The sequence below is a fragment of the Streptomyces sp. ISL-66 genome (genome assembly GCF_018614135.1).
Classification (GTDB): domain Bacteria; phylum Actinomycetota; class Actinomycetes; order Streptomycetales; family Streptomycetaceae; genus Streptomyces.
In genome coordinates, this window is the sequence record NZ_JAGGOW010000151.1 from 1 (window position 1) to 45,844 (window position 45,844).

The following is a 45,844-nucleotide window of genomic DNA, read 5'->3' on the forward strand; positions in this document are numbered from 1 at the left end:
GATCTGGCCGGCCAGCAGCCAGGTCGCGGCAGTGGGGTCGATCCGCCAGGCCATCCGCGCGGTCTGCGCGAGCGCGGCGGGCAACCGCGCGGCCATCTTGCGGAGCGAGAGGTGCTCCATGACCTCGTTGTGCGCGCCCCAGGCGAACGTGAACTCGGGTGGGTCGGCGGGTGCTTGCTCGCCTTGCTCCGCCGGTTTCGCCTGCGTCCTCGATGCCGTCTTCTCCGCCACGTGCAGCTCCTTCACGTCGTCGTCGACACGGCGGTCCGCCACCCCGGGGGACCGCTGAGTGAGGGAGTAGATCCGAGCGCGGAGGGCGGAGTAACCAGAACCGGCCTTCGTCGCGCGCCCGCCGCGGCGGGCGCGCGAGGGACTCGGGACCGGCCCTGCGGGAGCCGCCCGGAGCCGAGAACGGCCGGATACCGACGGAGCGCGGGGGAAATGCCTTGCACGCCCTGCGCGCACGCCGTGGGCGCTCCACAGGATGAAGTTCCCCGGAAAGCTCCCCGGGCTTTCGCCCGCAGGAGGTACTGCGCGAAACGGACGGACACCAGCGGCGTGCAGACTGCCCCGGGGCGGGCCGAAGTCGCCCCCACCCGTGGAGAGGGGAGCCCTGATGGAGGACTTCGGCCGACGCCGGTTCCTGGCCGCCGGAGCCGCCGGAGCTGTCGGAGCCGCGGGAGCAGTCGGAGCCGCGGGAGCGATCGGCGTCAAGGCGCTCACCGGTGTCGCGGCCGCCGCCACCCGGGCGGCGCGCGATCCGGCGAGCGCGGCGGGCTACGTCGACGTACAACTGCTGCACATCACCGATCTGCACGGCTACCTGGCCGCTCCCCCGGCCCGGGACTCCGTCATCACCGGCGCGGGCGGCCGCACCCATGCCGTCGGCGGGGTCGCGTACATGGCGACCCATCTGGCGCGCCTGCGGGCCGGGCGGGCCAACTCCTTCTTCTTCGCGCCGGGCGACCTCTTCTCCGGCTGGGAGTTCCCCGCGTTCACCCTCGCCGACGAGCCGACGATCGAGGCCCTGAACCGGCTCGGACTGGACTTCGCGACGGCCGGCAATCACGAGTTCGACCGTACGCCCGGCTTCCTCGTCCAGCACATGGAGCGGGGGCTCCCCCATGAGGGAGCCGGACGGACCAACTCGTTCCCGGACTCGGGCGGCGCCCGCTTCCACGGCGCCGACTTCCGCTACTACAGCGCCAATGCCGTGTCCGGGGCGACCGGGGAGACCGTGCTTCCCCCGTACAACATCGAATGGGTCGACGCGCCCGGGGGCCGGCGGCTGCCCATCGGCTTCATCCATCTGACGGCCCTCGCCAGCGAGTCCTTCCCGAACTCCTACCAGCCCGGCCTCACCACCCTCGACGGGCTGTCCGCCGCCAACCTCTGCGCCGCCCGCCTCAAGGCGCTCGGGGTCGGCGCCATCGTGCTCAGCATGCACGACGGGGCGGTGGCGGGCAGCGATTTCGACTCCGGCAGCGAACCGGGCGGACCGGCCTACGAGCTGGCGCTGCGCGCCTCCCCCGACATCGACGCGATCGTGACCGGGCACTGGCACAGCGCCTTCAACATGATGCTGCCGGGCCCGGACGGGCGGCCGCGGCCGTTCGTCGAGGCCGGCTGCCACGGGCAGATCATCGGCGAGATCACCCTGCGCCTCGACCCCGACACCGGTACGGTCGTCCGCGCGCTCACCACCTCGGTCAACCATCCCAACACCCGTGACGTCGACCCCGATCCCGCGCTCCGGGAGGTCGTCGATCACTGGACCGGCTACGCCGCCCGGCACGCGGCGAGAACCATCGGACGCCAGCGCGCCTCCTTCCGCCGCCGGCTGTCCCCGGCCGGGGAGAGCACCATGGGCAACCTCGTCGCCGACTGGGCGCTGTGGGCCGCGGCCCAGCCGCCGGACTCCTTCGACACCAGTCCCCGGCCGGAGCGGTCCGGCGCGGACCTGGCGCTCATCGCGCTCGCCCCGCGGATCGGCCGGAGCGTCATCAACACGGACCTGCTCGCCGGACCAGCCCTGGACGACCCGGTCGCCTTCGAACGGGCCTGGAGGGCCGTCGGCTACGGATGCCCCCTGGTCAGCGCCGAGGTGAGCGGGCAGCAGCTCCACGACGCACTGGAGCAGCAGTGGGCGCTGGACGGCGCCGGCGTGCTGACGTACGCGCCGCTCGCGGTGTCCGGCAACGTCAGCTACTCCTTCGACGCGGCACGCCCCGCCGGGGACCGGGTCGCGCCGGGCGACGTGGTCATCGACGGCGCCGCGCTGCGCCCGGAGGCCGCGTACCGGGTGGTGACCACCTCGTACACGCTCACCGGGCAGGACGGCTATCCCGCCCTCGGAGGCTATCGGGAGCCGGCCCGCCACCGGCGGGACGTGGAGAGCTTCCCCGCGTACGTCGCCGCCCTCGGCGTCCTCGAGGCCGTCTCCACGGGCCGGGTCACCGCCAAGGACGCGTCGCTCGTCGCCGGCCGGGAGGGGCGGCTGATGGTGCCCGCCGATCCGGTGCCCGGAGTGCCCGCGCCCGTCGCGGCCGCGGAGGAGGCCGCCCGGGACGGGGGCCGTCGGCCCGTCTGCTGACCGCGGTCGGCTGCGCCCGGCCGGCGGTGCCCGTCGGCGAAGAGCCCGTCGGGGAAAGGCCCGTCGGTGAGGGCCCCGTCGCCGGTGCCCGTCGGCCGCGTCGTCGCTCAGCGGGCCAGCGGCAGCCTGGCCACCAGACGGGCTCCCTTCGGCGAGTCGCCGACGCGCAGGGTGCCGCCGAGCCGGAGGGCGATGTCGCGGGCGATGGCCAGGCCGAGGCCCGTGCCACCCTCGTCGCGGGCGCGGGCGTCGTCGAGCCGGGTGAACCGCTCGAAGACCCGTTCGCGATCGGCGGGGGCGATGCCCGCGCCGTCGTCGGTGACCTCCAGGACGGCTTCGCCCCTGGCCCGGTCGACGCGCAGCGCGAGCACGACCCCCTGCTCGGCGTGCCGTTGTCCGTTGTCCAGCAGGTTCGTCACCAGCCGGGACAGCCAGCCGGCGCTGCCGCGCACCGTGATCCCGGGGGCGATGTCGGCGCGGACCGGGACCCGGTCGCAGCCGCGCCCGCGGGCGGCGTCCCGGGCCACTGCCGTGAGGTCGACGTCGGCGGCGGGCGGCGGCTCCGAGGTGTCGAGACGGGCCAGCAGGAGCAGGTCGGCCGCGAGGTCCTGGAGCCGGACGGTGTCCTCCAGCGCGCCGCTGACCAGTTCGCCCCACAGGGCCGGGTCCGGGTGGGCCTGGGCGACCTCCAGCTGCGTGCGCAGGACCGTGATCGGGCTGCGCAACTCGTGGGAGGCGTCCGCGATGAAGCGGCGCTGGCGGATCCCGGAAGCCTCCAGCCGGTCCAGGGTGGCGTTCATCGTGACGGCCAGGCGGGCCACTTCGTCGCGGCTGCGCGGTACGGGCACCCGGCGGTGCAGTGCCCGGTCGCTGATCTCGGCGACCTCGGCCCGGATCGCCTCGACGGGGCGCAGCGCCCAGCCCGTGACCCGCCAGGTGATCGCGGCCACGACGAGCACGAGCAGCGGGACCGCGATGAGCAGCGCCGCCATGATGGTCTCGTCGGCGGTGTCGGCGTCCCTGAGCGAGGTCCCGGCGTAGACGGTGACCAGCCCGTTCGCGGTGACGGTGGTGACCTGGACGACCCGCTGGCGGTGGGCTTCCCGGACGCGGACGCCCTTCCAGGTGTCGCGGACGGTGCCGGGGATGCGGGGCGGCGCCGGGGCGAGGGCGGGGCGGCCCTCGAGGTTGGGGCTGGCCGCGAGGACCCGGCCCTGTGCGTCCACCACCTGCACGAAGTCCGTTCCCCGGGCCGGGGGCGGTACGGAGTCCAGCCGGCCCGCGGCCGCCAGGGCGGCGATCGTGACGGCCTGCTGTTCGGCGTCCGCCTGCGCGCTCCGCGTCAGGTTGGCCTCCAGCGCCCCGAGCAGGGCGACGGAGGCCGCGCCGAGGGCCAGCGCCACCACGGCGGACGCGCCGAGGGTGGCCTGGGCGCGGACGGATCTGGGGCGCAACCGGTACGCGGCTTCGCGCAGCCGGGCGAGGGCGCGGCGCCGGAGCGGGCGGGACAGCGGGTCCGGGTCCGGCCAGGGGCCCGGCCCCGAAACGGCCGTCCGGGACCGGGGCTCGTGGGATTCAGCCACCGTCGGCCGCCAGCCGGTAGCCGGCGCCCCGGACGGTCTCCACGGCGGACCGGCCGAACGGCGCGTCTATCTTCCGGCGCAGGGCGCTGACGTGGACCTCGACGACATTGAGGTCTCCCTCGTAGGCGGCGTCCCACACGTTGTCCAGGATGTCCCGCTTGGGCACGACTTCTCCCGCGCGGCGCGCGAGGTGCACGAGGACCGCGAACTCGCGCGAGGTCAGCCGGGCTTCGACTCCGCCGCGGGTGCAGACCCGGCGGGCCGGGTCGATGAGGAGGTCGCCGAACTCCATGACCTGCGGGCTGCGGCGGCCGGTGCGCCGGATCAGGGCGCGCAGCCGGGCCACGAGGACGACGTAGGAGAAGGGCTTGGACAGGAAGTCGTCCGCTCCGGTGTCGAGGGCCTCCGCCTCGTCGTACTCGCCGTCCTTCGCGGTGAGCATGAGGATGCCGGACTCGCAGCCCGCCGCGCGCAGCCGGGCGCAGACGCGGTACCCGTTGAGGCCGGGGAGCATGATGTCGAGCACGATGGCGTCGTAGTCGTGCTCTCCGGCCATCCACAGGCCTTGCGGGCCGTCGTGTGCCGTGTCCACTGTGAAGCCCTCGGCCCGAAGGCCGCGTTGCAGGGCCGCGGCCAGTCGCCGCTCGTCCTCGACCACCAGTACGCGCATGGGGCAAGGTTCGCAGGTCGGGCCACGGGCTTGCTGAAGGGTTCTTCAGCTCGCTTCAGCAGAGCTTCAGGCTCGTGCTCGCACGATCGGCCGAGCCGGGCGCGTCGCCCGGAGAACGCGAGGAGCATCCAGATGACTCAGTCCACTCCCCAGCCGCCCGATTACCCGGCGGGTCCGGGCGGGGGCAGTGCCGCCGAGACCGGCAAGGCGCCGGGGCGCGGCGCCCGGTTCGCCCGGTTCGCCCGCGAAGGCCGGGGCCGCTGGGTGGCCCTGGGGCTCGTGGTCGTGGCGGCGGGCGGCGCGGGGGCCGCAGCCGTGGCGGTGGCGGACCACGAGCACGACGTCCGGCGCACGCGCGCGGAGCGCGTCTGGGACCGGTTCGACCTCGAACGGCAGACGGACGGTTCGATGGCGCCGGCGCTGCCCGCGCGCCCCGGGAAGCCGGCCAAGCCCGGAGGCCCCGGTCTCAAGGACGAGAAGGGCGGAGTCCGCAAGGACGGCGCGGAGAAGCCCGGGCTGCCGGACGGCCCCGACGGGACCGTCGTGGACCGGCCCGACCGGGCCCCCGTGCCGCTTCCCGCGCTGCCGGCGGCGCAGGCCCTGGAGAAGGCGGAGGCCGCCGTACCCGGCGGCAAGGCAGAGGCGCTGCGCGTGGTCGCCCAGGAAGGCGGCGGGAGCGCGTGGCGGGTCGTGGTCCTCGGCTCCGACGGGGTCCGGCACGCGGTGACCCTGGCCGGCGGCGACGGCGCGGTCACGAGCAACACGGTCACGGGGAAGGGCGCCGGGGCGGGGCGCTGAGCGGGTGCCGGGCGCGCCCGGCACCCCGCGCCCCGCGTCCGGTGTCCAGCCCGCCAAGGCTGAGCGAGTGCCGGACGCGGGGCGCGCTGCCGGCTCCGGTCGAAGGCCCGACCCGGTACCGGCACCCAACCCGGTGCGGACACCGGACGCGGGGCGCGCGCCGGCCCGTTCCTATGACCCCGCGGACGGATCCAGCAGCCGGACGGCCATCTCCCGCATCTCGATCTTGCGGATCTTGCCCGTCACCGTCATCGGGAACTCCTCCACGACGTGGACGTACCGCGGGATCTTGAAGCGGGCCAACCGGCCCTCGCAGTACGCCCGGACGGCCTGCGCGGTCAGCGGCTCCGCCCCCTCGCGCATCCGTACCCACGCCATGAGCTCCTCCCCGTACTTCGGGTCGGGTACGCCGATCACCTGGACGTCCAGGATGTCCGGGTGCCCGTGCAGGAACTCCTCGATCTCGCGCGGGTACAAGTTCTCGCCGCCCCGGATCACCATGTCCTTGATCCGGCCGGTGATGCTCAGGTAGCCGTCGCCGTCCATGACGGCGAGATCGCCCGTGTGCATCCAGCGCGCCGCGTCGACGGCCTCGGCGGTCCGCTCGGGCTGGTCCCAGTAGCCGAGCATGACCGAGTAACCGCGGGTGCACAGCTCACCCGGTTCGCCTCGCGGGACGGTCCTGCCGGAGGCCGGATCGACGATCTTGACCTCCAGGTGGGGTCCGACGCGGCCCACCGTCGAGACCCGGCGCTCGACCGGGTCGTCCACCCGGGTCTGGGTCGACACGGGGGAGGTCTCCGTCATCCCGTAGCAGATGGACACCTCGCGCATGCCCATCCGGTCGATGACCTCCTTCATCACCTCGACCGGGCAGGGGGAGCCGGCCATGATGCCCGTGCGCAGGCTGGAGAGGTCGTAGGACTCGAAGTCCGGATGGGCCAGCTCGGCGATGAACATGGTGGGGACGCCGTAGAGCGAGGTGCAGGACTCCGCTTGTACGGCCGCCAGGGTGGCGCCCGGTTCGAAGGCGGGTGCGGGGATGACCATGGCCGCGCCGTGGCTGGTGCAGGCGAGGTTGCCCATGACCATGCCGAAGCAGTGGTAGAAGGGGACCGGGATGCAGACCCGGTCCAGTTCGGTGTATCCGCACGTCTCGCCCACGAAGAAGGCGTTGTTCAGGATGTTGTGGTGCGAGAGCGTCGCGCCCTTGGGGAAGCCGGTGGTCCCCGAGGTGTACTGGATGTTCACGGGATCGTCCGGGCTCAGGGCGGCCTGGGCGCGGACGAGGTCCGCCGGGTCGCCGTGGCGGCCGCGCTCCAGCAGGGAGTTCCAGAGCGGGCCGTCCAGCAGGGCCACGAACTGCAGCCCCCGACAGCGAGGACGGACTTCCTCGACCATGGCGGCGTAGTCGGAGGTCTTGAACCGGTCGGCCGCCACCAGCAACCGGATCCCGGACTGGCACAGGACGTACTCCAGCTCGTGGGAGCGGTAGGCCGGATTCACGGTGACGAGGACCGCCCCGATCTTGGCGGTGGCGTACTGCACCAGCGTCCACTCGGCGCGGTTGGGGGCCCAGATCCCGACCCGGTCGCCCTTGACGATGCCCAGGTCCAGCAGTCCGAGGGCGAGGGCGTCCACGTCGTCGGCGAACTCCGCGTACGTCCACCGGCGTCCGGTCGCCACCTCGACGAGGGCGTCCCGGCCGGGGAACCTGAGTACGGTGCGGTCGAGGTTCTCGCCGATGGTGTCGCCCAGCAGCGGCACCTCGCACGCCCCTGACGCGTAGCTCGACTCGACGGACGGCACATGGACCCCCTGGGCTCGGTGGCGGGCGCCGGAGCCCTTTCGCGCCGGCGCCCCTCATGATCCTCGCGGGCCGCTCCGGGGGCCAGACCCCGGCGGGTGACGGCCCGCCGGTCCGCCTCGCCCACCGATTCCGTCCAGGCGTGCGGCGCCACGAGGTCATCGCGCGGCGGTGACCCGGGAGGCTTCCGGTCGTTGTAAGGGCGGTCAGCGAAGTGGCCCCGGGAGTCCCGGACCCGAGATCGGGGTCCGGGACTCCATGCCGTCGCGGGAACTCCCGGCGCCCTTGCGACCGCGCGTCGACCGCCGGCAGCCAAGTACTCGCACCACGTCGGCTCATGGGACGACGGATTGGACAAGTGGCCGATCTTACTAACACGATGGGCCCGCAAGTTCGCGGCTTGCGCAGGGGGGCAAACCCGCTCAGGTCATCACGTCCCTCCACTCGGGCCGCTCGTCCCCGCCACACCCTGGAGAGACTTCGCCATGAGCTTCGGCGACCCGAACAACCCCTACAGCCAGCAGCCCCCGCAGGGCCAGCCCGGCTACCCGCAGCAGGCGCCGCAGGGTGTGCCCCCGCAGTACGGCTATCCGCAGCAGCCCCCGACGGGCGTTCCCCCGCAGCAGCCGTACGGCGCGTACCCGCAGACCGGCATGCCGGGCATGCCGGGCGCCGGGATGCCGCCGCTGGCGCACTGGGGGCTGCGCTTCGGCGCGCTCCTGCTCGACGTCCTGATCACGGTGGCCCCGATGTACGCCCTCGGCCTCATCGACATCGCCATGAGCGACGACCCGGCGACCGCCGAACCCGGGGTCTTCTTCCTGATCGGCGTGCTGTACACGCTCGGCATGAGCATCTTCCAGCTGTACAAGGAAGGCTCGACCGGCCAGACGATCGGCAAGAAGGCCCTGGGCATCAGCCTGCGCCGCGAGGCCGACGGAAGCGTCCTCGGCTTCGGCATGGCCTTCGTGCGCAGGCTGGCGCACTTCCTGGACTCCATCGCCTGCTACATCGGCTGGCTGTGGCCCCTGTGGGACGAAAAGAAGCAGACCTTCGCCGACAAGGTGTGCGGCACCGTCGTCGTCAAGGTTCCCAAGAACTAGGGCGGTGACCGGCCGAAGAAGAGAGACGGCCCAGAGCCACCGCCGGTCCGGTGCGTGAGCACCGGCCGCCACGATCCGGGGCCCGTCCGCACCATCCGGACGGGCCCTGAGTCGTGGGCGCGCGCTCAGCCTTCCGGCGCGGAGCGGTGGGCGAAGCGGTCTGCCGCGGCGCGGCCGCGGGACTCGACGGGGACCACGCCGGTGGCAGCGCCCAGCCCGAAGGGCGGCATGTCCGCGTAGATGGACTCGTACGAGCCCTCGGGCGCGATGTACGTCTCGTGCCACAGACCCACGTGCCCGCGCATCTTCCCGGCGCGCTCCTTGCGGTTCATCATCGCCCAGGCCCGGCGGTGGAACATGTCCGGCGAGGCGGCGTAGGCGTACAGCTTCTCCTTGGACTCCCAGTACTGGACGACGTAGTACGTACGGGGCGAGGCGGTGAGCAGGACGTGGCCCAGGAGTCCGCGGCCCTCGTCCCGGGCCAGCTCGCGGAGCATGCGGGGCATGGCCAGGAGGACGGGCAGCCAGTGGTGGACGGCCCAGAAGTGGTTGATGCGCATCCCTATCAGCAGGACGACGACATCGCCTTCGGCGGCGGCCGTGGTGCGGCCCGGTAACGGCTTTGCGGACACACGGCCTCCAGATGGCCTGGTTGGATGACGGCACTGTCCATGCGCCGAGTTGGATAGTGACACTCTCCAAGGAAAGGTTCAAGAGATGCGGCTGGCGGAGCTGAGCGAACGGAGCGGCCTGCCCACCGCGACCATCAAGTACTACCTGCGCGAAGGCCTGTTGCCGGCGGGACGCCGCGTGGGCGCGACGACCGCGGAGTACGACGAGGGGCACCTGCGGCGGCTGCGCCTCGTGCGCGCGCTCATCCAGGTCGGCGGACTGCCGGTGGCGAAGGTCCGGGAAGTCCTCGGCCACGTCGACGACGAGTCGCTCGGCCGGACGATCCGGCTCGGCGCCGCGCTCTGGGCGCTGCCGCAGGGGCCGGAACCGGCCGAGGAGGACGAGGCGGCGGCGAGCGCGCGGCTCGAAGTGGACCGGCTGCTGGAGCTGCTGGGCTGGTCGACGGCCCGGGAGCTCGGAGCCCTCTCACCCGTCCACCGGTCGCTGGTGGTGGCCGTGGCCACCCTGATCCGCCTCGGCTACCCGTGGGACGCGGAACTGATGGCTCCGTACGCGGAGCTGATGCACCAGGCGGCCGTGCGCGACCTGGACTTCGTCGAGACCCACCCCTCCGAGACGGAGAAGGTGGAGACGTCGGTCGCGGCGGCGGTGCTCTTCCAGCCGGTGCTGAAGGCCCTGCACCGGCTGGCGCAGGAGGAGGAGTCCGCGCGGCGGTACGGCTTGTAGGCGGGGACGCGGACGGGGGGCACGGAACCGGGGGCGGCGCGGACGGGCGGGCTCGGAAGCGGGGCGGGCGCGGACGGAGCGGGCGCGGTACCGGGCGCCCGCCCCGTCCGGGGTGACTACGGCTTCGGGAGGGTGCAGCCGGCCCGGTTCAGGTCGATCTTGTTACCGGGACCCACGCAGGGGACGATGATGTACGTCTGCTGCGCGTAGTTGATGCCCTGACGGACCGTCACGGTGCCGTTCTGGTCCACCTCGCACGGGTTGTTCTCCGTGCACCGCCCGCCGTCCTCATTGCCCGTGTTGTTGACGGCGACGACCTTGCCCGTCGTCGTGTCGATCACCGGGGAGCCGGAGGTGCCGCCGATGGTGTTGCAGGCCGAGGTGTAGCGCAGCGAGTCCTTCCAGGTCCACTCGCCCTCCTTGAGGAGGTAGCTGAACCCGTCCACGTTGCAGCTGTAGGTGCGCTTCCAGTACCCGGAGACCACCTTGATCGCGGTGCCCTGTACCGGGTGGGCGTCGTTCAGCGTGAGCGCGTTGATGCCGTACTCGCTGCTGATCTGCGCGTACGTCTTGGTGAGCTGGTAGATCGAGATGTCCGTGTCGGTCATCGTCGCGTACGAGATCTTGCTCGCGCGCAGCGTCGCGACCTTGGAGCCCGATGCGTTGAGCAGCGAGAAGGAGCGGCTGGACGCCTTGTCCTTGATGACCTGGCCCGCGGCCGGCATGCCCGACTCCAGACAGTGGCCGTTGGAGAGCACGAGCGCCGGGTCGGTCGGCAGCGAATTGGGCACGCGGACGACCGAGCCGGAGCAGTTGCTGAGCGCGACGGTGCCGGCGTAGGTGACCGCGACGGTCGGGGTGGCCGCGCCGTCCCGGGTCGACTGGGCCACGGCCGGGGCCGCTGCCGCTCCGGTGAGGAGCAGAGCGAACGCGGCGGCGGCGAGAGGCTTGTTCATGTGGGGGTTCCCCTCTGGTGACAATGTGATGCGACCGAAGATCCTCCGGTTGTCATGCGCATTGTTGGGATCTCTGCCTCAACTCACAAGAGGGCCTGCCCAGTTGAGCCCGCGAGCGGAAACGGCCGCATTCAGACTTGCGCCGCGGCGCGGTCGCCCGCAAAGCGCTCGCGCAGCGGGAGGCCCGCCCGGAGGGGGCCAAGTGCCTTTCCCGTCCGATCCCTTGACGGCCCCGGAGGCGGAGAGCACAGTGACGACCGGCAGGGCCTGAGAGCGCTCTCAAGCATTCTCAAGCGTCACTGCGGCCGTGCCGGAACCGCCCGCTCCACCGACCCCCCACATCCCCCGCATCCCCCGCATTCCCCAGCACCGCTCCATCCCCCCACATCGCCTCAGAGAGGGCATCCATGCGTCTGACATCCGGCAGAGAACGGCGGTCCGTCCGACGGGCCGCCATCGCCGCACTGAGCACACTGGCGGTGGCGGCCGCGGCCGCCGCGGTCGTCACCCTGCCCGCCAACGCCAACGCCAGCGCCGGCGCCGGCGCCGGCGCCGCCGCCCCGCCGGTCCCCGCGGGCTGGTCCCAGGTCTTCCTGGACGATTTCGACGGAGCCTCGGGCTCCGGGGTGAACGCCGCGAACTGGCAGTACACCACCGGCACGAGCTACCCCGGCGGCCCGGCCGGCTTCGGCACCGGCGAAGTCGAGACGATGACCGCGAACGCCGCCAACGTCTCCCTCGACGGCGCCGGAAACCTGCGCATCACCCCGCGCCGGGACGCCGCGGGCAACTGGACCTCCGGCCGCATCGAGACCAAGCGCTCCGACTTCCAGGCCCCGGCGGGCGGCACACTGCGCACGGAGGCCCGTATCCAGATGCCCAACGTCACGGGCGCCGCGGCCAAGGGGTACTGGCCCGCGTTCTGGATGCTGGGCGCGCCCTACCGCGGCAACTGGTGGAACTGGCCCGGCATCGGCGAACTCGACATCCTGGAGAACGTCCAGGGCATCAACAACGAGTGGGCCACCATGCACTGCGGCACGAGCCCCGGCGGCCCGTGCAACGAGAAGTCCGGCATCGGCGGCCAGCGCGTGTGCACCGGCACGACCTGCCAGGGCGGCTTCCACACCTACGCGGTGGAATGGGACCGCTCCCTCGCCGTGGAGGAGATGCGGTTCTACCTCGACGGGGTCAACTTCCACACCGTCCGGTCGAACCAGATGGACGCCACGACCTGGACCAACGCCACGAACCACGGCTACTTCATCATCCTGAACGTGGCCATGGGCGGGGAGTTCCCGGCGGCCTTCGGCGGCGGACCCGACGCGGGGACCCAGCCGGGCTACTCGATGGTCGTCGACTACGTCTCGGTACTCCAGTCCACGGACGCTACGACCACTCCCCCGACCACCCCGCCCACGACCCCTGCGACCACACCTCCGACGACCCCTCCCACCACCCCGCCGGCGGGTGGACGCAACGCCTACGCCCCCATCCAGGCCGAATCCCACGACGCACAGGCCGGGACGGCCGAGGAGACGACCACGGACACCGGCGGAGGCCAGGACCTGACGGGCCTCGGCAACGGCGACTGGGCCCTGTACAGGGCCGTCGACTTCGGCACGGGCGGCCCGGCGACCCAGTTCCACGGACGCGTCGCCAGCGGCGCCGCCGGCGGGGTGAGCGGGCTCGTCGAGGTCCGGCTCGACAGCCGGACGAGCACGCCCATCGGCAGCTTCGCCGTGGCCGGCACCGGCGGCTGGCAGAGTTGGAAGACCGTACCTGCGAACATCACGGGCGGCACGGGCACGCACGACGTGTACCTCACCTTCACGAGCGGCCAGCCGGCCGACTACGTGAACCTCAACTGGTTCGACTTCGGGCACTGAGCGGACCGAGGAGCACACCGGTGAACACGAACGTGAACACGCACACCCCCATGAACACGCCGCGACCCCGGCTCCGACCCCGGCCACCGCACACCGGGTCCCGGCCCAGGTCCCGGTCCGTCCTCCTGCTCCTGCTGACCGCCTTCCTCTCCCTGACGGGCGCCCTCCTCGTCGCCCCGAACGCCACCCTGGCCGCCTCCGACTACACCCAGGGCGTCACCACGCAGGGCACGGGTCAGGTCCGGATCTGGTTCGCGCCGACCACCCCGGCCGCCCTGGTGGACGTCCACTACCTGCCGGGCGGCGGACCCGGCCAGCAGAACTTCCGGATGGCGAACAACGGCGGCACCTGGGAGCGGAGCGTCTCCGCACTGGCCGCCGGATCCACGCTCGAGTACTGGTTCACGTACGAGAAGGGCGGCCCGCTCCACGACACCCCGCACTTCACCGCCACGGTCGACTCCGGGAGCGGGGGCGGGGGCGGAGGGGGAGGCGGAGGGGGCGGGACCGGGAGCTTCCCCATCGCCTTCCAGAACAACACGCGCGGCGCGTATACCGACGCGCAGGTGTACGTCACCATCCTCGGCCAGGTGACCCCCGGCCAGTGGTCGTACATGAAGCCCGACGCCGCCATGGCCCACATCAGCCACCTCGACGCCGACGCCCCCGGCCACCTGGTCAAGAAAGGCGTCAACTACCCCAACATGTCCTTCACGCTCGCCCGGGTGGGCGGTACGGTCCCCTCCCCGGCCTCGATCCGCGGGGGCCGGATCTACGTCTCCCTCGGCTCCCCCCTCTACATCCCCGTCTCCCCCGACGACCAGGGCTGGGGCGGCCCCGACCTGCGCAATCCCGCTGATCCCAACAGCGACGTGTACTACGACTGGTACGAGTACAGCTACGTGCACGGCCAGGTCGCCTTCGGCGGGAACACCACCATGGTCGACCAGTTCGGCTTCCCTATGACCTCCCGGCTGCGCCAGACCTCCAGTGGGTACGACACCACCCAGGGCATCACCCTGACCCGCGCCCAAGTCATGCAGCAGTACGCGGAGGCCGTGGGAGGCGCCTTCAAGCCGCTGCAGAACGCCTACCGGATCGTCGCGCCGCGTTCCTCCGGCCTCTTCCTGCCGGGCGGCGCGCAGGCGAACCACCTGAAGGCCTACATCGACCAGACCTGGAGCCTCTACACCGGCCGCCAGTTCACCCTGACCCGGCTCGGCGAGACCTTCTCCGGGCGGGTGAGCGGATCGGTGCTCACCTTCAGCAAGAACGGCGCGGGCTCCTTCGTCCTGCAGAAGCCGACCTCGTCCGACGTCATGGCCTGTGCGGGCGCGCTGGCCTCGGGCAACGACACCGAGAAGCAGCTCGGCGCGGAGTTCTGCGCCGCGTTCACGCGGGGCGTCGCCCTGGACACCACCGCCTGGTACACCCCGTCGGCGTACTACGGCGGTTCGGCGAAGAACGACTACGCGGGCTTCTTCCACACCGTGGGCCTGAACCAGCGGGCCTACGGCTTCCCCTACGACGACATCAACGACCAGTCCTGCGTCCAGATCCTCGCCAACTCCGACCCGCCGACCGGGCTCACCCTCGGCATCGGCTGGTGAAGGCGGTCCGTGCGGCCGGGAGCGCTCTCAGCGTTCCCGGCCGCACGGGTTACCCTGCTGTCCGACAGGGCCCCTCGACAGGGGGCCCTCGGCAGGGCCCACCACCGGGCCACGACCGGGCCCACGACGGCCCAGGGCGCCAGCCCGCCGCCGGACACGCATGAGGAGCGCCCGTGGCCGAACAGCTTCCCGCAGACCGGCCCACGCTGGAGGCGGTCGCGGCGCGCGCGGGGGTGTCCCGGGCCACCGCGTCCCGCGTCGTCAACGGCGGCGACGGCGTCCGCTCCCATCTGGTGGACAAGGTCCGCACGGCCGTCCGGGACCTGGGCTACGTACCGAACCATGCGGCCCGCACGCTGGTGACCCGGCGCACCGGGGCGGTCGCCGTGATCATCGCCGAGCCCGAGATCCGGATCTTCTCCGATCCCTTCTTCTCCCGTCAGATCCGCGGCATCAGCAAGGAACTGACCGCGCACGACATGCAGTTGGTGCTGCTCCTGGTGGAGGACCGCGGCGACTACGACCGGATCGAGCGCTATCTGGCGGGCGGCCACGTCGACGGCGCGCTCGCCTTCTCGCTGCACACCGACGATCCGCTGCCCGCGATCACCCGGCGCATCGGGATGCCCACCGTCTACGGCGGGCGGCCCGGCTGGACCGGCGCCGCCGCAGGGTCCGCGGGCCCCTCGGAGCACGGCCCGGTGGCGTACGTCGACGCCGACAACCGCGGGGGTGCGCGCGAGGCCGTACGGCACCTGCTGTCCCTGGGGCGGCGACAGATCGCGCACATCGCGGGGCCGCTGGACCAGACGTCGGCGACCGACCGCCTCGACGGGTACCGGGACGTGCTGCTCGATGCCGATCCGGCGCTGATCGCCGAGGGGGACTTCACCGCGGCGGGCGGGGCCCGCGCGATGGCCGAGCTGCTGGAGCGCTGCCCCGGGCTCGACGCGGTGTTCGCCGCGAACGACCTGATGGCGACGGGCGCGTTGGGCGTACTGCGCGAGCGGGGCCGGTCGGTGCCCGGGGACGTGGCGCTGGTGGGCTTCGATGACGCGGAGCTCGTTGCGGAGAGCACCGATCCGCCGCTGACGACCGTACGCCAGGACATCGAGGGCATGGGGCGGCTCATGGCCCGGCTGCTGCTGCGGACCCTGGACAAGGCGCACGGCGCCGGCCGCCCGGGCGGCCGCGGCGTGCCGGCATCGGTGATCACCCCGACGTCGCTGGTGCGGCGCGGATCGGCCTGAGACCACTCAACTCGCCCTCCTCCCCCGGGTGAAGGGGACCAATCTCAGCCGTCCCGCGCAGGACTCTTGACGGGGCGCCGGTGCGGGGTGCACGCTCCAGTCGCGTTCTGAGAGCGCTCTCAAATCTCTCCCGGACCCTCTCGGAAGAGTCGCACCGCCAAGCCCAGGAGGCCGCACCATGTCCACCCCCCGAGCCGCCGGAAGAGCCGCGCTCCGCCTCGGCGCCGTCGCCCTCGCCGGAACCCTGCTGGCCGCCTGCGGCTCCGGCTCCGGCTCCGACTCCGACGGGAAGTCCACCGAGGGCGCGGACGGCCACGTGACGCTCACCATCGACCTGTTCGGCGCGTTCGGCTACCAGGAGGCGGGGCTCTACGCCGAGTACGAGCAGCTCCACCCGAACATCAAGATCAAGCAGACCGACACCGAGGACGAGCAGGACTACTGGAAGGCGCTGCAGACCCGCCTCGCCGGCGGCGGCGGGCTGGCGGACGTGCAGGGCCTCGAAGTGGGGCGCATCGCGTCGGTCACGCAGAAGCAGGCCGACAAGTTCACGGACCTGAAGGAGTACGGGGCCGGCGCACTCCAGAGCGAGTTCGCCGCCGCGAAGTGGGCGGCCGCGACGACCAAGCACGGCAAGGTGCTGGGCCTCGGCACCGACGTCGGGCCCGAGGCCATGTGCTACCGCAGCGACCTGTTCGAGGCGGCGGGTCTGCCCACCGACCGAGCGGAACTGGCCACCAAGTGGGCGACCTGGGACGGCTATCTGGAGCTCGGCCGCCAGTACAAGGCCAAGGCGCCGGCCGGCAGTTCCTGGCTGGACAGCGTGGGCAGCCTGAATGCCGTCATGGTCGGTCAGGCGAAGGAGCGCTACTACGACGCCTCGGGCGCGCTGATCTACGAGAACAGCCCCGCGGTGAAGTCGGCCTGGGAGGCCTCGGTCAAGGCCTCGGCGGACGGGCTCAGCGCCAAACTGGACCAGTGGTCGCCGCCGTGGAACCAGGCCTTCTCCTCCGGCTCCTTCGCCACCATGCCCTGCCCCGCCTGGATGCTCGGCTACATCAAGGGACAGGCCGGCGACGCGGGCAGGGGCAAGTGGGACGTGGCGAAGCTGCCCGGCGGGGCGGGCAACTGGGGCGGCTCGTACCTGGCGGTTCCCCGGGCCGCCCAGCACAAGAAGGAGGCGGCCGAGCTGGTCAAGTGGCTCACCGCGGCCGAGCAGCAGACCAAGCTCTTCCGCAAGCAGGGCAACTTCCCCTCCGCCGTCAAGGCCATCGGGCAGGTCTCGGACGCCAAGGACCCGTACTTCTCGGACGCGCCGATCGGGCAGATCTTCGGTGAAGCCGCCGAGAAGGCTCCCGTCCAGGTGCTGGGGGTGCACGACAAGGACATCGCCGATCAGATCAACAACGCGCTGAGCGAGGTGGAACGCAAGGGCACGCCGCCGGAAACGGCCTGGTCGAACGCCAAGAAGGCCGTCAAGAACGCCCTGGGCTGAGCGGCGTGAGACCTGCCGCCCGGCGGGGCTTCGCCCCGTACGCCTTCGTCGCCCCGTTCTTCACCCTGTTCGCCGCCTTCGGGTTGTTCCCGCTCCTCTACACGGCGTACGTCTCCGTCTACCGCGTCGAGCTCCAGAACCCCGGGGAGATGGAGTGGCGGGGCCTGGACAACTACACCGCCCTGTTCACCGATCCGTTCTTCTGGACGGCTCTGCGCAACACCTTCACCATCGGCTTGCTCTCGACGGTGCCGCAGCTGCTGATCGCCCTGGGCCTGGCCCACGTCCTCAACTACAAGCTGCGGGCCCTGACCTTCTTCCGCACGGCCCTGCTGTTGCCCTACGCGACCTCGGTGGCCGCCGCCTCACTGATCTTCGCCCAGCTCTTCGGACGGGACTTCGGGCTCGTCAACGACCTGCTGGGGCTGGCCGGTCTCGGTCCGGTGGACTGGCAGAACGGTACGGCCGCCTCGCAGATCGCCGTGTCGTCCATCGTCGTGTGGCGCTGGACGGGCTACAACGCGCTCATCTATCTGGCGGGCATGCAGTCCATACCCGGCGAGCTGTACGAGGCGTCCGAGGTCGACGGGGCCTCCAAGTGGCGCCAGTTCCTCCACGTCACGCTGCCCGGCCTGCGTCCCACCATCGTCTTCACCGTGGTGGTGTCCACGATCGGCGCCACTCAGCTCTTCGGCGAACCGCTGCTCTTCGAGGGGTCGATGTCGGGGGGCATCTCGCACCAATACCAGACGCTGGGCCTGTACATGTACGAGCAGGGCTGGGGCTTCTTCCACCTGGGCCGGGCGGCGGCCATCGCCTGGGTGATGTTCCTGCTGATCGTGGCGCTCGTCGGGGTCAACACCCTGCTCGTGCGCCGCCGTTCCCGCAAGGAGGCAGGCCGATGAGCTCCACCTCCACCGCCCGGCGCGGTGGCCGGCTGACCTACGCCGTGCTGGCGCTCGCCGTGCTGGTATCGGCGTTCCCGCTGTACTGGTCCCTGGTCGCGGCGAGCCGCTCCAACGCCGACCTGGCCCGGCCGATGCCCTCGCTGTTGCCCGGTCCGCGGCTCCTGGTCAACCTCCAGGCGGTCCTGGACGAGGCCGACATCGGCAAGGCCCTCCTCAACTCCCTGATCGTGTCCGGCGCCATCACCGTGGGGACGGTGCTGTGTTCCACGCTGGCCGGCTTCGCCTTCGCCAAGCTGCGGTTCCGGGGGCGCGGCGCACTGCTCAGCGCGGTCGTCGCCTCGATGATGATCCCGCCGCAGCTGGGGGTGATCCCGCTGTTCATGCTGATCGTGGAACTGCACTGGGTGAACCAGCTCCAGGCCGTCGTCCTGCCCGGACTGGTCTCCGCCTTCGGCGTGTTCTTCATGCGGCAGTACCTGGCGCAGTCCCTGCCGGACGAGCTGATCGAGGCGGCCCGGGTCGACGGGGCCTCGTACGCCCGTGTCTTCTGGTCGATCGTGGTGCCGGTGGCCCGGCCGGCGATGGCCGTGCTCGGGCTGCTGACCTTCATGACGGCCTGGAACGACTTCTTCTGGCCGGTGGTCGCCCTGTCCTCGTCGGAGCCGACCGTGCAGGTCGCGCTGCGTCAGCTGGGCGGCGGCTACGTCCACGACCAGTCCGTGATCATGGCGGGCACCCTGCTCGGAACGCTTCCCGTGCTGCTGGTCTTCGGCCTGCTGGGCCGGCAGATCGTCGGCGGCATCATGCAGGGCGCGGTAAAGGGCTGAGCCCGCGTCCTCCCTCCTCACCTCTCCCAGGAGTCCTTCCATGACCACTGTCGACGCGTCCCCCGCCACGGGGGCGACGCTCCGCTTTCCCCCCGGGTTCCGGTGGGGCACCGCGACGGCCGCGTACCAGATCGAGGGCGCGGTCGCGCTCGACGGGCGTACGCCCTCGATCTGGGACACCTTCAGCCGTACCCCCGGCAAGGTGCTGGGCGGCGACACCGGGGACACCGCCGCCGACCACTACCACCGGATGGCCGAGGACGTGGCCCTGATGAAGCGGCTCGGCGTGAGCGACTACCGCTTCTCGGTGGCCTGGCCCAGGGTGCAGCCGACGGGTCGCGGGCCCGTCGTACAGCGCGGGCTGGACTTCTACCGGCGGCTGGTGGACGCGCTGCTGGAGGCGGGGATCCGGCCGGTGGCCACGCTCTACCACTGGGACCTGCCGCAGGAGCTGGAGGACCGCGGCGGCTGGCCGCACCGCGATACGGCCGAGCGGTTCGCCGAGTACGCGGGGCACATCGCGGGGGCGCTCGGGGACCGGGTGGCGAGCTGGACCACCTTCAACGAGCCGTGGTGCGCCGCCTTCCTCGGCTACGCCTCCGGGGTGCACGCCCCGGGCCGCACCGAGCCGGAGGCCGCGTTGCGGGCCGCGCATCACTTCAATCTGGCCCACGGGCTGGGCGTACGGGCGCTGCGCGCGGCCCTGCCCGGGCCGGCGGAGGTGTCGCTGACGCTCAACCTGCACGCGGTGCGGCCTCTGACGGATTCGGCCGCCGATGTGGACGCCGCGCGGCGGATCGACGCGGTGGGCAACCGGATCTTCCTCGATCCGGTCTTCCGCGGGCGGCTTCCGCGCGATCTCGTCCGGGACACCGCCGCGCTCACGGACTGGTCGTTCGTCCGGGACGGGGACCTCGCGGCGGCCTGCGAGCCGATCGACTGGCTGGGCCTGAACTACTACTCCCCCACGGTGGTCGCCGCCGCCGCCCCGGTCTCCCCCGGCACCGAGCCGTCGCCGTGGCCGGGTGCGGAGGGGCGCGTGCGCTTCCTGCCCGCGCCCGGTCCCCGTACGGCGATGGACTGGCCGGTGGACGCGAGCGGACTGTACGAGCTGCTGACGCGGCTGCGCGACGAGCTGCCCGGTGTGCCGCTGCTGATCACGGAGAACGGTGCGGCCTACGCGGACCATGTCGATCCGCAGGGCGGGGGCGCGGTGCACGACCCGGAGCGGATCGCGTACCTGCGGGGACACCTGGCGTCCGTGCACCGGGCGATCGAGGACGGGGCGGACGTGCGCGGTTATTTCGTGTGGTCACTGCTGGACAATTTCGAGTGGGCGTACGGCTACAGCAAGCGGTTCGGCATCGTCCACGTGGATTTCACCACGCAGCGGCGTACGCCGAAGGACAGCGCGCGCTGGTACGCGGAGGTCATCGCCCGCGGCGGGCTCGAACCGTGAGGCTCAGCCCAGCAGGTCGAGGTACCGGGCGTCGACGCGGCCGGAGCCGACGGTGAGGTCCAGGGTGCGCGGGGAGGCCGGTTCGGCCAGGCCCGGTCCGAGGTCGATGCGGCCCGAGCCGGTCTGCTGGGCGACCCGGAAGGTGGTGGCGTCGGGGACGGTGAGAGCCAGCCGGCCGCTTCCGATGTCGGCGGTCACCTTCTGCGGTGGGGCGACGAAGTCGACGGTGGCCAGGCCGGAGCCGATGACGAGCGCGATCTCGGGCGCGGTGAGTGCCGTGGCGACCACCCTGCCGGAACCCGCGCGGGCTCGGACCGCGCCGCGCAGCCCGGTGAGCTGGACCTGGCCGGAGTCGACCCGTGCGTCGACTGGTCCGCCGAGGCCGCCGATGTCGATGCGGCCGGAGGTCGCCGTGACCGTGACGGGGAGGTTTGCGGGGACGCCGATGCCGAGTTGGACGGAGCAGGAGAGTCCGCCGGTCAGCCAGGAGTCCTCGTCGGGGCAGCGGGGGGTCAGGGTGAGGGTGCCGTCTTGCCAGCTCTCCTCGATGACGGGCTTCTCGTGTGACCAGGCGACCTCGGCGCGGTAGCCGACCTGTTGGTCCCCGCGCGGGCGGACCGTGATGTTCGCGCCGCCGCCGCCCGCGATGCGCAGGGCGCTCACCGGGTGCCCCGCGCTGCCGCCGTGCAGGGTGGCGGTGCGGGTGGCACCGTAGGCCCCGGCCTGCCAGGCGGCGGGGAGGACGACGAAGACCGCGCCGAGCAGGGCGGCGAGGATCCAGGGAAGGCGGCGCTTGGGGCGTGGTGGCGGCGCGGCCCCGGCCGGGGTGGCGGTCTGGGTCGCGGTGGGAGCCGCCGCCGGGGTCACGGGGTGCCGTCCAGGAAGCGCAGGACCGCGAGGACCCGGCGGTGGTCGCCGTCGGCGACGGGCAGGTCGAGCTTGGCGAAGATGTTGTTGATGTGCTTGGCGACGGCGCTCTCGCTCACGACGAGTTCGGCGGCGATGCCGGCGTTGGAGCGGCCTTCCGCCATCAGCGCCAGTACCTCGCGTTCGCGCGGGGTGAGGCGTTCGAGGGGGTCGGGGCCGCCGCGGCGGCGCAGCAGGAGCTGGGCGACGACCTGAGGGTCGAGCGCGGTGCCGCCGCCCGCGACGCGCCGCAGGGCGTCGATGAACTCCTCGACGTCGGCGACGCGTTGTTTGAGGAGGTAGCCGATGCCCGCGCCGCTCTGGGTGGCGAGCAGGTCGGCGGCATAGCGCTCCTCCACGTACTGGGAGAGGAGCAGGACGGCGGTGTCGGGGCTCTGCTGCCGGATCATGAGGGCCGCGCGGACGCCTTCGTCGGTGAAGCCGGGCGGCATCCGGACGTCGACGAGGGCGAGCTCGGGCCGGTGCTCTTCGACGGCGGCGAGCAGGGACTCGGCGTCACCGGTTTCGGCGGCCACCTCGAATCCGGCCATTTCGAGGACTTTCACCAGTCCGATGCGCAGCAGGACGGAGTCCTCGGCGATCACAGCCCGCACGGCAGCTCCACAGTCACGGTGGTCGGGCCCCCGACGGGGCTGTCGATCATGATGGTTCCGTCGACCGACCCTACGCGCTTGCGCAGGCCGGTCAGGCCGGTGCCCGCGGCGGGGTCGGCGCCGCCCACTCCGTCGTCGGTGACGGTGAGCCGCAGCAGGTCGGCGGCGGTGCGGGCCACGTGGACCGAACAGCGTTTCGCGCGGGCGTGTTTGGCGACATTGGCGAGGGCTTCGGAGACGACGAAGTAGGCGACGGCTTCCACGGTGGGGCCGGGGCGGACGGCGAGGTCCACGGTGAGCTCGACGGGCAGGGGGGCGCGGGCGGCGATGCCGGACAGGGCGGCGTCGAGCCCCCGGTCCTCCAGGACGGCCGGGTGGAGGCCGCGGACGAGGCTGTTGAGCTCCTCGATGGCTTCCTTCGCCTCGCGGTGGGCCTCGTCGATGACGGCCTTGGCTTCGGGGGGCAGCCCGGGAAGGGTGGCGCGGGCTATGCCGAGGTTCATGGCGAGGGCGACCAGGCGCTGTTGGGCTCCGTCGTGGAGGTCGCGCTCGATCCGGCGGCGTTCGAGGTCAGCGGCGTCCAGGACGCCGGCCCGGCTCTCGGCGAGGTCCTCGACGCGGCGTTCCAGTTCGCGGGCCCGGTTGGGGCCCAGGAGCACGAGTGCGGCGCCGGCGTCGAGTCGGGCGAGGAGCGCGGCGAACCAGGGCGCGGCGAGGAGCAGGAGGCCGCCGAGCGTGGTGAGCAGGTCGTACTGGCGGCTCCAGTCCGAGCCGCCGGTCTCGGGCAGCGTCCAGGACCAGGCGTACACGGTGGCGCAGACGGCGCCGGCGGCCCAGGTGAGGACCAGCAGTGCGGCGCCGAGGGCGGCGAGCGGGCTGACGAGGAAGTGGTAGCCGTACTGCCGCCAGGTCGCCTCGGAGCGCAGCCGTTCGGTCAGGCCGCGGATGCTGTGCCAGGGGTGTTCGCGGGCCGCGGGCGGAATGTCGACGCCGAGGAGCGACCAGCAGCGGTTGCGCTGGAGGACGGTGAGCAGGGGTGACAGGGCGAGGACGAGGAGCAGCGGGACGGAGCTGTGTGCGGGGGTGCTGAGGAGGAAGAAGAAGCCCGCGGCGAGGGGCAGGGCGGGTGGGATCGCGGCCGCGGTGAAGGCGGTGTTGCGCCAGGCCCAGGCGGACCAGGGCGCATGTGCCGTGGTCCAGGTGAATGTACGCCGCAGCGCGCCGGAACTTGCCATGCACGTACGGTAATCGCCCTGGCCAGGGCGTTGCCACCACGCTGGTGCCCGGTCGGGGGTGTACCTGGCACCACCCCCGGTTCGGACCGTGGGGCTACTGATTCGGGCGGCCCGGCGGACGAGTCTTGTGGTGTGCCCGGCGGACGTTCCGCGGGGCGGAAGGAGACTCGCAGCCATGGCCCTCGTCGCCCCGCAGGTTCGTCCCCGTCCGGCCGTCCGTACCGTTCGTCGTTCGGTCGTCCGGACCGCTCCCCGTACGGCGACGGTGCTCACCGGAGCGGGGCTGGCGCTGGTGCCGTGGATGCTGGTCCTGGCCAGGACGCTGCCGCAGAGCGCCGAGGTGTCCAACTGGGCGACCGCGTGGATAGGCCTGGACGTGCTGCTGGCGGCGGGGCTGACGGGGACGGGGCTGCTGCTGCGTCGCCGGGACGCCCGGGTGGTCCCGGTGTCGGCGGCGACGGCGGCGCTGCTCGTGATGGACGCCTGGTTCGACGTCACGACCTCGGCCGGGAGCGAGCAGGCGCTGGCGCTGCTGCTGGCGGCCGGGGTGGAGCTGCCGCTGGCCGTGCTCTGCGCGACGGTGGCGGCCCGCCGTGCGTGAGCCGGGGCCGTGCGTGAGCGGCCACGGTGGCGGGCCCCGCACCAGGTGGGTGCGGGGCCCGAGGCCTGCCGGTCGCGCGCCGTGCCGCGTACGGCTATCGCGTACGGGGGCGCTCCCAGCGGTAGAACTCCTGGGCCATGGCGTCCTTGGGGCTGCGCCAGGTCTCCGGGTCGTGCGGGCTGATGTAAGCGGTCAGCCGGTCGCTGAGCTCCCGGAATTCGGGGTGGTCGGTCACCTGGGCGATGGCCGGTCCCGGGGGGCGCTCGGACTCGATGAGGTGCATGTACACGTCGCCGAACTGGAAGAGGCTCCGGCGGCTGACTCCGACGAGGTGGGGCAGTTCGCCCGCGTCCGAGGCCGCGAAGAGCTCGGCGATGTCGGGGGCGGACTGCGGCGCCATGCGGGCGACGATGAGGGCGCGATGCATCGGGAGTGCTGCCTTTCTTCTCAGACGCGGGTGACGGCGGGCGTACGGCTCTCGCGTTCGCGCTGTTCGATCTTGTCCCGGATCAGTTCCAGCTGGATCTTGGAGTTCTGGTTGATGCGCGCGGTCATGCCGGCGTCGTCGATGGGTGCCTGGGGCTTCATCGCGAAGTCCTGGGTCCACACCATCCGGGTGCCTCCGGGCACCTCGAAGTACTGCCAGTGGATGTCCATGTGCTCGAACGGGCCGGTCTCGACGCGGCGGGCGCGCACGGTGCGGGTGACGGGGTCGGGGGTGCGTTCGGAGACCCAGCTCCACACCGTGCCGTTCTCGTCGGGGTGCATGGTCAGGCGGAAGCGGGTGGTGAGCCCGTCCTCCTCCAGGATCTCCAGCGAGGCGTACTCGCTGAACAGCTCCGGCCAGGCGGGGAGATCGTTGGTCATCTCCCAGACCGTGTCCATGGGCGCCTTGACGGTGATCTCGTTCTCGGTGTGTCCTGCCATCTCAAGCTCCGGTCATCAGGCTGGCGTTGACGAGTTCGAGGAACTCCTTGGGGGTCTTGCAGCGGTCCGCGTCGGTGGGCAGGGCCCGGCCGCGCTTGTTCTCCAGCAGGCCCACGATGCCGAGCAGGCCCAGCGAGTCGAGGCCGAAGTCGTCGAACTTGGAGTCCGGGCGCCTCTGCATCTCGGCCGGGTCGACGGTGATGCCGGCGCCGGACTTCATCAGGGCGGCCAGTTCCTCGACGGTCAGTCGTTCGGACATGAGCGGGCTCCTTCTGTCTCTAGGAGGGGTTACGGATCACGAGCGCGGCGTTGGAGCCCATGAGGCCCCGGCTCAGGACGAGCGCGGTGCGCAGCTCCGCGGGGCGGGCGCTGCCGGTCACCACGTCGAGGTCGTGGCACACGTCGAAGACGTTCGGCGTGGGCGGGACGACGCCGTGCTCCAGGGCGAGGACCGCGGCGGCGGTATCGAGGGCGGGGGCGGCGCAATAGGCCCTGCCAGTGCCCGTCTTGGGTGCCGTCACCGGGACGGTGCGCCCGTGTCCGCCGAGGGCCGAGAGGATCGCGGCGGCTTCGGCCCGGTCGGCCTCGGGGGTGCCGAGCGCGTCGGCGAAGACGACGTCGACTTCCTCGGGGGCGCAGCCCGCGTCCCGCAGGGCGCCCGTGATGGCGCGGGCGAGTCCCTCGCCGGACTCGCCCGCCGTCTCGGGGTGGTGCGGGCTGGTGAAGGTCGCGGCGTGCCCGGCCAGGACGGCCCGGACGGACGCGCCGCGGCGCAGGGCCGACCGCTCGTCCTCGACGAGGAACATCGCGCCGCCTTCGGCGGGTACGTAGCCGCAGGCCTTGTCGGTGAAGGGCCGGTACGCCCGCTCGGGGTCCTCGTGCGTGCTCAGCGCTTCGTACCCGAGCTGGCAGACGATGGAGTAGGGCGCCAGGGGCGCTTCGGTGGCTCCGACGAGCATGGCGCGGCTGCCCTGGCGGATCGCCCGGGTGGCGTGCGCGAAGGCGTCGAGTCCGCCGGCCTCGTCGGCGGCGACCACCCCGCACGGGCCCTTGAGGCCCCGGCGGATGGAGATCTGCCCGGTGCTGGCGGCGTAGAACCAGGCGATGGACTGGTAGGGGCCGACGTAGCGCGGTCCTTGCTCCCACAGGTGCTGCAGCTCCCGCTGCCCGAACTCGCCGCCGCCGGAGCCGGCCGCGGTGACCACGCCGATCGAGAAGGGGTCGTCCTCGTAGTCGGCCCGGCCGAGCCGGGCGTCCTCCAGGGCCAGGTCGGCCGCGGCGAGGGCGTGGTGGGTGTAGCGGTCGGTCTGGACGAGGAAGCGCTCCTCGACCATCGAGGCCGCGTCGAAACCTCGTACCTCGCCCGCGACGCGCAGCGGCAGGTGCTCGCAGCCCTCCCGGGTGATCCGGCCGAGGACGGCGGTGCCCGATTGGGTCGCCTTCCAGAAGGCGTCGGCGCCGATGCCGTTGGGTGCGACGACCCCGATGCCCGTGATGACGGTGCGACCGCTCACGAGACCACCTCCTCTTTGGGCCGGGTCATGACGACTGCGGACTGGAAGCCGCCGAAGCCGCTGCCGACGGAGAGCACGCTGCGCAGCGTGCGTTCTCGGGCGACGCGCGGGACGTAGTCCAGGTCGCATTCGGGGTCGGGGGTCTCGTAGTTGGCCGTCGGCGGGACCACCTGGTGGGTCATCGCCAGGACGCAGGCGGCCAGTTCGATCGCCCCGATGGCGCCGAGGGAGTGCCCCACCATGGATTTGATGGAGGTCATCGGCGTCTTGTAGGCGTGGTCGCCCAGGACCCTTTTGACCGCCGCGGTCTCGTGGCGGTCGTTCTGCTTGGTCCCGGAGCCGTGCGCGTTGACGTAGTCGACCTCGTGCGCGCCTATCCGGGCCTGTGCGAGGGCGGTTTCGATGGCGCGGGCCATCTCCAGGCCGTCGGTGGTGAGCCCGGTCATGTGGTGGGCGTTGCCGAAGGTGGCGTAGCCGCCGATCTCGCAGTAGACGGTCGCGCCGCGGGCGCGGGCGTGTTCCAGCTCCTCCAGGACCAGGACGGCCCCGCCTTCGCCGAGGACGAACCCGTCGCGGTCGGCGTCGAAGGGCCGGGACGCGTGGGCGGGGTCGTCGTTGTTCGGCGAGGTGGCCTTGATGGCGTCGAAGCAGGCCACCGTGATGGGCGAGACGGGTGAGTCGGAGGCGCCGGCGATGCACACGTCCATGCGCCCTTCGGCGATGGAGTGGACGGCGTACCCGATGGCGTCGAGGCCGGAGGTGCAGCCGGTGGAGACGGTCTGGACCGGGCCTCGGGCTCCCGTCTTCTCCGCGACGGCGGAGGCCAGGGTGGCCGGGGTGAACGCCCGGTGCAGGTGGCGTCCGGCGAGCCGGTGGTCGACGTCCCACCAGGCCCCGGACTGGCTGACGGCCACGTAGTCGTGTTCCAGGCGGGTGGTGCCGCCCACGGCGGTGCCGAGGGAGACTCCGGTGCGCCAGGCTTCGTCGGTGCCGAGGTCGAGTCCGGCGTCCCGCAGTGCCTCGCCGGCCGCGACCAGGGCGAACTGGATGTACCGGTCCGCCCGGGCCGCTTCTTCGGCGCCGAGGCCGTGTTCGGCGGGATCGAAGTCGACCTCCGCGGCTATCCGGGAGCGGAAGCCGGTCGGGTCGAAGAGGGTGATGCCGCGCGTCGCCGTACGGCCGTTGGACAACAGGTCCCAGAAGGCGGAGGTTCCGATCCCGCCCGGGGCGACGACGCCGACCCCGGTGACGGCCACCCGACGGCGGGTCATGAGACCACCGCCGTGCGGTCCGGAGGACGCTCCCACGCGGAGCCTTCCGGGTGGACGGCTTCCTCCGTGTCGACGTGCCCCAGTTTCGGGTCGGGGGCGAGCGGGCCGAGGTGGAAGACCATGCGGGCCTCGGTGTCACCGACGTTGCGGAAGCGGTGGCGCACGTTGAGGGGGACGAGCAGGCCCTGGTCGGTGCGCAGCGGGTGGGCCTCGCCGTCGAGGTCCACTTCCAGCGTGCCGCTGACCACGTACACGAACTCCTCGGAGTACGGGTGGTAGTGCTCGGCGATGTGCTCGCCCGGGGCCATGACGGCCAGGCCCATGAAGCCGCTCGTGCAGCCCACCGACGTCGGGGTGAGCACGGCCCTCAGGTCGCCGCCGCGCCTGGTGTTGGGCTGGGTCTCGCTGAGGTCCACGATGTGCGGTGGGCGTTGTTTCGTCATGGCGGTGTTCCTCCTGGCGTGGGAAGCCTGGACGGGGCTGGTGGGTGGAGGTCCGGGGTGGCGCCGCTGCGGGTCAGCGCTCGGCGGGGGCCCGGCGGTCGGTGATGAGGCTCATGGTGTGGCGGACGGCGGACGCGGACCCATGGTCGTCGGGGGAGGTCATCAGGCGGGCGAGGACGGCCGCCTTGCGCGGTCCGCGGACGCCGAAGGCGGTCTCCAGCCCGGAGCCCTGCGGGCCGCGCACGTCGATGAGGCGTACGACGATGTCGTCGCGCTGGAAGATGCTGCTGCTCACCGTGGGGGCGTCGGGCCGGTGGGCGGCGGCTTCGTCCTGGCGGGCCAGGAATTTGGCGAGCGCGGGACCGCAGCCGGGCTTGGCCGGGTAGAAGAGCGCGTGCCTGCGTACGTCGGAGCGGTCCTCGGCGCCGGCTTCGCGGGCGGCGACGTGGTGGACGGCCGGCAGCGCGGCCCGCATGAAGAACATCCGGGCGGACTCGGGGTCGCCGAGGTCGCGGTCCTGTTCGAGGTACGGGTTGATGGCTTCTTCGACGGCCCGTACTTCGGGCTGTTCGGAGACGTGCCGCAGGGCCGACATCAGGTCGCCGCGCACTTCCACCGTACGCACGACGCGGTTGCCGTGCATGAACAGGGAGGTCCGGCAGAGCCGGGTGTGGCCGTCGACGTCGGCGGCGGGGGAGGCGTAGCTGGAGAGGATCTCGGCCACCTCCTTCTCGCTGCCGGGCTTGACCGTGAAGGTCAGGGCGTGGCGCACGATGCCCGCTCCGAGCCGGGGTGCTTCCTGCAGGCGTGCGCCGGAGGTCCGGCGCGCGCCCTGGTAGCCGCGGCCGGTCTCGCGCAGGACGGTGTACTTCAGCGGCCGCATGGAGCGGGCGCAGGCGCCGAGGGGGCGCACCTGCTCGGCGTGGTGCTCGCTGTTGACCCAGGCGAGGTACTGCGGGGCGCTCTCCCACTCGCTGGTGATGAGCCACTGCGAGGGGTTCTCGAAGGACTGGCAGAGCTGGTCGCTGATGTGGCCCGGTTCCGAGGCGATGTCGTGGCGCAGCTGCTCGTAGGCCTCGAAGAATCGCTGCTGGGCTCCTTCGTGGAGGTCCATCAGCAGGACGACGCGGAGCATCGAGCCGTCGAAGGCGGACTGCGACACCCGTTCTGACAGCGTGGTCGTCATCTGCTCGCTCCTTCGTAGGGGGGCCCTTCGTCGAGGGCGTGGCGTTCCGTCGCGTACGAACCCTCGTCCGGGGGCTCCGCTGTGGCTCATCGTCATCCGGTGGCGCACGTACCGCTACATCTCCGGATCAAGCGGGTGACAACCGGCGGATCTCCTGGGCCCGGCCGTCGATCGGGGGCATAAAGAGTCCACTCCCCCACACAGAAACCAGGAGCTCGCAGCTGATGGAAGACACCGCAGATGTTCGCGTACCGGTTCTCGTCGTGGGCGGCTCCCTCGTGGGTCTGTCCACTTCGCTGTTTCTGAGCCGCCACGGCATCAGGCACCTGCTCGTCGAGAAGCACGCCGGCACATCCGACCACCCGCGCGGGCGGGGCATCAACGCCCGGACCATGGAGCTGTTCCGTACGGCCGGGGCTGAGGGCGCGATCCGCCGGGCGGCCTCCGTGCTGGAGAACAACATGGGCATCCTCCAGACGGAGTCGCTGCTGGGCGGCGACCACAAGTGGCTCGTCAAGGCCATCGACCCGGCCGGGGCGCTGAGCAAGTTCAGTCCGACCGGCTGGTGCGTGTGCAGCCAGAACAACATCGAGCCGATCCTCGCGGCGCAGAGCCGCGCGCAGGGGGCCGACATCCGGTTCTCCACGGAGCTGCTGAGCTTCGACCAGGACGCGACCGGGGTGAACGCCCTGGTCAAGGACCGGGAGACGGGCGAGCACGCCACCGTGCGCGCCGACTTCCTGATCGCGGCGGACGGGCCGCGCAGCCCCGTGCGCGAGCAGCTGCGGATCCCCCAGACGGGCAGCGGCGAGCTGTTCCACAACGTCAGCGTCACGTTCCGGTCGCGGCAGCTCGTCGAGGTGCTGGGCGACCTGCGGTTCATCGTCTGCTACCTGATGAAGCCGGGTGCGGACGGGGCGCTGCTGCCGGTGGACAACGACACCCAGTGGGTCTTCCACCTTCCGTGGCACCCGGACCGGGGCGAGACCCTGGAGGACTTCACCGAGGAGCGCTGCGCCCGGCAGATCCGCGCGGCGATCGGCGTCCCGGACCTGGACCTGGAGATCGGCGGCAAGGCGCCCTGGCACGCGGCCGAGCGGGTCGCCGAGCGGTACTCGACCGGGCGGGTGTTCCTGGCCGGTGACGCGGCTCACGAGATGTCCCCGACGGGGGCGTTCGGCTCCAACACGGGCATCCAGGACGCGCACAACCTGGCCTGGAAGATCGCGGCGGTCCTCGACGGGTCGGCCGGCATCGAGCTCCTCGACACGTACGAGGCCGAGCGCCTGCCGGTGGCGCGGGCGACGAGCGAGCGCGCCTCGGCCCGCTCGGCGGAGCACAACCACCCGGGGTACGCGCCGCCGCCGACCATGAGCGGCGGACCGGGCAGCGGGGTCCTGACGACGGCGATGGCGTACGCGTACCCGCGCGGGGCGGTCGTCGGCGCCGACGAGGACCGGCCGATCATCCCCGAGGGTCTGCGGATGAAGGGCGACGTCGGCACCCGCGCGCCGCACATGTGGCTGACCCGGGCCGACGGTGAGCGGGTTTCCACCCTCGACCTGTACGAGCGCTCGTTCGTGCTGCTCAGCGGCACGGGCACGCCGTGGCAGGCGGCCGCGCGGCAGGTCGCCGAACGGCTGTCGGCGAAGCTGGACGCCTATGCGGTCGGATCCGGTCCGGACGCCGATCTGGTGCAGGAGGCGGGAGCCGACTGGACCGAGGTGCACGAGCTGACGGAGGCGGGCGCGCTGCTGGTGCGGCCGGACGGGTTCGTCGCGTGGCGCTCGCAGGGCGCGGTGGCCGATCCCGAGGCGGCGCTGTACGAGGCGCTGGCGACGGTGCTGCGCCGGGCCTGAGCGGCCGCTCCACCGGATGGTCCCCCTGCCGCCGGCCCGTAAGCGGGCCGGGGGCAGGGGCGTTTGCGGGGGCGCGTCAGCCGCAGGCCCAGCAGCCCGCCCAGCAGCCGGAGCCGTGGTGCGCGGGGCGCCTGCGGCGGGCGACGGCGGTGGTCGTGGTGTCGGGATCTTGCCCGCTGCCGGCGGCGTTGCGGCGGGCGAAGCAGGCGACCACCACGGCGATGGCGGCGAGTTCCTCGGGGGCGGCCACGCCCTTCTCCACACGGAGCAGGCTGGCTATCGGGGCTATCGGTGCGTCCTTCAGCATCGGCTCGGCCTCTCGCACAGACGTATCGCAGGACCCCCCTCGCGGAATCACCAGGGACTCCGGACGTAGCCGACGCTAGCGGCGGGCAACGCGCCCGGCATGCCGGGCCGGGCGCGATCGCCCAGGTCAGGGGCGCGCGACCCGCCCGGTGACGGGGCCGTGGCGGTCGGCCGGTGCTGGGCCGTCCGGGTGACGGCGCGTCGGAAATGCCGGTGTCGAGGCCGAGGAGGACGTCCTGGACGCGCCGGCCCCGCTGAGCAAGCGGCAGCGGCAGGCGGCCGCGCGGGAGAACTCCTGAGGGGGAGCCGCGCGCGGCGGCCTGCCGCGTGTGGGGCGCCGGGGCGGATCAGCGGGCCGGGCACTTCTTCCAGGAGAAGTGGTAGACGCTGTTGATGCTGCCGTCCGTCGAGTCGAGGGCCATGTAGCTGGTCTTCGACGCGTCCGAGGTGCCGGTCTCGGCGCGCAGCTCCGTGTTGATGTTGAAGTTGCGCAGTTCGCCGCAGGGGGCGAACACGAGGGCTTCGATGCCCGTGGTGTCGGACGCCTGCCAGTTGTCGTTGAGGGCGCCCCGGTACTTGTGGGTGCGGTACTCGGTCTGCTTCATGCCCTGGAAGTAGTAGCTGGCCTTCTGGGTTCCGATCGCGCCCGCCTGGAGGCTGCCGAAGCCCCGGTAGTCGACCTGCGCGACGGCGTACGTGTACCCCTGCGGTACGTGGACGTGCAGGGAGAGCAGGCAGTTCTTGCGGCCGTCGGTCGGAGAGCTGTTGCCTCCCGCCATGGCCAGGTACTCGCTGTAGGTGACGGTGAAGGCCGAGTTGTCCTCGGCCACGGCGACGGTGGCGCTGCCCGGCCGGCAACCGGAGCCGTTGATCGTGGCGACGTCGACGGTCACCCTGTCCGAGGGTGCGACGACGGAGCCCGGGCCGCCCGCGGCCCCGGCCACGGGAGCGGGTAGGAGCGCGAGGAGGCTGCCGGCTACGGCGGCGGCGCCGAGCGCGGTGCGCAGTGTTGTGATCATCCCGCCATGGAAGCTGGCCGCGGGCGGCGGACCCGTGAATGGATGCGCGGCCTCACTCCGATGGCCGGGCCCGTTCACCGGAGAAACGTTCGGGCAGTGCGTGCGGGGCGGCCGAACGGCCCAAGGTCGGGGCGTCGGCCGCGTCACGGGATGGCTTTCATACCGGTATTTCCTACGATGAGCCTCTCGCTGAACCGTCCGCGCCGAGGAGTCCCATGCGCCGCCTGCAACGGCCCGCCCTGCTGTCCGCCGCCGCGGTCGTCTCCGCCCTGCTCCTCGCGACCACAACCGCCGCCACACCCGCCGTCGCGCACGACACGTCGCACGACGCCGCGCACGACGCGTCGCACGCCGCCGGCGGCCGGAGCGATCCGGGCGAGGCCGCCGTCGTCGGCGCGGACCACGCACGGGCCCACGCCGAGCTGCGCCGCGCGGCCAAGGGCACGGCGGGGTATCCCCAGTCCCGGCGCACGGACAGCCTGGAGGCGCTGCGCCTCTCGCAGCGCGAGGCGAACGCCGCTTTCGACCCGGCGGTCTCGGGCCGGTTCACCGACTACTTCCCCTCCCCCGACTTCGGCGTGCACGTGGCCCAGCTGCCCACCGGGAAGGTGCTGCTCTTCTCCTTCTCCCGGGTGGAGACCGACCCCACCAAGGAGACCGGCCCCACCGACCGGATCGGGCCGACGAACGCGGGCCGTGCCTACCTGTGGGACCCGGCGAAGGGGACGGGGGCCCGGGCGTTCAAGAAGGTCACGCCGCCCGTCGTGCTGATGCCCGACGGCACGCACGCGCCGCGCCCCGCGCCGTTCTTCTGCGCGGGCCACTCGTTCCTCCCCAACGGGATGCTGGGCGTCTTCGGCGGCAACACCGGCGGCAAGGGCGGCAGCGGCGCGAAGCTCTCCTTCGTCTTCGATCCGTGGACCGAGGGCTGGTACCGCAACCGCGACATGGCCGTGGGCCGCTGGTACCCGTCGGTGGTGACCGGCGCCGACGGCCGCCAGATCATCATGTCGGGCCAGTCCGAACGCGGTACGGGGACCCCGACCGCGGTCGTGGAGCGGTTCCCCGCGCTCGGACATCCGGTCCCCTGGCGGCCGTTCGACATCCCGCTGGGCATCGCCTCGCAGCGGCTGCGCTCCGACGCGCCGTTCCGCAACGACTACCCGCACCTCTTCTCGCTGCGCGACGGCATGATCTACGGGCTCGGGCGCGACGCCGACCAGCAGTGGCTCTTCGACCCGCGCGCGCAGACCCGTACGGATCTGCCCCGGCGGCCCGCGGACTTCCGGGGCTACGGCTCCGCCGTGCCCCTGCCGGCCGGCTCGCGGGGCCCGGACTCGGTGCTGGTGCTCGGTGGTGACCCGCGCGACCCGCATACGTACCGGCTGTCGGGCGGGGCCTGGACCACGGAGGAACCGCGCGCCTTCGGCCGGACCCAGGACGACACGCTGATCCTTCCGGACGGGAAACTCCTGACCGTCAACGGGGCGCTGGACACGCGGGATTACGGTTTCGGGCCGTTCAATCCGAAGGCCGATCTGAAGTACCGGCAGACCGAACTGCGCGGCGCGGACGGCCGGTGGCGGCTGGGTCCGGCCCAGCGGCTGCCCCGGGGGTACCACTCCAACGCGCTGGTGCTGCCGGACGGCCGGGTGATGGTCACCGGGGACGAGTTGCAGCAGATCGCCAACGACCCCGACATCAAGGACGGCATGGACGGCTCGATCGAGATCTACGAGCCGCCCTACCTCCACGCGGGCGCCCGGCCGGCGCTCGACCGGGTCCCGGGGGGCGAACTCGCCCACGACGCGGAGTTCTCCGTCGAGAGCGCGGACGCCGCCGGGGTGCGGCGCGCCGTGCTGCTGGCGCCGACCACCGTCACGCACGCGGTGAACACCAGCCAGCGCCATCTGGAGCTGCGGATGACGGGCGTACGCGGCCGCACGATCGGGCTGCGGGCGCCGGCCACCGCGGCCGACGCCCCGCCCGGTTACTACATGCTGTTCCTCCTCGACGGGAAGGGCGTGCCCAGCACGGCGAGGTGGATCAAACTCGGCAGGCGGTGAACCGTTCCGGTCACCGCTCTACCTGCCGTTGATCACGAACTGCGATCCCGGTTCGACCACGACGTCGCCGTCGGCCGAGCCGGTGATGGTGAGGTTCGACAGGGTCGCGCTGCCGCGCGCCCCGCCGTGGGCCCGGATGCCGGCCCCGTTGTTGGACTTGTCGATGCGCACGTTGGTGACCTTCGCGTCGGGCACGGCCCCGCCGCCGGTCTTGAACTGGATGCCGTCGTAGGTCGAGTCGTAGATGTCGGTGTCGCGGATGGTGACGCCAGGGATCGGCTGGTTGGCCGCGAAGAGCGTGATCGCGCCGAACTCCTGGGCCTCGCCCCAGAAGGCGCCGCCGGTGCGGAACAGTCCGTTGCCCGAGATCAGGGTCTGCCCGGAGAAGGGCAGCGGGTCGTGGTCGGTCGCGAGCATGATGCCGGGGTAGTTCATGGTGTCGTAGATCAGGTTGTTCTCGATGGTGTTGCCGTAACCGCCGTAGACGGCGATGCCGTTGGCCCGCCAGGGCAGCTGGATGGTGTTGTTGCGGAAGTGGTTGTCGTGGCCGAGGTCCACCGACTGGTCCTTCACGTACTTGCTCGACCACACCGCGAGGGAGTCGTCGCCGGTGGTCCGGAAGGAGGAGTTGAAGACCGTCGAATTGCGGGTGCCGTTGGCGAAGTTGATGCCGTCGGCGTAGATGTCGCGGATCCGCGTGCCGCTGAACTCGACACCGTCGCCGGGGCCCCACAGGGCGGGGATGTTGTCGTAGTCACGGCCCACCCAGACACCGACGTTCGCGTGCTCGATCCACACGTTGGTGATCTTCGTGTTCTTGCCGAAGCGGCCGTTCAGGCCCACGCCCCCCTCGGCGTTGCCGTCGCCGCCCCGGATCGTGCCCGAGCCGAAGATGGCGATGTCGGAGATCTGCGTGTTGTCGTCGATGTCGAAGCCGAAGTTGCCCTCGTGCGGGTGGTTGATGCCGCCCGCGTTCTGCGGCGCGGTCAGCGTGTAGAGCTGCGAGTACCACATGCCCGCGCCGCGGATGGAGACGTTGCTGATGCCCACCTGGTTGAACTGGCCCCGGTCGAGCGGGTCGTCAGTGAGGATCTTCTGTTCTTGGCGCCACTGGCCCCGCGGGATCCAGACGCAGGCGATCTGCCCGTTCTGGTCGGCGGTCACCGCCTTCTGGAGGGCGGCCGTGTCGTCGATGCCGTCGTTGGGGACCGCGCCGTAGTCGGTGATCGAGGTGCACTCGGCGGGCTTGGCCGCCGCGGGCGCCACCTGCTCCAGGTCCACGAGGTCGATGACGTAGTACGAGGCCGTGTCGCCCGCGTCGCGCTGGAGGCGGAAGGTGCTGCCGGCCGGGTAGCTCTGCGCGAGAAGAGCGTGGGATTCGTCGAAGAGGCGACGGGCGTCGCCGCCGGGGGTGTTGGTCAGGCCCTCGGGGCTGTCGGTGCTGCCGTAGAGCCAGCTGTACTTGGAGGACAGGCTGAGCTTCTGGGCGAAGCTTCCGTTGATGTAGAGGCTGATGGTGGCATCGGCGCCGCCGCCGTTCGCGGCGTCGGGGATCGAGTTGCGCACGACGATCGAGTTGGCCTGGCCGGTCGAGGTGAACTGCACGTACTGGCCGGTCGAGGTGAGGCGGACCGATTCGCGGCCCGAGGACTCGGTGGCGAAGTTGGTGTGGCCGAAGGTGCGCTTGGCGTCGCTCCGCAGCAAGGTGCCCGTGTAGGTCCCGGCCTCCGCCTCGTACTCGGTGTACGGGAGCGCCGCCCCACGGCCGACGACCACGGCCCGGGAGTAGCTGTTGTTGTTCTCGTTGGTCTCGGCGACGAGGCCGGTCCCGTCGGCGGTGGCGGTGAGGGTGGCCCCGCCGCTGACCGCCGTCCAGGTGCCGTTGATCGGTACGTCGACGGTCGCGCCGGCCGCGATCGCGGGGGTGGGGCCGTTCAGCGTGGTGGCGCCCGCGACCAGCCGGGTGACGGTGCCCGCGCCGACGGCGGTGGTGCCGCGGTTGTGGACGGCGACCGTGAAGGAAACCGGGGCGCCCACGGCGGGGTTGGCCGGATTCGTGGTGATGGACAGGGCTTCGAGGTCGGGACCGGGGGCCTGGCCGACGACGAGCTTCGCCGCGGCGGTGCGGCTGTTGTTGGTGTTGTCCTGTTCGACGACGGTGTCGGCCGGGTCGACGACGGCCGAGACCGTGTAGCTGCCCATCGGGCGCTTGCCGACCGAGACCGGGACGGTGGCCGAGGCGCCGGCGGCGAGGGCGCCGACGGGGGCGCTGCCCGCGACCGCGCCCTCGATGCTGACGTTGACGGAGGTGGCCGGCGAGACGACCGTACCGGCGTTGCGGACGGTGACGCCCACGGTGACGGCGTCGCTCTCGGACGGGGCCGCCGGGGACCAGGACAGGTCCGTGACGGTCAGGTCCGGGTTCGGGGCGGCGGCTCCGATGACCTGGAACTCGGCGGCCTGGCCGCCGCCGGCCCCGGTGTTCCCGGAGAACTTCAGCTGGACGTCGGTGAGTCGGCCGGTGACCGGGACGGTCACGGTGTTCTGGTTGCCGGACGGGCTGAACGCGTAGTCGGCGCGGGCCTTGAGCGTGCTGAAGCCGCTCGCCGACTGCTCACGGCCGAGGATCTCGAAGCTCTGGGTGCGGTGGGACCAGGCGGGGTCGGGGTTGAGCTTGAGGACCACCCCGGTGACATCGGCGTTGGAGCCGAGCTTCACGGTCAGCGTGGACTGCTGGCCGGCCGCCTCCCAGTAGCTGGTGACGCTGTCGTCGTTGGCGTTGGACGCGACGAACGACTGGGTGGTGGAGGAGGCTTCGATCGGCTTGGACTTGGCCAGGTTCACCCCGGCCGGAGGGGTGCCCGGGTCACCGGGGTCCCCCGGGTCCCCGCCGCCGTCGGCCGCGTAGACCTCGAACTCCGATATCTGCGCGGCCGGCCAGCCGGTGTTGCCGCTGATGCCCAGCCGGACCTGGCGCACGGTCGCGGCGGGGAAGGCGATGGTCACGGTGTTGGACCGGGCCGGGTTGAACACCCGTCCCGTGGAGGCCGACAGCGTGCTGAAGGTGCTCCCGTCCGTGCTGCCCTGGACGGTCAGCGTCTCGGTGCGCATCTCCCACGAGGCGGGCAGCTTCAGCACGACCTGGTCCACGGAGACGCTGCTGCCGAGGTCGACCTGTATCCACTGCGGGAAGGCGCCCGAGGGGCTCTCCCAGTACGAGCCCTGGTTGCCGTCGGTGGCTGCCCCGGCCCCGTATCCGCCCAGGGATCCGCTCGCGGTGACCGTCTTGCCGAGGGCGAGGTTGGGGCCGCCCGCGGCGGCGGCGAGGGTGGCGGGCAGAAGGCCGAGGGCCATCAGCCCGGCGACCACGAGACCGGCCAGCACGCGCCGGCCGCCTTGCTTCCATCTCATGCTGTCCTCTGTTCCATGAGGGGACCGGCCCGACGCAGCCGCGTCTGCCGCAAACTTGCGCAGTCTTCTCTAGTTTTTGAGTGATCCAGTCGCTGTTATGCGGCCATGGCGCCACAGGTTTCTATCAGCTGACGAGTTTGTCAACGCCTCGCGCACACACGGGTCTTGAACGATCTCCGGTCAGACCGCGGGAGTCCCCGGCACGGGGGCGAGGCGGACCACCGCCGCGTGCCCGGAGCTCCGAAGCAGCAGTTCCCGTTCTCCCGTCACCAAGAGGGCGTCGTACGGTCCCAGTTCGGCGGAGGCTTCCACCTCGGCCGCGCCCTCCAGGGCAACGATCAGGAGGGTCTGGCCCGGCCGGACGGCGAGCGCGAGGTCGCCCCGTACGACGGCGGTGTCGGCCGCCACTCCCCTGCGGTGCATCACGTTGAAGTTCACGACCGGACCGGCCAGCAGGCGGCAATCGGTCGGCTCGTCCCCGGGGAACCGCTGGGGCGCGTACCGCCGGTCCACGAGGCGCCGTACCCCGCCGATCACAAGGTCCATGCCGGCGCCTTCGGCCAGGGTGAGCGTGCGGTCGACGCCCGGGAAGGCGGAGAAGGGGCCGTCGGCGGTGACCTCGGCGAGACTGACCCGCCACCCGAAGTCCTCCATCCCGGCACCCTCGGGCCCGGCGGCGATCTCCCGGGTCACTCCGCCGCCGTTCTTCCACCGGGCCGCCGGGCGGTCGGCCGCCCGCAAGATCCGGATCGCTGCTTCGCTGGTCATGACACCTTTCCGGGCCCGGAGAGATGTCTTCCGGGCCCGGTCGAGCCTAACCAGCGGCCCCGGCGTCCGAGAGGTCGCCCGGCGGCGGGGTCACCGCCGTGGACCCGTCAAGGGGTCAGTTGGTATGCGGGGAAGTTGCCGGGGAGGCGTTCGGCGTCGGGGCCGTTGGTGACGGCGTGGACGAGGAGTTCGCCGCCGACGAAGGCTCCGCGCCAGGAGGCTCCGAAGCCGCCGAAGAGTTCCTCGCGGTCGCCGCGCGAGCGGGGTTTGCCCTGGCCGATCTTGAAAGCCCGGATCTGCGGGGCGAGGCGGCTGAAGGTGGCCGGGTCGTCGGTGGAGAGCGTCGCGACGAGCGCGCCGTTGGAAGCGTTCATCGCCGCCAGGAGCTCGGCCTCGGTATCCACGAGAACGATCGTGTCGACCGGGCCGAAGGGCTCCGCGTGGTGGAGCGGCGAGGAGGCCGGCGGGCTGAGCAGGGCCAGCGGAGCCATGTAGGCCGAGGTGTCCTGACCCGGCAGGAAACGGGCCGGATCCAGAACACCCCGGAAGAGCGGGACCGCGCCCCGCTCGACGGCTTCGGCCGCGTGGTCGGTGAGTTCCTTGGCCTTCGATGCGTTGATCAGGGGGCCGAAGTCGAGTTCGGGCAGCGGGTCGTCGGGGTGGGCGACGGCGAGGGGGTGGCCGGTACGGACCGAGGCGACGGCGGGGAGGTAGGCGGCGAGGAACGCGTCGAAGGCGGTGCGCTGGACGACGAAGCGGGGATATGCGGTGCAGCGCTGCTTGCCGTAGTCGAAGAGTTTGGGAATGACGGTGCCCAGGTTCGTCCAGTCGGTGTGTTCCCAGATGCCCCAGGTGTTGAGGCCCTCCTGTTCCAGGATGTGGCGTTTGCCCAGGTCGGTGACAGCCGTCGCGATCCGGGCACCCGTATCGCGGCCGCCGACGAAGGAGACGCAGCCGATCTCCGCCGACCGGACCAGGGCTTCGGACAGTTCCCCGCCGCTCCCGCTGATCAAGGTGACGGGGATCCCTTCGCGCCGGATCAGGGCGGCGGCCAGGGTGAGACAGGCGAGACCGCCGTCGGTGGGGGTCTTTGCGATGACGGCATTGCCGGCCAGGGCCTGGACCCGCATCGCGTGGACCAGCACCGACATCGGATAGTTCCAGCTCGCGATGTTGGAGACCGGACCATCGAGCGGGCTGCGGCCCTCCACCATGCCCTCGATGTTCTCCACGTACCAGCGCACACCCTCGATGGCCCGGTCCACATCGGCCTGCGCGAGCCGCCACGGCTTGCCGATCTCCCACACCAGCAACAGCGACAGCAACTCCCGGTGCCCGGCCAGCGCGTCGAGGGCCGCCCCGACCCGGGCCCGCCGCTCGGGCAGCGGGACATGCCGCCACGCCCGGTGCTGATCGAGGGAAGCCCGTACGGAACGGGACGCGGTAGCGGCATCCAGACGCGGCGGACCCACGATCGGACTGCCGTCCACGGGGCTGGTGGCGGGCAGCGTACGGCCGCCGCCCTGCCAGGATCCGTCCCACAGGTTCAGGACACGGTCCTCACGGAAAGCCTCCGGAGCCACGGCCAGAGCACGCCTCCAGACATCCGACCAGGCCGTGCCGGACTTGAGGACAAGGGTGGGCTGTGCCATCTGTGAATCTCCGCTCAAGGGGTGGGCGGGGCGGGGAGGTGGCTCGCGTCCGGGCGCCCGCGCACCGGGGCGGCCCCACTCCGAGGCTCCGGGGCGTCTGATCGGTCCGTACCTACTGCGTGTGCGCGATGAACCATCCCACCGGTCAACGGCGCGTCACTCGAGGACCGGCAGGGCGGTCCCGGAGAACCGGCGGGGGCACGGCGGGGAGCCGGACCTCGGCAGGGCAGAAGGCCAGGGCAGCGACAGCGACAGCGTGAAAACGGCGAGGCGCCCCGTCCCCTGCGGATCGCAGGGGACGGGGCGCCTGGTGCCGGACGGACCGGCGGACCGGCTGACCGGCTAACCGACGGACCGGCTGACCGGCAGACCGGCGGATCCGGTCAGACGGCCGAGCCCTGCCCGGCCGCCTGCGCCGCCGGGGCGGCCTCCTGGGCGGTCGCCGTCGGGCTCGCCGCGGCCGGGGCGGCAGCCGGTACGGAGCCCTCGGCGGCCCGGTGGCCCTGGCGGCCGCGCAGGCCCAGTCCACTGATCACCGCGACCAGGCCGAAGGCGACGGCGCCGATGGTGAAGGTGAGGGTGAAGCCGGATTCGGCCGGCAGCGCGGGAACTCCGGCCGGAAGGTGCTCGATCGTCTTCGACGCCAGGATCGTGGTGACGATGGCGCTGCCGATCGCACTGCCCGTGGAGCGGGAGATCGAGTTGATGCCGTTGGCGATGCCGCTCTGGTGGTGCGGAACGCTCGCCATGATGACGGCGGGCATCGCCGCGTAGCCGAAGCTGACGGCCGCGCCGACGATGAGGCCGGCACCGATCACCGAGGCGGTGTGGCCGTGGTCCAGGGCCAGCCAGCCGAATCCGGCGGCGCCGAGGGCGGAGGCGAGGGCCAGGGCGACGCGCGGTCCGCGGTGGCGCACCAGCTGGCCGCCGATCGGGGAGGCGAGGAGCGAGACGATCGCGCCGGGCAGCAGGAACTCGACGGAGGCGCGCAGGATGGAGGCGTCGAAGCCGTAGCCGGTCAGGGCCTTGGGCATCTGGACGAGGTAGGAGACGCCCAGGAAGTTCGCGAACATGCCGAAGCCGACGAGGATGCCGGCCAGGTTGGCCATGAGCACCGGACGGTGGATGAACATCCGCATGTCGACCAGGGGCTCGCGGACCTTGAGCTCGGTCAGCACCCACACCGCGGTCATGACGGCGGCGCCGGCGAAGCTGCCCAGCGTGCGGCCGGAGGCCCAGCCCCATTCGTGACCCTGGGAGATCGGCAGCAGGAGCAGCAGCAGGGCGATGCCGAGGGTGAGCGCACCGAGGAAGTCCGTGCGGCCGCCGGTCTTGTGCCGGGTCGCGGGGACCAGGAAGACGACGGCGAGCAGCGCGAGCACCGCGAAGCCGGTGGCCATCCAGAAGGCGTTGCGGTAGTCCGCGCCGGAGGTCAGCAGGCCGGTGGCGACGAGCGCGAGCCCGCTGCCGAACGCGAGCGTGCCGCTGACCAGGGCCATCGCGCCGGGGAGCTTCTGCGGGCGGACCTCTTCGCGCAGGACGGACAGGGCGAGCGGGAAGATCGCGGTGGCGGCTCCCTGGAGGACCCGGCCGACGATCAGCAGGGGAAGCGAGGAAGCCAGTGCGGCGACGACGGAGCCCGCGACCATGACGCCGAGGACGGCCACCAGCGTCGGCTTCTTGCCGTGCTGGTCACCGAAGCGGCCGAGCAGCGGCGTGAAGACGGCGGCGGAGAGCAGGGTGGCGGTGGTCACCCAGCTGACGTTCGCGGTGGTGGTGGCGAGGTCGTTGCGGATCAGGCCCAGGATCGGGACCGGCAGCGTTTGCATCATCGACACGACCATGGCGGCCAGGCTCAGGGCGAAGACGATGACCGTCTCGTTGCGGTGCCCGCCCTCCTGGGAGGTGGCGGTGGCGGAGGGGGTGGGGCTCATGGCAGGGAAGACCTTCTCAGTGCTTCAGATCACAGATGTTTGACGTCATCAAGTACTTCGACTCCAGTAGACGGTAGACCTCAATAGTTCAGATGGTCAAGTAAAAGGTTGATAATCTGAAGCACCTTGGGTACGCTCGCGGCATGAGCGCCACCACCCCCCACGCCGTCCCGACCAAGCTGGAGCTCCTGGAGCTGCTCGCCGCCATCGGCACCGCCCAGTGGCGCGACTTCGCGGCCGCCGCCGCCCGCCACGGCCTCACCTCCACCCAGGCCAAGGTCCTCGCCCAGCTGAAGGGCCCGCTGCCGATGCGCGGCCTGGCCGCCCTGCTGGTGTGCGACGCGTCGAACGTCACCGGGATCGTGGACCGGCTGGAGGCTCGCGAGCTGGTGCGCCGCGAGCCCGACCCCGTCGACCGGCGCGTCAAGAACGTCGTCGCCACGGACGCCGGCCGGGACGTGATCCGCCGCGTGCGCGAGGAGATGCAGGCCACGCACGGCGCCCTCGATGCCCTGGACGACGCCGAGAGCGCGACGCTCCACGCCCTGCTGGAGCGGCTGCGCCCGACGCTGGAGAAGGACGCCTGAGACCGCTCGACCCGAACGCGCTGGCCAGGGGAAACGCCACCTGACAGACTGCTACGGCTTCAGAACACTCCAGGAGGACACATGTCAGAAGAAACCGACACCCCGCAGGACGAATCGCCGGCCGAGGAAGCCAAGCGGAAGTTCAAGGAGGCCCTGGAGCGCAACGCCGCCAATGCCCAGTCGCAGCAGGCACACCAGAGCCGGGCGAAGATCCAGGGTTCCAGCGGCAACGGCCCCGGTGGCAAGAACAAGAAGGTCCGCCGCAAGACCGGCTGACCGCAGCGCGGTCGCGATGACGCGACGGCGCGACAGCCGACCTCGACGGGGTCAGGGACCACACAGGTTCTGATCCGGTCGAGGGCGGCGCCAGGCCGAGCGCACGCGTTCGCCCGGGCACACGCGGACCAGGGGAACGCACGCGTACGGGGATCACACTCCCGCGATCCGGCGGCTTCGAGTCAATCGGCCGATGCCGGACGTCACCTGCGGGGTGCAGTGTTGCGCCAGTCGAGTGAGGGGCGATAACCCTCGGTGTCCACGGCAGTTGAGCAGCTCGTCCCGCCGAGGGCAGCTATCTCATGCGACAGTGCGACAGAAGAAGGATCCCCCACATGTTCAAGAAGTTCATGGCCACCGCAGCCGCCACCGCCGCCGTCCTGGGTGCCGGTGCCGCCGTAGCCTCCCCGGCGATGGCGATCGGCAACGACCACGGCGTCAACACGGTCAACGGCAACGGGGCCTCGCAGATCTACGGCAACCAGGAGACCAGCGGCAAGATGAGCCCGCAGATGTCCGCCATCCAGGGCTCGCTGAACAAGCTCTGTGTCGGCCTGCCCGCGAAGGTCAACGTCCAGTCGGTCCTGGCCCTGGTCAACGTCGGCATCCAGGACATCAACGTCCTCGCCAACCCGCAGAACCAGCAGTGCACCGAGAACTCCACCCAGGCCAAGGGCGACGACTCCCTCTCGCACATCCTGGACAACATCCCGATCCTCTCCGGCAACGGCGCCGTCGGCAGCTGAACCACCGCGACCGCGCGCCTGCGCCACGCCCTCCGGGGCCTGGCGCAGGCGCGTTGTTTCTTCCACGGCTGCTACTCGGTTGGCGACGACACGTTGTGGGGCGTCAACCGTAGGAAGAAGGGCGCCGCGAACACCCTGGCCGCGCTCGGCACCGCGCCCCCGCCGTAGTGGTTCAGTGCTCGCAGAGGGAGAACTCGCGTTCGTAGAGCTGCTCGTTGTGTTCGTCCACGAAGAACTTCCTTTCCTGCATGAGCTCCTCGCGGTACGTCTTGGCCTGCTCCAGCGTCATGGTCGTGGTGTCGGACCAGGGCTGCTGCGGCGGTACGTCCGAGGTCGAGACGATCCGCTGCGTCGGGTCGACGAGGAAGAACGCGAGGATCTTGCGGTGGCCCGGGCGGGTCGGGTCCGCGAGGCGGAAGGCGTCCACGCGGTGCTGGAGGACGTTGGGAAAGGCCAGGCAGCGGCCCTCCGGGGTCGGTACCGCGCCCAGCACCTGGTTCAGGGCGTCCTCGTCCTCGAGGCCGTAGACCTCGCGCAGCCCGGTGCCGTCGTTCTGTTCGTAGTGCGGGTCGTCGAGGGCGGCGCGGAATCCCAGCCGGCTCTCGGTGATGTTCTCGCTGTCCCAGTAGTAGATGCCGGTCGAGACGATCCGCTCGTTCAGCATGCCCTCGACGTGCCAGGAACCGCCGGCGTACTGGGGCTGGTCCGGTGTGAGGTGGACGGTGGCCAGCTTGACGATGACCTGGAGGCGGCGGCCGCGCAGGTCGATGCGGGCGGCGGCGTCGGGCAGGGCGGGCGGACTGAACTCCGGGGCGTCCGGGACGATCGGGTGGCGGTTCTCGAACCACTCCTCGTACGCCTCGTCCCAGGCGGCGCGGGCCTCCAAGTAGGCGTCGTTGTCGGGGTAGGACGACTTGTGCGGGTACTCCGGCTCGGAGTCATACCAGCTGTAGGGGTCGGCCTCGATCCGCAGGGGCCGCGGGTGGCGCAGATCGGTGAGCACGTTCTCGAACAGCGGGCGCAGGCGCGCGAACAGGTCCGGCAGGACGGACTCCAGTGCGCGGTGCCCTTCGGGGTGGACGTTGTTGACGTACGAGCGGAAGGCGACGGCTCCGTCTTCGCTGACGTCGACGTCCGTGGGCAGCCACTGGAACCGCTCCGAGAACTCGTACTTCGCGTAGTGGTTCGTCGGGTTCTGCCACGCCTGCTCGGGACCTCCGCTCGCCTCCCTCACCAGACAGAACAGGGAGGGATGGACGAGGTCCAGCACCTGGCCGTCGGATCCGGGGTGCCAGTCCCGCGCCGCTTCGGGGGCCTCTTCCAGGACCCGGACCGCCTCGCGCAGCCGGGTCCTGAGCTGCTCGTCGACGAGGGTGTCCGACTGCCAGACACCGTCGACCGCGGAGACTTCGATGCCGGTGCGCGCGTCCCGCAAGGCGGCGTAGTGCTCCAGCTCGGCGAGGACGTAGCGCACCTGAGCTCTGGTCATGCCCTGCGCCATCGCCTCCTGCGTCCACCGGGCGGTGATGCCGGCGTCGTTCATCTTGTCGAACCACGCGGGCTTGGTGCGCAGGTGCGAACTGCACTGCATCATCTGCAGCTCCCGCAACGTCCGGGGCGTCGTGAACGCCGGGGAACGGGTGCTCTGGAAGGGAAGCGGGAAGGCGGACAGGCCGGTCACTACTGATGATCCTCACGGTCGGTGTGCGGTGCCGGGAAGGATAGCCCGGGGCGCTGACATCCCCGCGGCGGCCCCAGGCCCCACACGGCGCGGGGCTGAGGCTGGCCACGGGCGATCCAGCCCGATGGCCGGGTGGTTCCCGGCCACGATCAGCGGCCCCTCGGCGCGCATGGTGCAGCCGGCGTCGTCGTCGGGTCGTCCGATGGGCCTCTGAGGCCGCAACATCAGCGCGTGCGCAGCGTGGTGGCCAGCTGGGCCCGGGACCGGACGTCGAGCTTCTGGTAGATCCTCGTCAGCCGGGCCTCCACGGTCTTCACGCTGACGAAGAGCTTCGCGGCCGCCTCCTGGTTGCTCGCGCCCTCGGCGACGAGCAGCGCGAGGCGGGTCTCGGCCTCCGTGAGGGCCGCCAGGCCCGGCGCCCCGCCGCCGTCCTCGCCCGAGGACGGGGACGGGGCGGACGAGGACTCGCGCGCGAGCTCCGCCCAGGGGGTGGCGCCGGCCTCGGCGAAGGCATCGGCGGCGGCCCGCAGCGCGG

The 45,844-nt window shown here is 71.9% G+C and carries 40 protein-coding genes and 2 pseudogenes; 18 read left to right on the plus strand and 24 right to left on the minus strand.

Annotated features, from left to right (window positions below; genetic code table 11):
• A pseudogene (locus tag J7E97_RS27260) lies at positions 1-231 on the minus strand (hypothetical protein); the annotation flags it as partial.
• Between the two features lie 385 nt (positions 232-616).
• On the opposite strand from J7E97_RS27260, the gene J7E97_RS27265 reads away from it, so the two are divergent.
• Positions 617-2,593 (plus strand): bifunctional UDP-sugar hydrolase/5'-nucleotidase, encoded by a 1,977-nt coding sequence (locus tag J7E97_RS27265; RefSeq protein ID WP_215032488.1) that lies wholly within the window; start codon positions 617-619, stop codon positions 2,591-2,593.
• A 107-nt stretch (positions 2,594-2,700) separates the two neighbouring features.
• Here J7E97_RS27265 and J7E97_RS27270 read toward each other — a convergent pair whose 3' ends face one another.
• Complete coding sequence (locus tag J7E97_RS27270) at positions 2,701-4,047, minus strand: HAMP domain-containing sensor histidine kinase (protein WP_215032576.1); 1,347 nt, start codon at positions 4,045-4,047, stop codon at positions 2,701-2,703.
• A 121-nt stretch (positions 4,048-4,168) separates the two neighbouring features.
• Positions 4,169-4,846, minus strand: coding sequence for a response regulator transcription factor (locus J7E97_RS27275; RefSeq protein ID WP_215032491.1), 678 nt, complete (start codon positions 4,844-4,846; stop codon positions 4,169-4,171).
• A 132-nt stretch (positions 4,847-4,978) separates the two neighbouring features.
• Here J7E97_RS27275 and J7E97_RS27280 point away from each other — a divergent pair, with 132 nt between their 5' ends.
• A complete protein-coding gene (locus J7E97_RS27280; RefSeq protein WP_215032494.1) occupies positions 4,979-5,644 on the plus strand; it encodes a hypothetical protein in 666 nt (221 codons plus the stop codon).
• Positions 5,645-5,815: 171 nt separating this feature from the next.
• Here J7E97_RS27280 and J7E97_RS27285 read toward each other — a convergent pair whose 3' ends face one another.
• The gene (locus J7E97_RS27285) at positions 5,816-7,453 is read right to left on the minus strand and encodes an AMP-binding protein (protein ID WP_215032497.1); all 1,638 of its coding nucleotides are present in this window, start codon (positions 7,451-7,453) and stop codon (positions 5,816-5,818) included.
• A gap of 483 nt (positions 7,454-7,936) precedes the next feature.
• Here J7E97_RS27285 and J7E97_RS27290 point away from each other — a divergent pair, with 483 nt between their 5' ends.
• Positions 7,937-8,554 (plus strand): RDD family protein, encoded by a 618-nt coding sequence (locus tag J7E97_RS27290; protein WP_215032500.1) that lies wholly within the window; start codon positions 7,937-7,939, stop codon positions 8,552-8,554.
• A 125-nt stretch (positions 8,555-8,679) separates the two neighbouring features.
• Here the strand turns inward: J7E97_RS27290 and J7E97_RS27295 are convergent, their stop codons facing one another.
• Positions 8,680-9,186, minus strand: coding sequence for a DUF4188 domain-containing protein (locus J7E97_RS27295; protein ID WP_215032503.1), 507 nt, complete (start codon positions 9,184-9,186; stop codon positions 8,680-8,682).
• Between the two features lie 85 nt (positions 9,187-9,271).
• Here J7E97_RS27295 and J7E97_RS27300 point away from each other — a divergent pair, with 85 nt between their 5' ends.
• Positions 9,272-9,913: a MerR family transcriptional regulator gene (locus J7E97_RS27300; RefSeq protein ID WP_215032506.1), complete on the plus strand. Its 642-nt coding sequence runs from the start codon at positions 9,272-9,274 to the stop codon at positions 9,911-9,913.
• 116 nt (positions 9,914-10,029) lie between these two features.
• On the opposite strand, the gene J7E97_RS27305 is transcribed toward J7E97_RS27300, so the two are convergent.
• A complete protein-coding gene (locus tag J7E97_RS27305; protein ID WP_215032509.1) occupies positions 10,030-10,869 on the minus strand; it encodes a serine protease in 840 nt (279 codons plus the stop codon).
• A gap of 407 nt (positions 10,870-11,276) precedes the next feature.
• On the opposite strand from J7E97_RS27305, the gene J7E97_RS27310 reads away from it, so the two are divergent.
• From J7E97_RS27310 to J7E97_RS27340, 7 genes are all read left to right on the plus strand, one after another.
• The gene (locus J7E97_RS27310; RefSeq protein WP_215032511.1) at positions 11,277-12,758 is read left to right on the plus strand and encodes a glycoside hydrolase family 16 protein; all 1,482 of its coding nucleotides are present in this window, start codon (positions 11,277-11,279) and stop codon (positions 12,756-12,758) included.
• Between the two features lie 20 nt (positions 12,759-12,778).
• Complete coding sequence (locus tag J7E97_RS27315) at positions 12,779-14,368, plus strand: glycoside hydrolase family 64 protein (RefSeq protein WP_215032513.1); 1,590 nt, start codon at positions 12,779-12,781, stop codon at positions 14,366-14,368.
• A 173-nt stretch (positions 14,369-14,541) separates the two neighbouring features.
• Positions 14,542-15,618, plus strand: coding sequence for a LacI family DNA-binding transcriptional regulator (locus J7E97_RS27320; RefSeq protein WP_215032515.1), 1,077 nt, complete (start codon positions 14,542-14,544; stop codon positions 15,616-15,618).
• A gap of 178 nt (positions 15,619-15,796) precedes the next feature.
• Entirely contained in the window at positions 15,797-17,113 is a 1,317-nt protein-coding gene (locus J7E97_RS27325; RefSeq protein ID WP_215032517.1) for an extracellular solute-binding protein, read from the plus strand.
• Positions 17,071-18,018 carry a carbohydrate ABC transporter permease gene (locus J7E97_RS27330; RefSeq protein ID WP_215032578.1) on the plus strand — a complete coding sequence of 316 codons (948 nt, stop codon included), beginning with the start codon at positions 17,071-17,073 and terminating at the stop codon, positions 18,016-18,018. The genes J7E97_RS27325 and J7E97_RS27330 overlap by 43 nt, the downstream gene beginning before the upstream one ends.
• Positions 18,015-18,848 carry a carbohydrate ABC transporter permease gene (locus tag J7E97_RS27335; RefSeq protein WP_215032519.1) on the plus strand — a complete coding sequence of 278 codons (834 nt, stop codon included), beginning with the start codon at positions 18,015-18,017 and terminating at the stop codon, positions 18,846-18,848. Before J7E97_RS27330 ends, J7E97_RS27335 begins: the two co-directional genes overlap by 4 nt.
• A gap of 40 nt (positions 18,849-18,888) precedes the next feature.
• Positions 18,889-20,307 (plus strand): GH1 family beta-glucosidase, encoded by a 1,419-nt coding sequence (locus J7E97_RS27340; RefSeq protein WP_215032521.1) that lies wholly within the window; start codon positions 18,889-18,891, stop codon positions 20,305-20,307.
• A gap of 3 nt (positions 20,308-20,310) precedes the next feature.
• On the opposite strand, the gene J7E97_RS27345 is transcribed toward J7E97_RS27340, so the two are convergent.
• The 3 genes from J7E97_RS27345 to J7E97_RS27355 are packed head-to-tail and all read right to left on the minus strand — an operon-like array spanning position 20,311 to position 23,062.
• Positions 20,311-21,174 (minus strand): DUF4097 family beta strand repeat-containing protein, encoded by an 864-nt coding sequence (locus J7E97_RS27345; RefSeq protein ID WP_215032524.1) that lies wholly within the window; start codon positions 21,172-21,174, stop codon positions 20,311-20,313.
• Positions 21,171-21,827, minus strand: a complete 657-nt coding sequence (locus J7E97_RS27350) for a response regulator transcription factor (protein ID WP_308346819.1) — start codon at positions 21,825-21,827, stop codon at positions 21,171-21,173. Before J7E97_RS27350 ends, J7E97_RS27345 begins: the two co-directional genes overlap by 4 nt.
• Positions 21,815-23,062 (minus strand): sensor histidine kinase, encoded by a 1,248-nt coding sequence (locus J7E97_RS27355; protein WP_251055233.1) that lies wholly within the window; start codon positions 23,060-23,062, stop codon positions 21,815-21,817. Before J7E97_RS27355 ends, J7E97_RS27350 begins: the two co-directional genes overlap by 13 nt.
• A 175-nt stretch (positions 23,063-23,237) precedes the next feature.
• On the opposite strand from J7E97_RS27355, the gene J7E97_RS27360 reads away from it, so the two are divergent.
• Complete coding sequence (locus J7E97_RS27360; protein WP_251055234.1) at positions 23,238-23,663, plus strand: hypothetical protein; 426 nt, start codon at positions 23,238-23,240, stop codon at positions 23,661-23,663.
• A gap of 94 nt (positions 23,664-23,757) precedes the next feature.
• On the opposite strand, the gene J7E97_RS27365 is transcribed toward J7E97_RS27360, so the two are convergent.
• From J7E97_RS27365 to J7E97_RS27395, 7 genes are all read right to left on the minus strand, one after another.
• A complete protein-coding gene (locus J7E97_RS27365) occupies positions 23,758-24,090 on the minus strand; it encodes a TcmI family type II polyketide cyclase (RefSeq protein WP_215032529.1) in 333 nt (110 codons plus the stop codon).
• Positions 24,091-24,110: 20 nt separating this feature from the next.
• On the minus strand, positions 24,111-24,590 hold the full coding sequence (locus tag J7E97_RS27370) for an SRPBCC family protein (protein ID WP_215032532.1): 480 nt from the start codon (positions 24,588-24,590) through the stop codon (positions 24,111-24,113).
• A 1-nt stretch (position 24,591) separates the two neighbouring features.
• Positions 24,592-24,849, minus strand: a complete 258-nt coding sequence (locus J7E97_RS27375) for a phosphopantetheine-binding protein (protein WP_215032535.1) — start codon at positions 24,847-24,849, stop codon at positions 24,592-24,594.
• Positions 24,850-24,868: 19 nt separating this feature from the next.
• The gene (locus J7E97_RS27380) at positions 24,869-26,104 is read right to left on the minus strand and encodes a beta-ketoacyl synthase N-terminal-like domain-containing protein (RefSeq protein ID WP_215032538.1); all 1,236 of its coding nucleotides are present in this window, start codon (positions 26,102-26,104) and stop codon (positions 24,869-24,871) included.
• The gene (locus tag J7E97_RS27385) at positions 26,101-27,375 is read right to left on the minus strand and encodes a beta-ketoacyl synthase (RefSeq protein WP_215032541.1); all 1,275 of its coding nucleotides are present in this window, start codon (positions 27,373-27,375) and stop codon (positions 26,101-26,103) included. Before J7E97_RS27385 ends, J7E97_RS27380 begins: the two co-directional genes overlap by 4 nt.
• Positions 27,372-27,818, minus strand: a complete 447-nt coding sequence (locus tag J7E97_RS27390) for a cupin domain-containing protein (RefSeq protein ID WP_215032544.1) — start codon at positions 27,816-27,818, stop codon at positions 27,372-27,374. The genes J7E97_RS27385 and J7E97_RS27390 overlap by 4 nt, the downstream gene beginning before the upstream one ends.
• Before the next feature lie 73 nt (positions 27,819-27,891).
• Entirely contained in the window at positions 27,892-29,004 is a 1,113-nt protein-coding gene (locus tag J7E97_RS27395) for a SchA/CurD-like domain-containing protein (protein WP_215032547.1), read from the minus strand.
• Between the two features lie 224 nt (positions 29,005-29,228).
• On the opposite strand from J7E97_RS27395, the gene J7E97_RS27400 reads away from it, so the two are divergent.
• Complete coding sequence (locus tag J7E97_RS27400) at positions 29,229-30,863, plus strand: FAD-dependent monooxygenase (RefSeq protein ID WP_215032549.1); 1,635 nt, start codon at positions 29,229-29,231, stop codon at positions 30,861-30,863.
• A gap of 76 nt (positions 30,864-30,939) precedes the next feature.
• On the opposite strand, the gene J7E97_RS27405 is transcribed toward J7E97_RS27400, so the two are convergent.
• Both J7E97_RS27405 and J7E97_RS27410 read right to left on the minus strand, forming a co-directional pair.
• The gene (locus tag J7E97_RS27405) at positions 30,940-31,188 is read right to left on the minus strand and encodes an acyl-CoA carboxylase subunit epsilon (protein ID WP_374224249.1); all 249 of its coding nucleotides are present in this window, start codon (positions 31,186-31,188) and stop codon (positions 30,940-30,942) included.
• Positions 31,189-31,516: 328 nt separating this feature from the next.
• Positions 31,517-32,188 (minus strand): DUF4360 domain-containing protein, encoded by a 672-nt coding sequence (locus J7E97_RS27410; protein ID WP_215032551.1) that lies wholly within the window; start codon positions 32,186-32,188, stop codon positions 31,517-31,519.
• Between the two features lie 215 nt (positions 32,189-32,403).
• Here J7E97_RS27410 and J7E97_RS27415 point away from each other — a divergent pair, with 215 nt between their 5' ends.
• Complete coding sequence (locus tag J7E97_RS27415) at positions 32,404-34,254, plus strand: glyoxal oxidase (RefSeq protein WP_215032553.1); 1,851 nt, start codon at positions 32,404-32,406, stop codon at positions 34,252-34,254.
• Between the two features lie 18 nt (positions 34,255-34,272).
• Here J7E97_RS27415 and J7E97_RS27420 read toward each other — a convergent pair whose 3' ends face one another.
• From J7E97_RS27420 to J7E97_RS27435, 4 genes are all read right to left on the minus strand, one after another.
• Entirely contained in the window at positions 34,273-37,665 is a 3,393-nt protein-coding gene (locus tag J7E97_RS27420) for a CARDB domain-containing protein (RefSeq protein ID WP_215032555.1), read from the minus strand.
• Between the two features lie 180 nt (positions 37,666-37,845).
• Positions 37,846-38,433 (minus strand): HutD family protein, encoded by a 588-nt coding sequence (locus J7E97_RS27425; RefSeq protein WP_215032558.1) that lies wholly within the window; start codon positions 38,431-38,433, stop codon positions 37,846-37,848.
• A 107-nt stretch (positions 38,434-38,540) separates the two neighbouring features.
• Positions 38,541-40,085, minus strand: a complete 1,545-nt coding sequence (locus J7E97_RS27430) for an aldehyde dehydrogenase family protein (RefSeq protein WP_215032561.1) — start codon at positions 40,083-40,085, stop codon at positions 38,541-38,543.
• Positions 40,086-40,468: 383 nt separating this feature from the next.
• Positions 40,469-42,019: an MFS transporter gene (locus tag J7E97_RS27435; RefSeq protein ID WP_215032564.1), complete on the minus strand. Its 1,551-nt coding sequence runs from the start codon at positions 42,017-42,019 to the stop codon at positions 40,469-40,471.
• 143 nt (positions 42,020-42,162) lie between these two features.
• Here J7E97_RS27435 and J7E97_RS27440 point away from each other — a divergent pair, with 143 nt between their 5' ends.
• The 4 genes and pseudogenes from J7E97_RS27440 to J7E97_RS37115 form a co-directional block, all read left to right on the plus strand.
• Positions 42,163-42,606: a MarR family winged helix-turn-helix transcriptional regulator gene (locus J7E97_RS27440; protein ID WP_215032566.1), complete on the plus strand. Its 444-nt coding sequence runs from the start codon at positions 42,163-42,165 to the stop codon at positions 42,604-42,606.
• 81 nt (positions 42,607-42,687) lie between these two features.
• Positions 42,688-42,882 carry a DUF5302 domain-containing protein gene (locus J7E97_RS27445; protein WP_215032568.1) on the plus strand — a complete coding sequence of 65 codons (195 nt, stop codon included), beginning with the start codon at positions 42,688-42,690 and terminating at the stop codon, positions 42,880-42,882.
• 335 nt (positions 42,883-43,217) lie between these two features.
• The gene (locus tag J7E97_RS27450; protein ID WP_215032570.1) at positions 43,218-43,628 is read left to right on the plus strand and encodes a rodlin; all 411 of its coding nucleotides are present in this window, start codon (positions 43,218-43,220) and stop codon (positions 43,626-43,628) included.
• A gap of 57 nt (positions 43,629-43,685) precedes the next feature.
• A pseudogene (locus tag J7E97_RS37115) lies at positions 43,686-43,775 on the plus strand (IS630 family transposase); the annotation flags it as partial.
• Positions 43,776-43,800: 25 nt separating this feature from the next.
• Here J7E97_RS37115 and J7E97_RS27455 read toward each other — a convergent pair.
• Together J7E97_RS27455 and J7E97_RS27460 are read right to left on the minus strand one after the other, a co-directional pair.
• A complete protein-coding gene (locus J7E97_RS27455; protein ID WP_215032572.1) occupies positions 43,801-45,309 on the minus strand; it encodes a DUF4246 domain-containing protein in 1,509 nt (502 codons plus the stop codon).
• Positions 45,310-45,533: 224 nt separating this feature from the next.
• Positions 45,534-45,844 (minus strand): helix-turn-helix transcriptional regulator (locus J7E97_RS27460; RefSeq protein WP_215032574.1); only part of this gene is annotated, 311 nt, incomplete at its 5' end.

What these genes read in the sequence shown, in the direction of transcription:
- J7E97_RS27265 (WP_215032488.1), top strand. Translation starts at nt 617, where the DNA reads ATGGAGGACTTCGGCCGACGCCGGTTCCTGGCCGCCGGAGCCGCCGGA.
- J7E97_RS27275 (WP_215032491.1), bottom strand. Translation starts at nt 4,846, where the DNA reads ATGCGCGTACTGGTGGTCGAGGACGAGCGGCGACTGGCCGCGGCCCTG.
- J7E97_RS27280 (WP_215032494.1), top strand. Translation starts at nt 4,979, where the DNA reads ATGACTCAGTCCACTCCCCAGCCGCCCGATTACCCGGCGGGTCCGGGC.
- J7E97_RS27290 (WP_215032500.1), top strand. Translation starts at nt 7,937, where the DNA reads ATGAGCTTCGGCGACCCGAACAACCCCTACAGCCAGCAGCCCCCGCAG.
- J7E97_RS27300 (WP_215032506.1), top strand. Translation starts at nt 9,272, where the DNA reads ATGCGGCTGGCGGAGCTGAGCGAACGGAGCGGCCTGCCCACCGCGACC.
- J7E97_RS27305 (WP_215032509.1), bottom strand. Translation starts at nt 10,869, where the DNA reads ATGAACAAGCCTCTCGCCGCCGCCGCGTTCGCTCTGCTCCTCACCGGA.
- J7E97_RS27310 (WP_215032511.1), top strand. Translation starts at nt 11,277, where the DNA reads ATGCGTCTGACATCCGGCAGAGAACGGCGGTCCGTCCGACGGGCCGCC.
- J7E97_RS27325 (WP_215032517.1), top strand. Translation starts at nt 15,797, where the DNA reads ATGTCCACCCCCCGAGCCGCCGGAAGAGCCGCGCTCCGCCTCGGCGCC.
- J7E97_RS27335 (WP_215032519.1), top strand. Translation starts at nt 18,015, where the DNA reads ATGAGCTCCACCTCCACCGCCCGGCGCGGTGGCCGGCTGACCTACGCC.
- J7E97_RS27340 (WP_215032521.1), top strand. Translation starts at nt 18,889, where the DNA reads ATGACCACTGTCGACGCGTCCCCCGCCACGGGGGCGACGCTCCGCTTT.
- J7E97_RS27355 (WP_251055233.1), bottom strand. Translation starts at nt 23,062, where the DNA reads ATGGCAAGTTCCGGCGCGCTGCGGCGTACATTCACCTGGACCACGGCA.
- J7E97_RS27360 (WP_251055234.1), top strand. Translation starts at nt 23,238, where the DNA reads ATGGCCCTCGTCGCCCCGCAGGTTCGTCCCCGTCCGGCCGTCCGTACC.
- J7E97_RS27365 (WP_215032529.1), bottom strand. Translation starts at nt 24,090, where the DNA reads ATGCATCGCGCCCTCATCGTCGCCCGCATGGCGCCGCAGTCCGCCCCC.
- J7E97_RS27370 (WP_215032532.1), bottom strand. Translation starts at nt 24,590, where the DNA reads ATGGCAGGACACACCGAGAACGAGATCACCGTCAAGGCGCCCATGGAC.
- J7E97_RS27375 (WP_215032535.1), bottom strand. Translation starts at nt 24,849, where the DNA reads ATGTCCGAACGACTGACCGTCGAGGAACTGGCCGCCCTGATGAAGTCC.
- J7E97_RS27385 (WP_215032541.1), bottom strand. Translation starts at nt 27,375, where the DNA reads ATGACCCGCCGTCGGGTGGCCGTCACCGGGGTCGGCGTCGTCGCCCCG.
- J7E97_RS27390 (WP_215032544.1), bottom strand. Translation starts at nt 27,818, where the DNA reads ATGACGAAACAACGCCCACCGCACATCGTGGACCTCAGCGAGACCCAG.
- J7E97_RS27395 (WP_215032547.1), bottom strand. Translation starts at nt 29,004, where the DNA reads ATGACGACCACGCTGTCAGAACGGGTGTCGCAGTCCGCCTTCGACGGC.
- J7E97_RS27400 (WP_215032549.1), top strand. Translation starts at nt 29,229, where the DNA reads ATGGAAGACACCGCAGATGTTCGCGTACCGGTTCTCGTCGTGGGCGGC.
- J7E97_RS27410 (WP_215032551.1), bottom strand. Translation starts at nt 32,188, where the DNA reads ATGATCACAACACTGCGCACCGCGCTCGGCGCCGCCGCCGTAGCCGGC.
- J7E97_RS27415 (WP_215032553.1), top strand. Translation starts at nt 32,404, where the DNA reads ATGCGCCGCCTGCAACGGCCCGCCCTGCTGTCCGCCGCCGCGGTCGTC.
- J7E97_RS27420 (WP_215032555.1), bottom strand. Translation starts at nt 37,665, where the DNA reads ATGAGATGGAAGCAAGGCGGCCGGCGCGTGCTGGCCGGTCTCGTGGTC.
- J7E97_RS27425 (WP_215032558.1), bottom strand. Translation starts at nt 38,433, where the DNA reads ATGACCAGCGAAGCAGCGATCCGGATCTTGCGGGCGGCCGACCGCCCG.
- J7E97_RS27430 (WP_215032561.1), bottom strand. Translation starts at nt 40,085, where the DNA reads ATGGCACAGCCCACCCTTGTCCTCAAGTCCGGCACGGCCTGGTCGGAT.
- J7E97_RS27435 (WP_215032564.1), bottom strand. Translation starts at nt 42,019, where the DNA reads ATGAGCCCCACCCCCTCCGCCACCGCCACCTCCCAGGAGGGCGGGCAC.
- J7E97_RS27440 (WP_215032566.1), top strand. Translation starts at nt 42,163, where the DNA reads ATGAGCGCCACCACCCCCCACGCCGTCCCGACCAAGCTGGAGCTCCTG.
- J7E97_RS27445 (WP_215032568.1), top strand. Translation starts at nt 42,688, where the DNA reads ATGTCAGAAGAAACCGACACCCCGCAGGACGAATCGCCGGCCGAGGAA.
- J7E97_RS27450 (WP_215032570.1), top strand. Translation starts at nt 43,218, where the DNA reads ATGTTCAAGAAGTTCATGGCCACCGCAGCCGCCACCGCCGCCGTCCTG.